Raw genomic sequence first — 43,393 nt, 5'->3', positions numbered from 1 at the left:
TATGAGCTTTTGGATGAGTTGACTACAGAATTCCCTGATGTATTGTTTGAGGGATGCTCAGGCGGAGGTGGCAGATATGACCTCGGAATGCTTTATTATCATCCGCAGATTTGGTTAAGTGACGACACCGATCCTATCGAAAGGCTTAAGATTCAGTACGGAAGTTCTTTTGCATATCCTATAGGCAGCGCAGGAGCCCATGTATCGGCATCTCCGAACCATCAGACTATGAGAAGGACACCTTTTGAGACCAGAGCTACCGTAGCTATGTCAGGTACATTCGGTTATGAGCTTGACCTTAACAAGATTTCAGAAGAAGAGCAGGAAATGGTGAAGTCTCAGGTAAAGGACTATTTAAAGTATGACGAGTTGATATATGAGGGAGATTACTACAGACTTACAAGTCCATATGATTCCAACAGGGTTTGTGCTTGGCAGACAGTAAGTAAGGATAAATCCTTCGGACTTTTAAGTGCGGTGGTTCAGAGCCTTGAGGCAAATGAGTCAAATATCTATGTTTATCCGAGAGGACTTGATGAAACTGCGGTATATGAGATGGCCGGAGCAAAGAGAACAGGAAGAGTCTGGATGAACGGAGGCTTCCTTATTCCGAGGATTAAAGAGGAATATGAAAGTTTCAGGTTTGAAATAAAGAAAGTATAGTTTTACAATCTTTTTGTCAAAACTTACAATATACTTAAAAATATTTAATATATTTTTTGATTTTATTGAAGCTTGCTGTAAGGCAGGCTTTTTTATTGTGAATATTTGTTCGATACTGTAATGTGCGCTTGTTCTATAACCTGTGCTCAGTGTCGAAAATTCTTACGTTTTCCTTACTGGAGAGGCTGATTTTTTAGTTACCTCTCACAAAAATAGAAACTCAGATTGTGCAACTCTTACAATGAAAAAACGTCACTCAAAAAAACATGCACAAACTTAACAGAGGCATATTGACACCTGAAAGTCAGGTCGATATAATCGTGTCATAAGGTTTGGTACAAATTGTAGGTATTACAGGATATATATTAGATATAATTATAAATTATGTTTAAGGGGGAAACAGCATGGACGATTTGGAACGCAAAACTTTTTTATACAAGTCAAGAGAATATATATCTAAATATTTTGATTTAAGCAGATTAAAGGATGATGAGCTTTATGTAAAGCTTGAAAAGTTGGTCAGTGAGCAATTGGGTGAGGTCTATGTTCCAATTCAGGAAAGAGTTAATTTGACCGACGAACTTTATTCATCGATAAGAGGTCTGGGACTGCTTGATATGATCATAAAGGATGATGATATCACAGAAGTTATGATAAACGGTACCGATGAGATTTTCATTGAGAAAAGCGGAAAGATACAAAGACTGAATCAAAGCTTCGACAGTCAAAGAAAGCTGGAGGATATTATACAGCGAATAGTAGGTAGAGCGGGAAGAGAGGTAAATCAGTCAAATCCTATTGTGGATACAAGATTACCTGACGGCTCGAGAGTAAGCGTTGTATTACCGCCGGTAGCATTAAAAGGACCTACTCTAACCATTCGTAAATTCTCTAAAATACCGATGACAGTTGAGCAACTCATAAAATATAAATCAATTACCCCACAGATTGCCAAGGTCTTAGAAACATTGGTTAAAGCAAAATACAATATCTTTATAAGCGGAGGAACAGGAAGCGGAAAAACAACATTCTTAAATGCACTTTCTAATTATATCCCAAACACCGAAAGAGTAATTACTATTGAGGATTCGGCGGAACTTCAGATAGTAGGTATAGATAATCTGGTAAAGCTGGAGACCAGAAACTCAAATTCTTCAGGAAAAGGAAGTATTACCATCAGAGATCTGATAAAGACTTCACTTCGTATGAGACCTGAAAGAATAATAGTCGGAGAGGTAAGAGGTGCGGAAGCACTGGATATGCTGCAGGCTATGAATACAGGTCATGACGGTTCACTTTCAACAGGTCACGCCAATTCGACTGTAGATATGCTAAGCAGACTTGAAACAATGGTGCTTATGGGTGCTGAAGGACTTCCGCTTGAAGCGATAAGGCAGCAGATAGCATCAGCCGTCGATATAATAATACATCTTTCAAGGCTGAGAGATCACAGCAGAAAGACTATGGAAATAACGGAGGTTGTAGGCTTAAAAGACGGTGAAATAGAGTTAAATCCGCTGTATGTCTTTGAAGAGAATGAAGAAAGTACAATGGAAAAAGTGGTGGGAGAACTGAAGAGAACAAAAAATCCGCTTAAGAATACCTTTAAATTAAAGCTTATGGGATATAAAGGAGTTATCTGATGTTTGAAAGAATATTGAAAAAGAAGGAAGACACATATGTAGAAAAGCACGGACTTATGGGAAATGCGGATGATTATCATATATACCATATGAGAATGACAGATTATCTTGTAGGTTTTTTGATAGGATTTGCACTCGGGTTTGTGGTAGTGATGATATTTTTTAGAGTAGTAATATTTGCAGTAACAGTTGGAGCCTTCTGCGGAATACCGGCAATAAAATTTTATAGAAAGTACCGTAAAGAAAAGAGACAAAAAGACCTGCTTATAGAGTTTAGAGATTTGCTTGAGGCACTTACCACATCGTATTCATCAGGAAAGAATACAATGGAAGCCTTTGCGGAAAGCTATCAGGATCTTTTAAGTCTGTACGGTGAGAAGTCGGATATAGTAAATGAGACAAGAATTATAATAGCCGGTATGACCAACAATATAATCATTGAGGACTTGCTTAGAGATTTTGCGGAGAGATGCGGGCTTGATGATGTGGAAAGTTTCACCGCAACATTTGAGTCGGGACTTAGACAGGGCGGAGATATCAGGCAGGTTGTATGGGACAGCAGAAAGATAATCAATGACAAGATAGAAATTGAGATGGAAATAAAGACAATTCTTACAGAAAAAGAAAATGAGCTGAATATTATGATGGTAATGCCGCTCATAATAATGAGTGCACTTAGCGGAATAGGCACAATGTCTGCGGTAGTCAACACGCCGCTTACCGTGACTGTAAAGATATTTGCAATATTACTGTTTGCGGTAGCTTATATGATGGGAAGAAAAATAGTCAATATAAGGATGTAAAAATATGATACTTATGATATTAGCTACAGCATTTGCACTGTTTGTATTATATTTACACTTTAAGTTCAGCGGAAAGTTTAATGATGTGTTGGCAGGTATACCAAGCGGAGAGTACCCGCTGAGTGATATATATTATATAGGTTTCGGATTTATGGAGCTGATACATTTTGATATGAACAGCAAGAATGCGAGAGGAAAGATAAAGCTTATTTCAGAAATATACGGGAAGCAATACGGTCCTTATTACTTTTATTTATTAAGAGGAGGACAGTTAACATTTGCGATAGTTTTGACACTGTTGATGTTTATGCTGACCGGAATAAGCGGTAATTATAAGCTGGCAACTGTCGGAATAGCGATAAGTGCGTTGATGATATGGTATCTGGATGAATTGCTTAACGACAAGATAAATGCCAGAAGAGATGAACTTTTAAGAGATTATCCGGGAATGCTCTCAAAGCTTACATTACTTGTAAATGCAGGTATGCCTATAAGAGAAGCTTGGATAAAAGTTGCAAATGCAAATGAAGGCATGCTGTATCAGGAAATGAGAAATACAGCTATGGATCTTAGCAACGGTATGCAGGAAGTGGAAGCGTACAAAACATTCGGAGAGAGATGTTCTATAAAGTCTCTCAGAAAATTTTCAACAATGATGATACAAAATCTTCAAAAAGGTAGTAACGAGGTGGTACAGTTCCTAAAAGATATGAGTACAGAAGCGTGGGAAGAGAAAAAACACGAAGTAAAAAGAAAAGGTGAGAAGGCAAGTAACAAACTTCTTTTACCGATAGGACTTATATTCGCGGGAGTATTGATTTTGATAATAGTACCTATGTTCGGTAGTCTGAAATTTTGATGTCGGAGCTTATGTCGACTAAAGCTTTTACATAAATATTATTTTGTTCAAAGAGAGGAGAAACAAAATGGAAAAAATGTTTGAACTTATTGATCTGTTCGTTATGGCACAGGCGGTGAAACTTCAGGGTGCACTTAAGGCGTTTAAGGAAGAAGAGCGTGGCGCATCCGATATGGTAGCGGTTATGGTACTTATAGTAATCATAATAGCATTGGCGGCTTTATTTAATCAACAGCTTAAAGGAGCAGTTGAAAAGGTATTTGCACAGTTAACATCATTCGTTGACAGTCGTGGAGCAACACAGCCGTAGTATAAAGTAACTAAGGAGGGGATATGCGTAGTGAAAACAATCGTGGGACATTGATGATAGAAGCTGCACTTATATATCCACTGTTTATCTTTACAATAATAGCGATGTTGGTACTTGGGCTTTTGAAGCTTGAACAAAGTCTTGTACAGTTTGGTACAACAAAGATTGCTTCACAGGCGGCCAGAGAAGCTGCATATCCGGGATATGAAGAGTATCTGGCACCTGCAAGCAGCGGAATTGATATAGATGTTATGAGCTTTCCGAATGCGTCAGGAGTTGACAGCTATTATAAAGAGAGAAAACTGTATGCAGGTTTTTTCAGAAGTAAGGATGAGGTGGGAAACAGTTTTGAAAATAAACTGAATGAATTTTTGCAAAAATATACTATGGTCAGTGGTCTTACAGCGGATTCGGATATAGAAATCACAGGTATAATAACGCCTACGGTCAAGGCCAATACAAAGTACGGAATTAAATTGCCTAAGGGACTTGCCAAAGCACTGAGCTTGGTGGGCGCACCGGAAGAATTCACACTCAAAGAATCCGGCTACGCATTTTCCTCAAATGCAACAGAATTTGTAAGAGACATCGACCTTGGAGCGGATTTGATAGACTTCCTCTTGGAGAGATTCAATCTGAAAGAAAGGGTCGATGTCTATGTAAACAAGCTAAAGACATTAAGAGATAAACTGGGAGGGACAGGCAGGTGAGTATATGAAAATATTTTATAATAAACATGGATCGTTGACTGTATTTATGTCCCTTATTTTGACGATAGTAATGATATTTACAACCGTTTTAATAGACGGGGGAAGAATAATACTTGCAAGAAATATAGTTTCAGGTGCAGGAGATATGGCACTTAATGCAGGACTGACATATTACAACTCGGTACTTCAGGATACATACGGACTCTTTGCAATTTCCAAGAATATGACGGAATTACACGATAATCTGGAAGTATATTTTGAGGCTACATTAAAAAGTAGCGGACTGCATGACCAAGGCTTGGTAAAAGAACTTGTTGATATAGCTTTATCAGGAAGTGGAAGCGATGAGATTTCAGATATTATGAAAATGAAACTCGCCGACGGGGGTTTTGAAGTAAGCCAGGCGGCAGGTGCAAATCTTTCCAATGCAAATATTTTAAGGGCACAGGTACTTGACTATATGAAGTACAGAGCACCGGCAGTTATAGGATATGGATTCTTGGAAAAAATGAATATTCTAAAATCATTGCCGGCTCAGCAAAAGGCGTTGGAAGATAAAAAAGATTATGAAAAAAAGCTAAAGGAGATACAAGATTTATGTATATCTATATATGAGCATTCAAGAAAGTATGAGGATCAACTTATAGACGGAAGATTTAAAACTCCTGAAGAAATAAAGACAAGTGTATTTGACTTAGGAGATGCCAATTTTCCGTATGCCACAATGGATGCAGTCAGCTATGTACAAGTGAATAAGTTACCAAAGCTTGGTAGCGATGAGTATTGGCTTTATAACGACGGTAAACCGTCAGGTGGTAAGTTAAAGGATGATGTATCAGATTTTGAAAATGAAATTAGTGGACTAAAATCAGATTTTTATTCAGTCACAAGTTCACTTGCACATAATCGTATACAGAATACACCAAGTGGAAATGCTTCTTTAGAGTATGATAGATTCAGTGATTATATAAAGTATTATAATGAGTATAAGGTAGATGTAAAAAGGTTTCATACAGTTAATGCCAGATACACATCATCAAAAAAAGAATATGAGGATGAAAAGTTGGCTACTGAAAATGAGATAAGTAGTTTGATTGCTGCCAGTGATGATGAACATGACTATTCAAACAGAATATCGGAGCTGGAAAAGAAATCTAAAGATTTAACTGATGAGTGGAACAGAGTAGAAGGCTGGTATAATAAATCATTTAAAGGTGACTGGAGCAGGACAGGTGAAAATGAGGTTGTACCTGCTAATTATGGAAGTAGTGAATTATCAGATGAGCCATACGGACCAAACTTTAATATAAACAACCTAAGAGATAAATATTTGGCAGATTTAAGGAAGGATATAAATCTTCTTGCTATACCACAAATGAGAACAACAAGGGATTACTATGTTTGGTTTAGCAGTCTGAAATCTGAAGCTGAGACTATAAAGGAAAAGCTTATAAAATTGAAGTCTGAGTCTGAAGTATTAAAGGGTATTGCCGAAAACTGGAATATGCATATCGGGGATATGGCGGAATCAGGTGTAAAAGTGGATATGCAACAAGACCATGATACTAAGACTACAGGAGTAGTAATAGGATATGTTGATGAAATGATAAAAATATTTCAAAGATCTATAGACTATTCATCAAAGGTTATGGCGAATTTGGAAGCTTTTGAATATGCCGGTATAAAGCCTGCCACCTCAGAGGCAACTGATGATGAATGGGTAGACAGTATAATATCCTATGTGGAAGGCTTAACAGGCAGCGACAATCTGACTACTAAAGAGGAAGTGGAGTCAAAGCAGAATGCATTACATACACTTGGAGCGTACAGACCCGCTGAGAATCTGTTATTTATGGGATTTGAGCAAAACATTCCAAGTAAAATACCTAAAGTGGTAGAGAACGGTGATAACGAAGGTGGTTTTAAGCTTATAGATTCGGAGTATGAATATAAGAATCCGGCACTTAGAAACTTTCTGGGTGTGGAATGCTATGACAGTGAACAAAACGGATCAAAGTACTATGTGGATCCGCTGTTTGCCTTTTTAGAAAGAAACAGTTCTGCAACTAAGCCTGAAGGAGATGCAGATGCAAAGAAAAAGCGAAAAGAGATGATCAACGGTACACATGTTGACAATAAGCCTGAGCCGGTGGAGATAAGTGATGTAAATATATCTGATGTAATGGCATCAAATGCGCAGGCTGCACAGATTATGGATGGAGCTACAGCAGAGGATTTACAAAGTAGTGATGAGAATAATCTGGCAGATAATGCACTTGAAGCATCAGGTAAAGCTATTTCAGGATTTGACAGGATAGGTGAGATATTGACAGGCGGAAGAGATAAGCTTTATTTGATGGCATATACCACTACGATGTTCAGCTGCTATACAACTAATAGAGAAGCAGGTGGAAATAAAGCTGAAAAGACTCTTTCAGGAGTACCTTTCAGTAATAAAAACAATGAAGCCTACAGGGCGGAGCAGGAGTATATATTACTGGGAGACCCTAAATTGAAGAACAATGTAGACGGAGTAAAGACAAGAATATTCGGAGTAAGACTTTTGTTAAATGCGATATATGCCTATACAAGTGACAGTGCGTTAAAGACAGAAGCACTCACAATGGCTATGACTATTGCAGGGGCTACAGGATTTCTTGTACCTATAGTACAAAATGTACTGCTGCTTGCAGCGGCACTTACTGAGAGTGTATTTGATGTCAACGATCTGGTAGATGGAAAGTCGGTTCCTCTTTATAAAAATCCACAGGCATGGAGAACAAGATTTGAAAGGATTGGTCAGGTTGTGGCTGAGAGTGCAGCAAGTACATTGTATAAAAAAATGAATGAGTATACAGATGAGGCTAAGGAAAGTTTTAATACTACATTAGATGATTATGTAGAAGATATGGTAAATACAACTACAGAGTCTATTATAGCATCAATACAGGCACCTATACAGGAAAAGTTGATATGGTGTATGACACAGGTTGGAGATGCAAGAGACGGGCTTGAAGACAGGTTAAAGAATTCTATTAAAGAATGCTTTGATAAGATGCAGGCTGATATGGAATCGGAGTTGGCAACAGGTGGACTGGTAGCTAAGGCAAAGCTTGAGGCATTTAAATCTATCAATAATAGTGAAAGCCAAGATAGACTTGTTGAGATAGTAATGAAGACATTAAATATATCTAAGGACAATATAAATGATATTACAAAAAATTTAAATGATAATATAGATGATTTTTTTAAAGACAGAAAGCGTAGGCTAGAAGGTAGGATAAATTCTATATTAGATAAAAGCAAACTTCAAGAGAAGCTTAAAAAAAGTGTTGGAGATGTTTTAGATGCTGCTAACAGTAGCGCACAGGAAGCTATCAATAATAAGATAAATGAGTTCAACAAGGAGTTTGAAGGTGCAGGTGGCGATGCAATGACTATTGGAGAAGGTAAGGATAAACTTGAGTTGAACGGTTTTGATAAGACTAAGGCATCTACATTTAATATGAGCTATAAGGACTATCTGATGGTATTTCTTGCGATACAGTACTTGATAGATGAAAAAGGTGTTATATGCAGGATGGGAAATCTTATACAGACCAATGCAAGCAAAGAAGGTTCACTCTACTATGCCGGAGAAGGATTTTCAATGCAAGAGGCCATAGTGCTGTTACAGGTAAAAGCCGAAGTACAGATACAGCCTGTATTTTTGCAAATACCGAAGGTCAATAACAACAATGAAAAATTTAATATAAAAGGTAAGTTTGGATATCCGATAGATTATAAGGGAGTACTTGGATATTAAGGAGAAATATATGAAAAATATAAAAATACTGATGATGATGGGGTTATTAGGATTGGTAACAGCAGTAGGTAGTGGATGTAGTAAGGCTAATGCCGGTACTGAAAACAGTATAAATAGTGAAAGTACTACAAATAAAGAAGATACCTTATCAGAGAGTAAAGAAAAAGATACTAAAAAGTCGGATTCAAAAAAGAAAGAGTTCAAATTTGGTGAGACAATAGGAACAATAGGGGCAATAGATTTGGAAGCGGACAGTGATTTCCCTAAAGCAGGTTTTTTTAAAACGGATGATTTTATACTTGGTTGCGAAGAAAATAAAGGAGAACTTGCATCATGTTTTTATGATCAAATATGTATTGATGAACTCGATACACAGAATGTATGGAATATAGAATATAGTGAGGATTTAGATAAAATTCCTTCAGCAATGAAAGGATTGGATAGCATATGGGATTCATATTTAAATGATGGAAGAATGTATAATATGCATAGTGAACAAAAGTATGAAGTTATAGTAGATAGTACAGAAAAAGTTAGCTATAGCGGAAGAGATTTTATAAGAGAAGAGGGACATATAGATATTACAAGGAAAGATCCTAACTATACTTACGATCCTGATTTGGTCAGAACCAAATATATAGCATATTATTACTTCAGTCCTAAAGGCGCAGGTCTTGATGCAGCTGACGATGCATCAGGCTATGGGATGGGAATGGCAATATGGGGTGTAAGACCTGTAGATATGTCGGATGAAGCTGAAGCAAAGACTATGGAAGAAAACTATGAGAAGCTAAAGAAGTCGGCAGAAGCATCTATGAACAGTTTTATAAGCTTACAAGAATATTGGAAGCTTGGAAAGTAGTGCGTTAAAGAAGGAGAGCAAAGTTATGGCTAAGGATAAGCAGGAAGGTTTTATTACAGTGGAAGCCAGTCTTATATTGATGATTTTTATTGCGGCGTATATGGCACTGCTTAGTATGTTAAATGTGTATAGAGCATATACAAGCATACAAAACGCTATAGACCAGTCGGCAAAACAAATATCCGAATACTCATATATAGCCAAGAAGCTGGGAGTACATAATATAGGGCAAACTGCTTCAAACGATGCGGGAGAGTTTGGTGATAAGACAAAAAAGATGTTGAATACAATACAGGTATTTTTCAATGCCAGTGCGAACGGTCTTGAAAATGCTACAGATGTATCCAACAACATATTGGATGAAAACTCACAGGCATATCCGGAAGACATAATGGCTCAAATGGAAAACGTAGGGAAGAGTGCACAGGAAATATATGATTCCGGACAGGCAATGTACACATCGGTTACAGACTACTTCTCAGATGAAAAAGCGATATTCAACGGAATATTGGCGGTTATAAAAGACGGAGCATATGATGCGGTGAAGCTGGCGGTAGCGATGCCGATAAGCAGAGCCGTTACAAACAAGTACCTCGCAGGTTTTCCAAAAGGATACTTTGAAAGTCTAGGGGTGCAGGGCGGAAAAAACGGAATAAATTACTGGGGGTCAAGCTTTTTTCTCGATATGCAAAGTATCGAGATAAGCGCCTCATATAAAATGAGGATCCCCCTGCCGTTTGTAGATAAATTTGATTTAAGACTGAAGAATACGGCTTCAACAAGAGCGTGGATAGGCGACGGAAGCTTTAACGAACCGAATGAAGCGGGAGGAAATGTGGCAGGTGCGGCATTGGAAGACGGTGCGGAAGAAAAACCGGGCGAAGAGGATAATTTTGATAATATTACTCCGGTAGTACCTGCAAGCAATAAATTGAATATCCCTGCATCGGTATGGGATAAGAGTACCAAAGAGCGCGGTGAAGAGATAAGCAACTATGACAATACGGTGGTGAAAAGGAATTTGGATTCAAACGAATTCGAGGATATAAGTATTTTCAGTGAAAGTGAAAAATATATTGCAAGAACTCACAGTATGGATACTGATATGATTGAATATCAGGACGGAAGCAAGTTCTTAAGGGCAATAAAAAAAGATATGAAAAGGCTTGAGGGCTTCAGTGAACAAGGAAATATCACACCGGATAAATACAATAAAAAATATTATTATCTGGTGTTAAAGAATAAAGAACTTAGTGTAGATCAGCAAAAGGCGATAGTAGCCGCAACTGAATACGCAAGCAGAAACGGAATAGTGCTGAAACTATATACGACAGAATAGGAGATGGGCGATGGTGAACTTAGTTTTTTGCATAGCATTTATGCTGACTGCGTATATTATTACAATGTTTATATATAAAAAAAGATATAATACGAACAATCTGAAACAAAATATAATGTTATTTGTAATTTATCTTTCGGTAGGTATAGCGATAGGAGTTTTATATAAAATATATGCATTTGATATTCTTAAAACTTTTAAAGCATTAGCGATAATCTCTATAACCTTGATAACGGCAGGAATTGACTACAGAGAAAAGATAATACCGAATGAAGTGGTTGTATGCATTATAGCCGTCGCTTGTGTGATGATGATAATAAATGCTTTTACAAACAGTGTGGAAGCATTGGCAATATTTATAGACTCACTTGTTGCAATGCTTATAGGAGTCGTGTTGTTTGCAGCAAGCAAGGCGATAAGCAAAAACGGAGTCGGAATGGGAGATATAAAACTTGTAGGAGCACTAGGTCTGTACCTTAGAACATATGCACTGATGGGAGTACTTTTAGTGGCACTTGTATCTATTGCAATATACGGATTGATAAAAGTGATTTTAAAAAAGGCCTGTGTAAAGGATGAGATACCTTTCGGACCGTTTGTGGCTTTCGGAGTGACAGCTTGTATGATATTGGGATTTTAGGAGCGATATATGAATATGAAGAAAATATTGGCACCTATAATAATCTTACTGTTGGTGTCAGGTTGGGGAAATATAATAGGCGGAAAAGCCGGGAAATATAAAAACTATACGGAGCATATTAAAAATGCTAAGACTTTGGAGTCAAAGGAAATCTATATAGACGCCATTGACCAGTATAAGAAGGCTCTTGAGTTTACAAAGAATAAGTTACCTGTACAGGAAGCCATGTTGGATGATTACCTGAAGCTCAAAAAGTATAACGATTTTGAAAAACAGGGAAATGCCATATTGGAAAGCTATAATTATCCTAAGAATGTAGCAAAAAAAATGACAGACTACTATATAGACAGGAAGCAGACTGTGAATGCATTAAAGCTTGTCAATGCTTATCTTGAAAAGAATTCGGATGATGAAGATTTTTTGGCACTTCAAGGAAAAATTAGGGGAAGCTGTTCTGAAGTTTATTTCGGAAGTGATGATATAAAGATGTACGGAAACGGTTTTTATGTGTTTGTGGATGACAATAAACAGGGACTTTTAAAGTCTGACGGCAGCGATAAGATAGCTGCGATATATGACAAGATTTATCCGTACGGAAAGGAACCTGAGTACGCTCCGGTGTGCAAGGATAATGAGTGGTACTATATTGATAAGAACGGATATAAAAAACTTGCACTTGATTTTAGTGTAGAAAGCCTTGGAGTATACGGCAATAATTTGGCACCTTATTGTAGTGAAGGTAAGTACTCTTATATTGATGCAAATGCAAAAAAAGCAAGCAAAAATACCTATGATTTTGCAAGCAGTTTTGCAGGTAAGAGAGCGGCGGTAAAAAATAACGGCAAATGGGCAATTATAAAGTCGGATTTTTCACAGGTTACAGATTATATATATGATGATGTGGTGTTGGATGAATGCGGATTTGCCACAGCACAGAATGTATACATTGCAAAGCTTGACGGAAAGTACCATATTTTCGGACTTGACGGAAAGGTAAAGGATGGTGAAGGCTTTGATAAAGCGAAGGCCTTTATATCGGATGAACCTACAGCGGTAAAAAAAGACGGAAAGTGGGGATTTGCAAACAAAAAAGGTGAAGTGGAATTGATGACCGACTACATTGATGCAAAGCCTTTTTCAAGCGGATTTGCGGCGGTATATGACGGAAAAAAGTGGGGTTATATAAATAAAAATAATACTGTAGTTATTGATTTTGAGTTTAATGAAGCAGGCAGCTTTAACAACAGCGGTGTCGCTGTAGTCAGAAAGCCCGGCATAAAATTTATACAACTTGTAAAATAGGAGGTTTTTAATGAAAATCAGACTGGCTTTGGTAGATAGTGATGAGGATTACAGGAAGAGATTGTCAGACTTTTATATTAAAAATTATCATGACAAAATAGAAATAATGACATTTTCTTCATTAGATTCATTTGAGAGTAACAGAGGCAACAAACCTATTGATGTATTGCTCGTATCCGAGGATATTGAAGACGATTTATCGTTCTATACGGAAAAGATGAGTGTGGCGTATCTGTGTGACAGGGATTTGATAGAGAGAAAGAACAATATAAAGGCTGTAAATAAGTTCAAAAAGCCTGAGAAGATATATAAGGAAATTTTAAACATTCTGGCGGATTCATCAAACGGAGATATTGCATATAAGTTCAATGACGGAAACAATACCCTTGTAGAAGTTTTTATGCCTGTAAACGGTGGTGCAGGTGCCACATCACTGGCTATTGCATACGGAAAGAGACTTGCAATGCAGGGTATACCTACCTTATATTTAAACTTTGAACTTCTGAACACATCCAAGCTGTTTATGAACGGTGAGGGCAGCATAGGATTTGATGAAATAATATATGCAATAAAGAGTAAAAAGCAAAATGTTCCGCTAAAGATAGAAAGCAGCGTGGTGAAGAGCAGAGAAGGTCTTGATTTCTTTAATGAGGCGAGAATTGCCCTTGATATGCTTGAGATGAATGATGAAAATATCGAACTTTTGATAAGAGAATTACAGGGAATGGGCAAATACAGACATATAATTATAGACAGCAACCTGTGCATGGGAAGCAGATTGAAACTGTACTCCAAGCTTGCACATAAGATAATCCTTGTATTTGAAGAGAGTGCCATAGGTATGAAGAAGATGTCGGATTTGAACAGAGCATTGCAGCTGCTTGAAAACGGCGGAAATATTGATATAACAAATAAAATAACCATTATCTGCAATAAGGTAAAAGATGTAAATGCCGTATCAATACCGGCAGACCTTTCCGTAAAAGAATTTGTAAAAAGATATAATGCAAGTGATGATTTGACAGATGTGTTGAGGCAGGTTTCTTTTTTAGATAATTTGAGATAGGAGGCATATATGTTTAAGAAAAATACAACCGACAAAGGTATTGAGCTTATATATGAAATTGATGAAAATGAAAAGCTTGACAATGTAAGTATCGGAATGATGAAAAACAATGATATTGAGGCTTTATTTCCTGTAGACATGATAACAAATGATACAAAAACACAGCTTAAGTATCAAGTCGGAAAGTCAAAGAGTCTGAATGAATATATAACCGAGGAACTTACAAAAGAAGAGCTTTTGGCGATATTTGAAAATATTTGTAAAGGTATCAGTCGTATAGAAGAGTATATGCTTTTGGAAGATCAGGTAATATTTGATAATGATTATATATTTGTGGAAGGCAATAATATAAGTCTGATTTTATTACCTATATATAATAGAAGAAACAACATCAGCTTGAATTCGTTTTTAAAAAATCTCTTACTTGATATGATGGTAAATAATGAAAAGGCTGCATATTTTGCATCCGATATAACCAAGCAACTTTCACAGGAAGAGAATTTCTCCTATGACAATTTTTTAAATGTGCTTGATGCCCTAAAGCAAAAAAGATATATTGAAAAGCCGAATATAAGAAAAGACGAAAGAAGTGATGAGTTCACAGAGAAAAAAGGGATTGCCGACAGGAAGGTATATAATATAGAAGAAAACATTTCAAAACCTGTTTTGTCAAGGCAATATCAGGCAAACACCCATTTTGAAAATAACGATAACTCATATAAAAATGTATCAATTCCGAATGCCGCAGTGCAGGTTGCGAGTCTTGATAAGCAGCCGCAAAAGGTTGAAAAGAAAAAGGGATTGTTTGGACTCGGTAAGCAAAAGGAAGCACAAGCTTCAACAGAATCCGGGTTTGATAGAAATAATAACAATAATCTTTTGATTCCGGGAAGAGAAGAACCTTTGAATGTAGGAAGCCAAAATAAGAAAGAGAAAAAGAAATTCTCACTGTTTGGCAAAAAGAAGGAGAAGGAAAATAATCCGGTTGAGAGTGTAAAACAGGTTCCTAAAGCTACATACGGTGAGACCACAGTATTACAAAATCCTTCAAATATAGGTGAGACTACATTGCTGGGATTTTCACCTAATATTATAAACTCATTTTTGATATGGAGAAGAACGGGTGAAAAGATAGTGATAGATAAGTCCGCCTTCAGAATTGGTAGAGAAAAAAATTATGTAGACTTTTGTATAGATGACAATTCTTCGGTCGGAAGAAACCATGCGGAAATAATTCAAAAGGACGGAGCATATTTTATCAGAGATTTAAGGTCACTTAACTTTACCAGAGTGAACGGTGAGAAGGTATCACCGAGTTTGGAAGTGGAACTTTGGGATAATGATGTAATAAGCTTGGCAAATGAAGAGTTTGAATTTCACATAGGATAAGATATGAATTATTTTTTGGCGGCACAGACTGAGGTAGGTTTAAAGAAAAATTGTAATCAAGACAGTATTATCCTAAAAAGAGCGAAGTTTAAAGGCAGAGAAGTTTGTCTCGGGGTCATTTGTGACGGTATGGGGGGACTGTCCTGTGGTGAATTTGCAAGTAAAAGTATAGTTGAAGCGGTTTCGGACTGGTTTTTATATCAGTACAGCAGGTATAGTGATGTTTGGAATGAAAGTCAAATGAGAACGGATTTTATAAACATACTAAGCTCAGAAAATGAAGGGCTGCTCTACTATGGTAAAGAGCACGGTATATATCTCGGGACCACCATAACTGCGATACTTTTGGTGGATAATAAGTTTTTTGTCTGCCATGTAGGCGATACCAGACTTTATAAGATATCGGAAAAAGGTATGGTACAGCTGACAAACGACCACACTGTTATCGCAAGAGAGATAGCGGAGGGAAAACTTAGTATAAAGGATGCAAAAAGCGATCCAAGAAGGAATGTACTTTTACAATGTATAGGTGCAACTAAGGATGTAAATCCGGATATCTTTTGCGGAGAGGTAAGAAGCGGAGATATATTATTACTTTGCAGTGACGGCTTCAGACATGAGATAAGCGAAAAGGAAATCCTAAAGGCAATTAAAGGATATGATAATTCAAAGCTTAATGAAAGACTGAGAGCGTTGATAGACTTAAATCTTAAAAGGAGAGAGCAGGATAATATTTCTGCAGCTTTGATAAAGGTAAAGTAGGTGAGATATGTTGGAGATTGGCAGCCTTTTAGACGGTAAATATAAGATTTTAAATAAAATCGGACAGGGCGGTATGAGTATTGTTTATCTGGCTATGAACGAAAAAGCCAATAAACAGTGGGCTATAAAGGAGATGAGAAAGGAAAAGAACAAAAATTGTGAGGTGATGAGACAGAGTCTTATAACCGAAACAAATCTCCTAAAAGAGCTTAAGCACCCATACCTGCCAAGTATTGCGGATATAATTGAAAATGAAGATACAATAATAATTGTAATGGACTATGTGGAAGGCAGAGCATTATCCGATATTTTATCAGAAAAAGGTACTATTGATGAAGCGAGTGTGGTAGAGTATGCAATTCAATTATGTGATGTACTTGACTATCTGCATTCGCAAAATCCTCCGATAATATACAGAGATCTTAAGCCTTCAAATATAATTTTAAAGCCTGACGGCAAGATAACTTTGATAGATTTCGGAACGGCAAGAAGATATAACTATGACAGTATTTCAGATACCACCTGTCTTGGAACTATCGGATATGCCGCCCCTGAGCAGTTTGCAGGTGAAAATCTGAGGCAGACGGATGCAAGGACCGATATATACAATCTCGGTGCGACTATGTATCATCTTCTGACAGGTGTGAATCCGTCAGAGCCTCCGTATGAGCTTTATCCTATCAGAAAATGGGATGAGAGACTTTCGGACGGACTTGAAAAGATAATACTTAGAGCCACAAGAAAAGACCCTGAAAGAAGATTTGAAAACTGCAAAGAGATGGCGTATGCACTTAAGCATTACAAAGATCTTGACAATTCATATATAAAGAGACAAAAAAAGAAGATATTTCTTTTTGCAGCTACAATTACGATTTCCGCTTCAAGTTTTTTTGTAGCTATGGCGGCAAACGGAATGGAGAAAAGAGAAATATCAAAAGTCTATAACAATTATTTATCTGAAGCTACATTGACTATAGCTTCTGATAAAAATAAAAATGATATTGACGGCAGAGTTTTAAAACTTTTAAATGATGCCGTAAATATAGCTCCGCAAAAATCAGAGGCATATATAAGGATGCTTGATTATTACTGTGAAAGCGGACAAACCGGAAACGGACTTAGGGTGCTTTCCTCAATGATTGCATCAGGGAAAGGAGAACTTGAAAAAAATGATGACATAATGATGAAAATGGGACAGATATATTTTCTTGGGAACAGTAAAGATGCCAACTTTGATGTGGATTACGGCACTGCTGCAAGATATTTTGATAAGGTGGACACAAAAAAATACCCGCAGGCCAAGTATTATTCTTCACTTTCAAGAGCTCTGTCGGAGATAGGCAGTGACAGTGAAACGATAGTTAGGGATATGAACAATATTGATGAGTATTTGAATACGGGGGTAAAGGAGGAGGAAAAGGTAGAAATATATACCACATTATCAAAGATATACAGAGCAAATGCCTATACTATACAAAAGTCGGGTGAAAAGCCTTTTGACAAATCTATTGAACTTTTGGATAAGGCAAATGAGATATTGAAAAGTCCTTATATAGAAAGTGAAATAAAGGAAAAGTATTTGCCGGAAGTATACTTCGGATTGGCTGATGCATACTACAGAAGAGCAAATATTGATTTGCAGGATAAAAGAGCAAAAGAAGATCTGTATGAAGCTGTCACATACTACGATCAATACCTGATATTTGCTACAAATACACAGTCGATTCTGTTTGAAAACAGGATAGGAGATATCTATAGAACTCTTGGAGAATATAACAGGGCGGCGGATAAATACAAGGATATAATAAAAAAATATCCGGATGATGCTACAGCTTATATAAGTCTTTCCACGATGTTACTTATAGATATGAAGGATGTGAATTCTTCTGTGGAAGTATACAAAAAAGCAAGTGTTTTGCCTGATATAGAGTCAAATTCAAATTTTGTTTCATTGAAGAATAAATTACAAAATGTCGGAGGCATCTGATGCATAGAATATTATATTACGGCGGAATTTTTACAGGGAGCATAACTTTTATAATAAGCTTTATCATCTGGTTTAAGCTTGGTATAAGAAAGGCGTTCAAAGATATCATAAACTACGGTTCAAAGAAGAGATGGTCTGTGGATGCCGGTATGCAAAATAAGACAATGCCTCTCAGAAAGACAGGCTCAGGCAGACTGTTTGCAGGCAAAGCGGTGAGAAAAATAAACGATTACAGTGTGCAAAATAAGCATAAAGAAATCACAGAGACTGTTCTTTTGGAAAATTATCACGGTCAGGAATTAAAAGATATCAAAAAAGATATCGATTTTGAAATTATTGAAGAAATAAATTTAATAGCAGGGGGTAGATAGTTTTATGAATGTTAGAAGTAGGAAGGTGATGGCGGTAATCGTTTGTATTTGCTTTATGATACAAATTATTTTTAGATCTTTTAGTTTTGATTCAATGGCTACTCCTTCAAATACGGTAATAGCGTTGATTTTTAGAGATACAAACGGTTATCATATAAGAAATATTTCATCATTTTTAGACAGTGACGGCACTATAACAATGCCTACACCTAGAGACCTTGGAGATACAAATGATGAGAGCTATTCCAATTGGAGTCCTGTACTTATAGAGAACTCTTTTGATAATGTAAAAAAGGTGATAATGAACGGCGGACACCTTGATATTGAAGACTATGACGTATCAAATCCTCCGACACTTGCAACATCATCCGTTGCAACACCTTCACTTGCTACAAGTGCAAATTCACAAAGAACGGATATTGTGATAAGAAGCGGATTTTCACCTCTTACAAATGAAGAAAGTGCAAATGCAAATATCACAATCTACAGAAGCAATGTATTATTCGGTATCGGCAGTACGGTAAATATTGCAAGAAGAGGCAGATTGAATGTTATCAGTGACGGTATGAAGCAGTTTGTATCAAAAAACGGCAATAAAAATCAGATTTTCTTCTTGGCAGTACAGCCGCCAGTTGAGGAAGTACCTGAGAGTATTCCTAATGAAGTTCCGAGAATTACATTGTCTACCGAAGAGAGCAGACCGGCTACAAGGGCAGAGAATAATACTGTAGGTGAAGTATCAAACAATGCTGAAAGCACAGGAAGCAGGAGAGGTGATAGTGAAACCGGTAGAACTGATATCAGTACACAGAGCACCAATCACTCTATGGGTTCATCAAATGTAAGAACCAATGTGTCATCAACAAGTGAAAGAACCAATACAACTCAAAGTACAAATGTGAGGGTACAAAATTCTTCAAATACTCAGGGTAGTGAAACACGAAGTGACAATCTACAAAGCGGTAATACACAGAGTGCAAATACAGTCGAAAACAATGTACAAAACAATGCAAATAGCGTACAAAGTGATAGAGTATTTACACCTATGGGTAACGGAATCGGACATAGCGTCTACAGCAGTGTAAAGCCGAGAGTGAGTATACACAATGAAAGCAGCCAAAATAACGGCTTCCTTAATACCAAGTCCACATCTGTAAATGTAAGCGATGACAATTTCAATGCCGATAATTATTCAGTGCTTGTATATAAGAATGTAGGCGGAAAGGAAGTATTGTCAAATGCAAGATATTCCTGGAGTCAGGAAGGCGGCAATCACAAGGCGAATATTTTATTTGATGATGACGGAGAATACAGAATTTCGGTTGTAAAGAATAATGCAAAGTCACAGGATGATAAAGTAAAGTTTGAGCAAAAAGTGAATGTGGATTCCACAGCACCGTATATCACCATAACCGGCGTAGAGGATTTGACGGCAAATGCAAGAACTGTTTCACCTGTAGTAAAATACAGTGATGTAAACATTGATTTGTCGAGATCAAAGATCACTCTGACATCCGTTGCTGACGGAAAGGTAAGAGAACTTTTATATAAGGCAAAGAAACAGGGCAGCGGATATATTCTCAATCTTGACCCTGTATATATTGACGACAACTATGTACTTACCGTAACCATATATGATATGGCGGGAAATGTTACAGAAAAGAAAGTCAATTTCTCAGTGAATAAAAACGGTGCGACATTTAAGTTTAGACCGGAAGAGCTTGTAGGTGCATATACAAATAAGCCTTTTACACCAAGTATAGAGGTTTGGAACACTGATGAAATCTCTATTGTTTCAGCTACTATAAACGGTATGGACGAACCTTATGAGTTTGTAGGTGGTGAACTTAAGTTCTTAAACCCTATAAATAAAGACGGCAAGTATGTATTCAACCTTGAGGTCAGCGATACGGCAGGTAACAAGTCTTTGATGAAGCCTGTAGAAGTTATCTATGATGCTACAAAACCGGTATGTATAATAAACGGAGTCAAAGAAGGTGAAAGCTATGAGGGAAGTGTAAATATTATTTTAAGCACCGAACTGCCGGGCGATGAGATATCATCCGTTTGGCTTGACGATAAGCTTTTATCAGATAGCGAGTATAAGATAAATAACGGTAAGGTTGAATTTGTTGCAGATACCAAGGGAAGTCACACCCTTAAGGTACAGGCAAAGGATAAGGCAGGAAATTTAAGTGATATTGAGACGGTGAACTTTGAAATAAAGGTTCCGAATGTGAAATTATCTTCAATTTCTCTACTTCCTTGGGCGGCAGTCTTACTCGGATTGTCACTCGGATTCGGCGTTGTTTTAGTATATAAGAAGCGTAAAAAAGGTGACAAAGCATAAAATTTTGCAGTTACCCTTTTTAAGAAAAATATATTTATTGAAAAAGCTATACAACTATGCTAAAATAATTTCGCATAAAGCTTGTTGTCGGTTATCGACATAGAAGGAGAATGTTTATGAAGCATGTTGTTACTTTAAATGAGAAAACTCTTAAAGAGAGCTTAAAGCGTGGTGGTTGTGGTGAGTGCCAGACTTCTTGTCAGTCAGCTTGCAAGACATCTTGTACAGTTGGAAACCAGGGCTGTGAAAACCCTAACAGATAAGACGCTTGTATCAAACCCCCTTTTCGGTCATTGACTGTTAAGGGGGATTTTCGCGTTGTACTATTTGCTTTGTAATAGAAAGAGGAATAATTTGTTACACCAGTATAAAAATAACGGATATAATATAGTATTGGATGTCAATTCAGGTTCGGTCCATGTAGTGGATGAGCTGATGTATGATGCAATGGCTGTCGGGGAGAAACTTATAGGTGAGATAGAAGCACCTATAAAGCTTGACGATGAGACAAAAGCCAAGATAAAAGATGCTCTTATTGACAAATACAGCGACAAAGAGATAGATGAGGCTGTAGCCGATATACAGGAGCTTATAGATGCCGAGGAGCTCTATACAAAGGATACCTATGAGCTGTATATCAATGATTTCAAGGAGAGAGAGACTGTAGTAAAGGCACTTTGTCTGCATATCGCTCACGATTGCAATCTGGCATGTAAGTACTGCTTTGCAGAAGAAGGTGAGTACCACGGCAGAAGAGCTTTGATGAGTTATGATGTAGGAAAAAGAGCGCTGGATTTCCTTGTTGCAAATTCAGGCAACAGAAAGAATCTTGAAGTGGATTTCTTCGGCGGTGAGCCGCTTATGAACTGGCAGGTCGTAAAGGACCTTGTAAAGTATGGAAGAAGTCTTGAGGAGCCGAACAATAAAAAATTCAGATTCACAATAACTACAAACGGTATGCTTTTGAATGACGAAATCATGGATTTTTGCAATAAAGAGATGTCAAATGTAGTACTCAGTCTGGACGGCAGAAAAGAAGTAAACGATGCCATGCGTCCTACCAGAGGCGGCAAGGGAAGCTATGATACTATAGTTCCGAAGTTTGTAAAGTTTGCCAAGAGCAGAGGCACTAAGGATTACTATATCAGAGGTACTTTTACAAGAAATAATATTGAGTTTTCAAAGGATGTAATTCACTTTGCAGATCTCGGCTTTAAACAGACAAGTATGGAGCCTGTAGTAGGCGAAGAGAGTGAAACTTACGCCATCAAAGCTGAAGATATTCCGAAGATTATGGAAGAGTATGATAAGCTTGCGGTAGAGTATATCAAGAGAAAGAAGGAAGGAAGAGGCTTTAATTTCTTCCACTTCAATATAGATTTGACTCAGGGACCATGTGTTGCAAAGAGACTTTCAGGTTGCGGATCGGGTACGGAGTATCTGGCGGTAACACCTTGGGGAGATTTATATCCATGTCATCAGTTTGTAGGTAAGGATGAGTTCTTACTTGGAAACGTGTTTGACGGTCTTAAAAGGAAAGACATCAGCAATGAGTTTAAGCTTTGCAATGTTTACGCCAAACCTAAGTGTAAAGATTGCTATGCAAGATTTTATTGCAGTGGCGGCTGTGCTGCAAATTCATACAGCTTCCACGGATCTATTACAGATACTTATGATATCGGTTGCGAACTTCAAAAAAAGAGAATTGAATGTGCAATAATGATAAAAGCAGCGTTAGCTGGGTAAAATAGGAGAAGATAATGAAGGACAATAAGCAAAAGGGCTTAACCTCTCTCTTTATCACATTTGTAGTTTTGGCATTTTTAGGTTTTCTGGCTTTCAATGTTTTGCAAAGCGGAAAACACAGTAATGTGACCAAGGTGACACATACTGCTGAAGAAACTGCTATAACAAGCGCAGAGTCTTCTGCAGCGGGAGAGAGCAAGAAGAGTGCATCAAGCGGTGAGAGCACTAAAGCCGATGAAAGTTCGTCGGCAGGTGAAACCAAGGCAAATACTGAGAGTTCACAAGCTGAGTCGGGCAAAGAATCAGAGAGTGCAAATGAGAGCAAAGTTGATGAGAGCGGCAAAACTTCCAAGTTCGGTATGGGAAAGATTAAGCTCGGACTCGACTTGGCAGGTGGTGTAAGTATCACTTATCAAACTGTGGAGAAAAACCCTTCCGATGAGGATATGGCTGATACCATCTATAAATTACAGCAGAGAGTTCAAAACTACTCAACGGAGGCTGAGGTTTACAGAGAGGGAACAAACAGAATAAATATTGATATTCCGGGTGTATCGGATGCCAACGCTATCTTGAATGAACTTGGAAAACCGGGTTCATTGGTATTTTTGGATCCGCAGGGAAATACTGTACTTACAGGCGATCAGGTGGCAACAGCCAAAGCCGGTATCGTAGATAACAACGGTAAGAGCGAGTATGTTGTATCACTTACATTTACAGATGAAGGATCAAAGGCTTTTGCAGAGGCTACAGCAAAGCTTATCGGTCAGAGAATTGCAATTGTCTATGACAATGTAGTGTATTCAAACCCTACAGTTCAGACGGCAATTACAGGCGGCAGTGCACAGATTACAGGTATGACTTCATATGATGAAGCAAAGAATCTTGCATCTACCATTCGTATAGGTTCACTTTCACTTGAGCTTGAAGAGCTTAGAAGTAATGTCGTAGGAGCAAAGCTCGGACAGACAGCTATATCTACAAGTATGAAAGCTGCAGTAGTCGGATTTGTGGTTTTGGCGGCATTCATGATCGGAGTATTCTTACTTCCGGGTGCGGCATCCGTACTTGCGCTTGCACTTTATATCATACTTGAAGTTCTTTTGTTGTCGGCTTTTGAGATTACGCTGACGCTTCCGGGTATAGCGGGTATTATACTGTCAATCGGTATGGCGGTGGATGCCAATGTTATTATCTTTACAAGAATAAAAGAAGAGATTGCACTTGGAAAGAGTGTATATGAGTCCATCAACTCAGGATTTAAAAAGGCTCTTTCAGCAATCATTGACGGTAATGTTACCACACTTATAGCTGCGGCTGTACTTTATATTCGCGGTTCAGGTACTGTAAAGGGATTTGCGCAGACACTTGCACTGGGTATTATCCTTTCAATGTTTACAGCACTCTTTGTTACAAAGTTTATACTTAAGGCTTTCTATAATGTAGGTCTTGACGATGCGAAGTTCTACGGCAAGAAGCCGAAGAGAGAACCGATAGATTTTGTCGGAAAGAGAAAGATTACTCTGAGTATTGCAGCTGCCATACTTATAATAGGAGTAATATTTGCAGGAATTAACAAGTCGAAGATCGGCGGATTCTTCAACTACGGACTTGACTTTAAGGGCGGTACATCAACAAATGTTACATTTGATAAGGATTACAGCCTTGAAGAGATTTCAAAGGATATCGTACCTGTAGTTGAATCTGTAACCGGTGAGGCCGGAACTCAGACTCAGAAGGTACAGGGTACAAATCAGGTAATTATAAAGACAAGATCACTTTCACTTGATGAAAGAGAGAAGTTAAATAAAGCACTTGCAGACAAGTTCGGTGTAGATGCCGAAAAGATTACTGCAGAGTCAATATCAGGTGCGGTAAGTTCAGAGATGAAAAAGGATGCTGTAGTGGCAACAGTGCTTGCGACAATCCTTATGCTTATCTATATCTGGGTAAGATTCAGAGACTTCAGCTTTGCAGCAGGTTCAATACTTGCACTTTTACATGACGTGTTTGTAGTTATAGCTTGTTATGCAATATTCCGCTGGAGTGTAGGTTCCACATTTATCGCATGTATACTTACAATCCTCGGATACTCAATCAATGCAACCATAGTTATATTTGACAGAATCAGAGAGAATAAGGCTATATTGCCAAGGTCAACTTCTAAGGAAGAACTTATCAACATAAGTGTTACAGAGACTCTTACAAGAAGTATTTATTCTTCACTTACTACATTTATAACTATATTCATACTGTTCTTGATGGGAGTTTCTTCAATCAGAGAGTTTGCATTGCCGATTATGGTCGGAATAGTTGCAGGTACATATTCTTCAGTATTCTTATCAAGTGTCTTCTGGTATATACTTAGCAATAAGTTTGACAAGAAGATAGAAGAGAAGAAGGCGGACAATGCCAAGAAGAAGAAAAAGACTAAAAAAGTCGAAATAAATAAAGACAGCAACGGTGCTGTAGTTTAGGTATTTTATGAAATATGAGATAAAGGCTCTGGACAAAAAAGCTAAAAGTGCCACTATGGAGACGGTCCACGGTACTGTAGAGACTCCGCTCTTTATGAATGTAGGTACCGTGGCGGCCATAAAGGGTGCCGTATCCACTGACGACCTTAAGGAAATAGGTTGTCAGGTGGAGCTTTCAAATACTTATCACCTGCACGTAAGGACAGGTGATAAGCTTATTAAAGAATTCGGCGGTTTGCATGAGTTTATGCACTGGGACAGACCGATACTTACAGATTCGGGCGGATTTCAGGTGTTCTCGCTTGCAAAACTTAGAAAGATTAAGGAAGAAGGAGTAAACTTCAATTCACATATAGACGGCAGAAAGATTTTTATGGGACCTGAGGAGAGTATGCAGATACAGTCAAACCTCGGTTCCACAATAGCTATGGCGTTTGATGAATGTCCTCCGGCACTTGCCGAGAGAAAGTACATAGAAGCTTCCGTGGCCCGCACTACAAGGTGGCTGCAAAGATGTAAGGTCGAGATGGACAGGCTGAACTCTTTGGAGGATACCGTCAACAAAGAGCAGCTCCTGTTTGCTATCAATCAGGGCGGAATCCTTGACGATATAAGGATTTCACATGCCGAGGAGATAAGTGATATGGATCTTGACGGCTATGCTATAGGCGGTCTGGCGGTAGGTGAAAGTCATGAGGAGATGTATCATATCTTGGATGTTACTGTAGAACATTTGCCACAGAACAAGCCTACATATCTTATGGGCGTAGGAACTCCTATAAATATTCTTGAGGCTGTGGAAAGAGGAGTGGACTTTTTTGACTGTGTATACCCGAGCAGAAACGGCAGGCACGGCCATGTATACACAAATCACGGAAAGTTAAATCTTTTTAATAAGAAGTTTGAGTTAGATAAGAGACCTATAGAAGAGGGATGCACTTGTCCTGCTTGCAGATCCTATTCAAGAGGTTATATCAGGCATCTTTTGAAAGCAAATGAAATGCTTGGTATGCGTCTTTGTGTATTGCACAATCTTTATTTCTATAATACAATGATGAGTGAGATTCGCACAGCTATACGCGAAGGCAGATATACAGAATATAAAAATAATAAAATAAGAACAATGCTTGAGGGTTAAAGAGGAGAATTATGAATATTTTAGCGGCAGCAAATGCAGGTGGAGGTTTTGGAGTAGGTGCTTTTGCGATGTATGTTGTGTTCATTGCAGCAATTTTTTACTTTATGGCTTATAGACCTAATAAGAAGGAAAAGGCTAAACAGGCTGAACTTTTTGCAAGTCTTGAAATCGGTGATACTGTAGAGACTTCAGCAGGTTTTTATGGCGTCTTGATTGATATTACAGATGATACTGTAATAGTTGAGTTCGGAAATAACAAGAATTGTCGTATTCCGATGAGAAAAGATGCTATTATAAAAAATGAGAAAAGTGAGTAAAATCTAAGCACATCTTCGGATGTGCTTTTTTTGGAAAGGCGGATATGGACAGTTATATAGTACTGGATTTGGAGTGGAATCAAAGTCCGAACGGCAGAGAATACAGCAACAAAGATCTTCCCTTTGAAATAATAGAAATAGGAGCCTTAAAACTTAATTGTGATTTGGAAATAGTTGATGAATTTCACAGAGTGGTAAAACCTACAGTGTACAAGAAGATGCATTTTAAGGTGCATGAGGTGGTGCAGATAGGTATCGGAGAGCTTAAGAGAAAGGGTGTACCCTTTGTAGAGGCTATAAATGATTTTTACAGATTTTGCGAGATAGACGACAGAAATAAAAAAAAGATAATTTGCACCTGGGGAAACCTTGACCTTGTGGAGCTTCAGAGAAATATAAAGTTTTACGGTGTGGAAAACAAGTTTGAATATCCGCTGTTTTATTATGATCTTCAAAAACTCTTCAATATCAGATACCCTAACGGTGAGCAGGATCGGATACCTCTTGAAAGAGCCGTACATATGCTGGGTATTGATATAAGAAGACCGTTCCACCACGCCTTTGATGATGCTTACTATACGGCAAGAGTAATGCAGAGAATGGATTTTTGGCCTGTAAGCGAGTACTATTCATTGGATTACTACCGTGTGCCGAGGAATGCGGACGAAGAGATTTATTTACACTTTTCAGGTTACTCAAAGTTTGTATCCACACTGTTTGATACAAAGGAAGAGGCTATATCCGATAAGCACAACTCCGACCTTATATGTGACAGATGTAACAGGATGTTGAAGAAAAAGATAAAGTGGTTTTCCACAAATCAAAGAAACTACTACTGTATAGGTATCTGTCCGGAGCACGGATATGTCAAAGGCAAGATAAGAGTAAGAAAAAACGATGACAAATACTATGTGATAAAGACCACAAAGGTGGTGGACGCGGATGTATTTGAAGAAGTAAGACAAAAGTATGAGGAAAGCAAGATAAAGAAAATTATAAAGAGCAGAAGAAGAAATGCCTATAATATGGGAGATGTCTAATTGGAAAAAGAAACTGTTGTAAGAAAGATAGATAATAAAGATATAGACGAATTGTATCATGATGATAGTATAAAATTGGCGGCGGATATAATAAAGTCCGGCGGACTGGTGGCATTCCCTACCGAAACCGTATACGGTCTGGGTGCCGACGCGTTTTTGGAAGAGGCTGCAAAAAAGATATATGCCGCAAAGGGCAGACCGAGTGACAATCCGCTGATAGTACATATTGCAAATGTAAATGATGTTGAAAATATTGCAAAGGACATACCCGATATTTTCTACACTCTTGCAAAAAAATACTGGCCGGGTCCTATGACCATAGTTTTGAAAAAAAGAGATATTATTCCAGATGCCACAAGCGGCGGTCTGGATACTGTAGCTGTAAGACTTCCCGGTAATGACATTGCAAGGGCTCTTATAGAGGTGGCAGGAGTACCTATAGCTGCACCGAGTGCAAATACCTCAGGCAGGCCTTCACCTACAAAGGCAAGCCATGTATTTGAAGATATGGATGGCAAAATAGATATGATAGTGGACGGCGGTGCGGTAGGTATAGGTGTGGAGTCAACTATCGTAGACCTTACATCGGATATACCTACACTGCTTAGACCGGGTGCCGTTACCCTTGAGATGTTAAGGGAGATTTGTGAAAGGGTGGATGTAGACCCTGCCATAGAGCATTTACTTACAGGCAGTGAGGCGCCCAAGGCTCCGGGAATGAAGTATAAGCACTATGCTCCGAAGGCTGATATGAAGCTTGTAAGAGGAGATGAGAGTGCGGTTTTAAGGTATATGAAAGATAGGATAAAAGACTGTGACAAACCTATGGCTTTGCTTACCGTAGATGAACATAAGAAAGATTTGGAAGCGGAGGCAAAGGGAAATGGCGGCGTAAATATTTTAAGCCTGGGAAGCATAAAGAATCCTGACAGTATTGCACACAATCTTTTTGATATCCTAAGAAAATGTGATGAGCTGGGTGTAGAGTATATACTTTCCGAAGTGTTTGACGAAAGCGGAATAGGAAAGGCGATAATGAACAGGTTAAAAAAGGCCGCAGGTTTTGAAATAATTGATGTAAGGTGAATTATGAGCGAGAAAAGAGAAGATTATATAAATTGGGATGAATACTTTATAGGCGTGGCTAAGCTTAGTGCGAAAAGATCAAAGGATCCTAATACACAGGTAGGTGCCTGTATAGTAAGTGAAGACAATAAGATACTTTCAATGGGCTATAACGGTTTTCCAAGGGGATGCTCGGATGAGGAGTTTCCGTGGGGAAAGGACCTTGAAATTAGCGACCCTTACAATGCAAAGTATTTATACTCCACACATAGTGAGCTTAATGCCATATTGAACTACAGAGGCGGCTCACTTGAGGGCAGCAAGATATACGTTACACTTTTTCCTTGCAATGAATGTGCAAAGGCTATAATACAGGCAGGGATAAAGACCATTATATATGAAGACGACAAGTATGCGAACAGCCCTTCTGTCAGAGCAAGCAAAAGGATGTTGAATGCGGCAGGAGTAAGGTACTATGAATATCAACCAAGCGGTAGAAAAATAGAGATAACGGTATGACGGACAAGAGATTACAAAATATATTGGATAAACTGGATGAAGCATACGGCACTGAAAAGAAGATGTATTTGGAGTACAATACTCCGTGGCAGCTTCTTTTTGCCACTATTTTGAGTGCACAGTGTACAGATGCGAGGGTAAATATAGTTACAAAAGACCTCTATAAAAAATATGACAGCCTTGAAAAGTTTGCTGCGGCAAGCGTGGAGGAGATGGAAAAAGATATTCATTCCATAGGCTTTTATCACAGTAAGGCAAAGAATTTGATAGCCTGTGCAAGAAAGTTGCTTTCAGATTTTAACGGAGAGGTTCCAAGTGACCTTGAGAGTCTTTTAAGTTTGCCGGGTGTGGGAAGAAAGACCGCCAATGTAATAAGAGGAAATATTTTTGATATGCCGAGTATTGTGGTGGACACACATGTAAAGAGAATTACAAAAAAGCTTGGGTTTACAGAAAGTGACGACCCTGTAAAGATAGAGTTTGAGCTTATGGAGATTTTGCCCAAAGACCACTGGATACTGTGGAATACCGACCTCATAACACTTGGAAGGACCATATGCATTGCAAGAAGGGAAAAATGTGATATTTGCTTTTTGAGAGAGGATTGCCTGAGTGCGAAGGTATGAGAATTACGGATTATGTAGTGATTGACCTTGAGACGACGGGAGTAAGTGTTTCAAAGGATAAGATAATAGAAGTCGGACTTATAAAGGTGAAAGACTCTCATATTGTGGAGATGTTTTCCTGTATTATAAATCCGAATATGCCTGTAAGTGATGAAATTTTAAATCTAACCGGAATAGATGAAGATGAAATAAAGTCTGCAAGATATATACAGGATGTAATCGGAGAAATAGTGGAGTTTTGTGAGGGATTTGATTTGCTCGGACACAATACCATATTTGATTACAGCTTTGTAAGAAAAGAAGCAAATAATGCAGGGCTTGATTTTGAAAAGAGAGGCATTGATACATATAAGCTTTGTAGGAAAATATTACCTCCGGATATGAAGAAAAATCTGACTGATGCCTGTGCTTATTTCGGAATAGAGAGAAAACATATGCACAGGGCGTTCTCGGATGCTTATTTTACACATATGCTGTATCAAAGTATACTGAGGTACTGCCCGGAGCTTGAATGTGATACCGAGATGATGAAAGTGAAGCTGAAAAAGTTTATTCCTATCAGAAAAAGAACAAAAGAGGACTTGCAGAAATTACTAAAGTGTCATAGAATTGTTTGCAAGGTAAATATCGACTTGCTTTCAGAGTCTGAAGCCAAGCGAATGATAGACAAAATTTTATCTCAAAAAGAAAAGAGGTTTATATGAAGAATAACAAAAGGCGAATTGTTTCGATAGCGATAGTTGCAATATTAGTTCTGGCAATGGTAGTTCCGGTAGTAGTTTCAGCATTGGTTACAGTGAGAGGATGATGGGAATTGAGAAAGAAAACAGGTAATATAGCGGTCGCAGTTGCAGCATTTATGGCAATTGCAGGCTTAGGTATAAGCAGTGGAGCAGGTAGAATAGATGTATTGGCTGCAAACCCTCAGACAAAGGCTGAGAAAGCAGGCAGTGACGAGTCAAAAATAGATGATAAGTCTGCCGACAAAAAGGCTACAAAAAGTGAGGCGTCAAAAGAAGAGACCACAACCGCAACCGAGTCTAAAGCCGAGGAAGAGAATAAGGATGAAGCAGGAAGCGCCGGGATACAGGCTGAGAAAAGACTTCCGAAGGGATTCAGTATAGAAGGACTTGGCGAAAACATAGCCACATTGGATGCATTGAGCAATGCACTTAATTCATTGCAGGAAAAAGCGGACGCAAAGAAGTTTGTTTTGGATGTAAAGGGTGAAAAGCTTGAGAGCAGCTTTGCCGAACTTGGAGCCAATATATCCAATAAAGAATTTATATTGTCGGAGGCCGAGAAGTTTACCACAGGAAATATGCTTGAGAGATTTGCAAAAAGCTCCGAGTTACTTGAAAAACCTGAGAATATAACTCCCGACATAGAATTCAACGATGACGCGGTTAAGTCGTTTTTTAAAAAGGCCAACAGAAAAAATCCTGACGCTCCTGTAGATGCAACTATAAAGAGAGTGAACGGTGCTTTTGAGATAACCCCTGAGAAGGAAGGTTATGCAATAGATGCCGATTCTACACTTGCAAAGCTTAAAGAGGCTGTTTTAAAGGATAAAGAAGAAACTATAGTGGCGGATGTTACAAAGCAAAAACCTGGTGTTACAGCCGAGGAGCTTAGCAACATCAAGGATGTACTTGGAACATTTACTACAAACTATTCATCATCAACATCTGAGAGAGCCACAAATATTGCGGTAGGTACTGCAAAGATGGACGGCGTGCTTTTGATGCCGGGTGAGACATTGTCAGGATATGAAAGAATGCAGCCTTTCACTATAAAGAACGGCTATAAGATGGCTAAGGCATACCAAAACGGTCTTGTAATAGACAGCGTAGGCGGCGGAGCCTGCCAGATAGCAACTACACTTTATCAGGCGGCACTCAGAGCGGAGATAACCATTACTGAGAGAAAGAACCACTCTATGATTGTCGGTTATGTACAACCGAGCGGTGACGCGGCAATAGCGGGAGATTATAAGGACATAAAAGTTACAAATAACAGAAAGACTCCTATATATGTGGAGGCTATAACATCCGGAAGAAATGTCACATTTACTATTTGGGGTAAAGAGGACAGACCGGCAGGAAGGACCATAGAGTTTGTATCCGAGGTACTCAGTGAGACTCCGAAGGGTAAGACATATATAGATGATAATTCCAAATCAAAGGGATATATAAAGAAGGAGTCTGAAGGACATAAGGGAAGAGTTTCAAAGCTGTGGAAGATTGTAAAGGAAAACGGTGTTGAAGTAAGTAAAGACTTGATCTCAAGCGACACTTACAGAAAAGCGGATGATATATATATAAGAGGTACAAGAAGTACGGCGCCTGCCGCACCTGCACCTGTCGCGCCTGCACCGTCAGAGACACAGGCATCCGAGTCCGATAATTCAGGACCTGCAGATACTCAGGCACCACCGGAGACACAGGCACCTGAGGTAAGTCAGGGACCGGCTTTCGATCCGAATCTGAATCCGGGACAGTAATGGAAAAGTATATAATATTTTGCGGATATGCGGGGCTTAAAGGTTCTCTTAAAATAATAGAAAACCGATATGATGAACTTAGCGGATATTTTAATAAGATATATTTAGACAGTGTAGCCTGTCATATTAGGGACAGAGGTTATTATGGGAGATATTTATCTCCCATAAATAATGATAGACCGGATATTAAGCCTGTAGATATAGACAGTATATTTGCAGGATTTAGCGGTAACATGGAAGATGTGACAGAGGGCGGTATACTTGATACATTGTACAATTTTGCAAAGTCACATAGATGCGGATTTGAAATAGAGATGAAAAAAATACCTGTCGTTCAGATCTGTATTGAGGTTTGTGAGTACTTCGGGCTTAATATATACAGGCTTTTAACAGACGGAAAGCTTATAATGACCGACGATCCTATAGCTGATTGCAAGTACTTAAAAGATAACGGCATATCCGCTGAGATAATAGGTCATTTAAGCAAGGGACTTGATAAAGCGATAGTGGATAAAGAAGTCACGGAGTATGTCAACAGACCTACTGAAGATGAAATTTTTAAGGTGATAAAATATGAGAGAGAAAATATTATCGGTAATTGAGAAAAACTCCAGAATTGATATTGAAGAGCTGGCTATTTTGCTTGGAGAAGATGAGAGGGCTATTGCAAATGAGATAGCGGATATGGAAAAAGAGGGTGTGATATGCGGTTATCATACACTTATAAACTGGGATAAGACAAATAATGAGAAGGTTAATGCACTTATTGAGGTAAGAGTCACACCTCAAAGGGGAATGGGATTTGACAATATTGCGGAGAGAATATATCAGTTTTCAGAGGTAAATGCGGTATATCTGATGAGCGGTTCATTTGACTTCACCGTATTTATTGAAGGCAGAACAATGAGAGATGTGGCACAGTTTGTATCTGACAAGCTTGCACCGATGGATTCCGTACTTTCTACAGCTACACATTTTGTACTTAAGAAATATAAGGACCATGGAACCATACTGTCTGCAAAGAAAAAAGATGAGAGGCAACTTATAACACCATGAGAGATCCGTTATCAAATACAATAAAATCAATAAAGCCTTCAGGTATCAGAAAATTCTTTGATATAGTAAATACTATGGAAGATGCCATATCACTCGGTGTAGGTGAGCCTGATTTTGAAACACCTTATTTTATCAGAGATGCAGGTATATATTCTCTTGAAAAAGGCAGGACATTCTACACATCAAACTCAGGTCTTATGGAGCTTAGAGAGGAGATAAGAAATTATCTGATAAGAAAACTCGGTGTGGAATATAACCCCAAGAGTGAAATGATTATCACAGTAGGCGGAAGTGAGGGCATAGATATTGCTCTGAGAGCAATGCTTGACATAGATGATGAGGTACTGATACCGCAGCCTTCATATGTATCATATGAACCTTGTACAATACTTGCAGGCGGAAGTCCTGTAATAATAGAATTAAAGGCTGAAGACGGATTTAAGCTGAAGGCAAGTCAGATACTTGAAAAGGTTACCGATAAGACAAAGATACTCATACTGCCTTTTCCGAACAATCCTACAGGTTCCATATTAAATATTGACGAGCTTAGAGAGATTGCAAAGGTATGTATTGAAAAGGACTTATATGTAATCTCAGACGAGATATACTGTGAGCTGACATATGAGGGTGAGCATGCTTCTATAGTACAGATAGAGGGTATGAAGGAGAGAACTGTTTTGATAAACGGATTTTCAAAGTCATATGCGATGACCGGTTGGAGATTGGGATATGCTACAGGACCTAAGGAGATTATTTCACAGATGACCAAGATTCATCAGTATGCCATTATGTGTGCACCTACCACAAGTCAGTATGCGGCCATAGAGGCACTTGCACATGGTGATGCCGATGTGGCAAGGATGAGAGAGTCATATAATCAAAGAAGAAGATACTTGCTTCACAGATTTGATGAGCTTGGAATGACCTGTTTTGAACCGCAGGGAGCATTCTATGTATTCCCGAGTGTAAAAAGATTCGGGATGAGTTCGGAGGAGTTTGCGACAAGACTTCTTGAAGAGCAAAAGATTGCGATAGTACCGGGAACGGCTTTCGGTGAATGTGGAGAAGGGTATGTGAGAGTTTCATATGCATATTCTATGGAAAGATTGAAGGAAGCACTTTCAAGAATTGAAAAGTTTGTAAGGAGCCTTTAATGAATATTGTATTACTTGAACCTGAGATACCCGACAATACCGGGAATATCGGAAGAAGCTGTGTGGCGACGAACACAAGGTTGCATATGATAGAGCCTCTGGGCTTTAAAATAAATGAAAAGCGAATCAAGAGAGCCGGTATGGACTACTGGGCAAAACTTGATGTCACCGTCTATTCAGATCTTGAGGATTTCTATGAGAAAAATCCGAAGGCAAGAGAGCATATGTATTTTGCCACGACCAAGGCACATCATACATATAAGGATGTGGTATATAACAGTGATGAATATATAATGTTCGGCAAGGAGAGCGCGGGAATCCCTGAAGAAATACTTGCCGAGAATGAAGAAAACTGTATAAGGATACCTATGTGGGGAGATATAAGAAGCCTGAATTTATCAAATTCGGTAGCCATAATACTGTATGAGGCACTTTCACAGCACGGCTTTGAAAAAATGCAACTTACAGGTGAACTGCATAGACTGACATACAAATAAAAAATACTCCGAAACCAAGCGGCTTCGGAGTATTTTTTAGAATGTATGTGCGAATAGGGTGAAAAAGAGTTGTTACTAAATAAATATAATCTTGACAGAAGTCTATATCATACTGTATATATAAAACAAAAAAATAAAAAAGGGTGAATAGGATGAAAAACAGAATAGTTTGTAAAAGTCTTGCTGCAGGTATGGTTTCTTTCAGTTTGCTTTTGGGGCAGGTGGTTCCGGCTTTTGGAGCGGTACAGGATAAGGAATCGGTAAGAAAATATTATCACTATCAAGATGTACTTAGTGAGGCTAAAAAGAGGGTAGTCAAGGCGGCAAAAAAAGATGTGACCTATGATAAAAGTTCAAGTGATACTGTAGAAGAGCATACTGATGAGTATGGTGCCGTTACTAAGGATACTTATGATGAATCCGGAAATCTGATTAATAGAAAAGTTAACGGTAAAGATGTTGTACAGTTTTCATATGACAGTGCCGGTAATATAACAAGTATAAAGGATGCGCTGAACTTTGAAACAAAGTATGAGTATGATGAGAGTAATAGGCTTATTGCCAATATAGACGCATTGGGAAATAAGACAAATTATTCTTATGATGGTGAAAATCTATCCAAAGTTATATTGCCGGACAATAGTGAAACAAGCTATAAGTATGACTCACAGGGTAGAGTTATTACTCAAACAGAAGATAACGGTCTTATTACAAATATACAATATGATGAAGCCGGAAATATCATAAGAATTTATGATAATAAGGATTTAGATGAATATTATACTTATGACAGTGCTAATAATCTACTGACAGAAACAAACAGCTTGGGAGAAAAGACAAGCTATACATATGATTCAGAGGGTAGAGTAACAGCTATAGAATATCCGGATAAAACTTCGGAAAGTTTTTCATATGATGAAGCCGGCAATCTGATAAAAAGTGTAGATATATATGGAGTAGGTACAGAATATACTTATGATACATCAGGGAATCTGATAAAAGAATCAAGCGGAGAAGATGTCAGTGAGTATACATATGATAATGCAGGCAATCTCTTGACTGAAAAAGATGTTGATGGAAGCAAGAGTGAATATAAGTATGATGCTAAAGGAAATATAGTAGAAACTAAAGATGCACTGGGTAATATACAAAAGTTTTCATATGATATCAATGACAATCTGATACTGTATGTGGACGGTAAAAATCAGCCGATAGTATATAGATATGATGCACTTGGACAAAATACGGAGATAGTATATCCTGACGGCAGTAGTGAAAAGTATAAGTATGATGCACTTGGAAATATAATTGAATTCATAGATATAGACGGCAGTAAAACAACATATACTTACGATTCACTAAGTAGATTGGTAGAAAAGAAAGATACGTCGGGAAACTATGAAAAATATAGCTATGATACTCTTGGTGACATAACTTCTATTACAGATAATAAAGGTAATGAAAAAAGGTACTCTTATGATTTGTATGGACAGCTTGTAGAGGATAGTGACCAAAGTGGTAAAAGACATACATACACCTATGATAAAATAGGTCAAGTGACAGCAGAAAGCATTGACGGTGAAGATTTCTCATATACTTATGACACTTTTGGAAATACTTTAGAAGAGAAGAGCAGCAGCGGATATAATGCACAATATAAGTATGATAAACTTGGTCAGCTGATAGAAGAAAATGACAGCACCGGAGAAACCGACAGCTATAATTACAACAATGTAGGAAACTTAATAAATGAGGTATATAAGAATGTAAATACCGGAGTATCTGAAAATATTTCATATACACTTGATAATAAGAGTCAAGTAACAGGTATGAAAACAGATGCGGATGATATCAGGTTATATTACAATGCCAAGGGGCAGATAACTCAAAAAGACAGTAAAGAAGGCAGTGAGAAATTTTCATATGATGCTAACGGCAATCTTACAAAAATAACCGGAGGAGGCAAAGAGGATACCGATTTTACATATAGTGTAAGGAATCGCCTGATTTCTATAAACCCTAATAAGAAACAAGAAAATAATGATATACAAAAAGAACTTATAGAGACCAAAATTGGAGATATTTTCTACAAATCTGATGATAATGGAATAGTAGAGTACAGTGACGGAAATTCACATACTACATATTTTAAAAGAGATAGTCAGGGGCGAGTGGTAGAGAGAAAAAATCCAAGTGGTGATGTTGAGTACTATGAATATGGCAACAGTGATACTCCAATAAAGATAGTAAAAGCTGACGGAAAGCAATTAACTTATGATCTTGACAGTGAGGGCAGGATACTATCTCAAAGTGAAGCGGCAGGTGGTGAAAATAAGAAACTTTTAGAATACCGCTATGATGAGAATGGGAATATATCAGAAGCTACAGGGAATAACGGAACTTCCATCTATAAGTATGATAACAGCGGAAATATTTTAAAGTATACAGATACCTTCGGAAAGACAATAGATTATACCTATGATGAAAGGGGAAATTTAAGTAAGCTTGAAGTAGTCGGTGAGCCGCCAACTGTATATACATATGACAGTGAAGATAGAATTATATCTGTAACATATGGTGATAATAAAACTGTCAGCTATGAATATGTGGGAAATACTACGATTACACATCTACCGGATAACAAGACTATAGTAGAAAAATATAATGATAGCGGTGAATTAGTAGAAAAGACATATACTGATGATGCAGGAAATATCATATATAAGGTCTCATTGGAGTATGACAGTGAAGACAGAATATCTAAAAAATATGTTGTGTTGAGTAAGGATAATAAGGAAGCTGATACAAAAGTAAGTACCTTTACAGACAAAGATAATAGTACCGACTTAAGTAATGACAACGAGGGTATGCCTACAGAGGAGACTTCTATATCTGACAGTGTAGATAATGCTATAACAGATACTACAGGTTTTACCAATATAGAGTATCAGTACAGCTATACCGATAAATCACAGCTAAAAAGTGAGAGTATCACAGGTGATATAGGTACCAAGGATATAAGCTATACATATGATAATGCAGGCAATAGAATAAGTGAAACTATAAAAACAGGTGATAAAGAAGAAGTAACTACATTTACATATGATGAAAGCAACAGGCTTATAAAAAAACAATCACCTAAAAAAACCACTACATATTCATATGATAAAAACGGAAATCGTATATTTGCAGTAAGTGATGGAGAAAAGTTTAGCTATACATATGATATCAATGATAACCTGACAGGAATAAAGAAAAATGATGTAACCATATTTGAAGCAACCTATGATGCGATGGGTGAGAGAGTTCTTACCAAAGAATTGAATGCAAACGGTACCTTGGAAAGTAAATACAGGCTAAATGATGTAAGCTTTGAAGATACACAGGTGCTATCTGTTTATAATGACAGTTCAAAAACGGATTTTATATATGGAAATGAAAGAACAGTTGAACTTTCAACCGGTACCGATAGTACATTTATAACAGACGAAAAAGAAAGTGCATTAGGTAGAATCGGAGAAGAAAATACATTCTATACACCATTTGGAGATAAGGAAGATACAAATTTTATTGATACTCAAAAAGCTTTAATAACCGGCTTTGGATTTGATGGAGAATGGCAGGATAGTACAGGATTATACTATTTAAGAGCCAGATATTATGATCCAAATACCGGAGTGTTCTTATCCGAAGACAGTGTAAGTGGAGATATAGAGTCAGCGATCAGCTTAAACGGATACAGCTTTGTAGATAATGATCCTGTCAATTATACCGACCCAAGCGGAAATACAAGAAACAAGGGGAAATCCACAGGTAGAGGCAAGAGCGCAAAGGGAAAGCAGGTAAGCAAAAAGACAACTGCAAGTGGCAAGGGAAAGACTTCAAATAAATCTAAAACTCCGAAGCTGAAGATGCCGAAGATATCTCCAAAGGTAAAAGCACAAGCAAAGAGACAGGCAAAGCCAAAGAATGCAGGCAGAAGATTAGGAAAGCAAAATATAAGACAAAGCACAAACTTGTCAAGAAGCTTTGAAAGAAGAACTGCTAACAGCTATTCTAAAAAATATTCAAAGAATGCTAACGCAAATGCAAATAGCTCAGGGAGAAATACCGCCAACAGATTTGCAGCAAGAATGAGACCAAGACCTGTGGTTGCTAAGGGTGTAAATGAAAAGTCAAGAAAAAGTTATAGGAGTAATATAAACGTAACAATACCGCCTACAATAATTAACTTTAATGTCGATAAAGCAAAGGCTAAAAAGGCTTTTCAAGATATAAACAAGAATAGTGAGGACTTTGTAAAAAGAGTAAAGAATAATCCGATACTTTATTTGTATTCAAAATAGATTCACTAAATACAAATATAAAGAACTTTAAAGCATTTGTAGAAGCCGGATTTATAAAATTACCGAATATAGGTATACACTATGATAATCTAAGGAATACCATTATAAGGGAGACTACAAAAGCAGGAAATTCTGTATATGCTGCAAATATACCTATAATATCAAATGGACTCGGAAGATTTCTTGGAGCTACAAATATGCCGAAGAATGCCGGAGTAATGTCTATGATAGGGTCATACTACAGAGGAGTGTATATAAAGGGACTTTTTGGTACTGCAGACGGTATTTATAGTACAGCGGTACATCCTATAAAAACTGTAGAGGGATTAACAGACATAATGCTGAACCCGGGGATATTAGGTAAGGCTATAAAAGACTATACAAACGAAAAGATAATTCATGGAAGTATTGAGGATAGAGCGGAATTTGTAGGACAAGCAGCATTTGAAATAGGGTTGGCTGCAGTGACAAGTGGCATTACAGGAGCGAGTGAAGGTACTAAAACAGCAAGCACTGCATCGAAGGTAGCAGAGATAGCGGATGATGTTGGTGATATATCTAAGGGCTCAAAAGTACCATCAAAAATATCCGGGATCGGAGATGAAATTGCAGGTAGTTCAAATATAAAGCATCCGTCAAAGATAGTTTACCCGTCAAAGGTTGCAGATATTGGTGAGCAAGCAGATGATATAGCAGGTATTGATAAGAAAATAAATCCTATCAAACCACCATCAAAAATAGCTGAACCGAATAAGCCGCCTATAGAGTTACCTATTTCTTCGAATCGATATTCAAAAATAGATTTTACCCAAACTGATTTTGATGTTGAGTTAATAAGAGGTCGCTTGAAAACTGATCCAGATACAGCTTTTTTCTGGTCAGGACGAACAGATGGTATTGGAGGAATGGATGTTGCGAAAAAAATAGCAAAAAATAAAGGAGGAGTTACATTAGAATCTACGATTGATGATACGAATATTGTAATGCCTGAATGGGATTTTAATGCTCCTTCAAGTGTAACAGCTTGGGAGGAAGCTTCGAATGTTTACGCAGAGCAAGTATCTGGTGAAATAAGAGCTGTAGTTGGTAGCGAACTAAGACCAGGAAATATTTGGGAAAATATCGAATTACCAAGATTGAAGGCCAATCCAAATGTTACTAAGATTACAACAATAGATCCTAAAACAGGGGTAGAAAAAATTATATTCGAGAGGTAGAAATGAAAATTACAGGAACAAGATCAACAATTACTTTTGATTTAGAGAATGGTTTCCTCTTAAAAGCACAAGGAGAATTGTTGATTAATAAAAAATTTGTTGTTTATAAAGATAGTATGACACATTGGGAACCCCCTCATGAAAATCTTCCGATAACTCCAAGAGAAATAGACAATATTATTAACATGGCTAAAAAAATGGAGAGCGATCAAACTATTCGATTGGACTTTATATAATTATGTTGAACTCTATATATTCTAAGTAAACCTGTGGCAATAGATATCCCTTATGATTCAATTAAGAATTTGAAAGTTCCATGGGGAGAATTTACAATTAGAAAATTAGGAGGCAATTAAAATGAGTTTAACTAAAATAACTTGGGAGGAGTTTGATACCTTTGAAAAGATTGAATCACCAAAAGGATATGATTTTCGAACACATGAAGGAAAATACTACACTTTTGGTGAGTTTGGAGTAGCTTCAGTTCGTCGTATCTTTGAGATTAATCCTTCTGATTTTAACGAATATTTATTAGGTAGGAGAACGGCACGTGAAATTGATTTTAAAGCGGAGAACGATCGTTGGCCATCAACGGAAGAAGAGAGAAGAGAATCTAGAAGAAAATTTATAAGTAAACATCCAGCTTCTTTGATAGATGTCCCTAAAATAGGAAACTTTTTCTAAGGAAGAACTTGAAGAGTTGATTCCGATTGCTGAGAAGCAGTGGATTGAATCTGAAGGAGAACTTCCAGATTATTATGTATCACCACTTAAGTAAAAGAGGTTTGAAATGAAACCAACAAAACTAGGCTGGGAAGATGTTATCCAGTTCGAAGAAGTAAAAGGTTACGGTCAGCATATCTGGAGAGATGGTAATCATCTTTATTACGTTACCGAGGAGGGAGGAATTGCCCCTCAGCGTGTGGTTTATGAATTACCAAATGAGTTATTTGCATTACTAGAGAGTGGGGAAAGAACGGAGTTAGAAGTATTAAATAAGCTTCAGACTGATCGTTGGCCACCGACGGAAGAAGGAAAGAAAGCTAGTGAGAAACGATTCATAGAAGAGAGTCCTACATCATTAATTGATTTACCTGAAACTACAGAGTTATTTACTAAGGAAGAGCTTGAAAGATTAATTCCAATTGCTGAGCAAATGTGGATTGACTGGAGAGGCAAACTTCCAGATGATTATGTATCACCACTTAAGTAACAGATATATACAATGATACCAACGAGATCTTCACTCTTAAACGAGTGGTGAAGAGGATGGTGGATGATTTTGAAAAAGATAACCCAGGATTTTTTTATAATCCATCTAAGACGTTTATTGATTTGTACATGAAATCAGGCTTCTATATCGCAGAACTCGTTAAGCGATTATATAATAGCAAATGTCTGAAAAATACATTTCCAAATTTTGAAGAACGTTTAAAACGTATCCTAGAAAATCAAGTTTGTGGATTTGTGCCTTCACCATTTATCTATAATATTTCCACTAATTTTATCTTTGGAAATCTTTCTCGAGATATTAGTAGAAAGAACTTTGTTCTAGAAGATACCATCCCTGCGGCTAAAGAAGGGAAACTACAAAAATTGGTAGATAAATATTTTGAGTAGAAGAGTAATTGTTCATCAAGTATGTTTGTAAGTTCAGTACTGAAATCAGAGTCTCTGGTAGTGGTAGTAAAAGGCTTAATCCATTGGGCTTTAATACCCATTTCACGCATATATTTGCCTACAGTGCGCTCAGTAATAGTTTCACCTGACTTACGAAGTTCTTTGGTTATTTTAGGAGCACCATAGTTTTGTTTTGAAGCATCATAAATAAGCCGGATATTCTTCTTAATAGCTTCCTTCCTCTGAATAGCAGAAGATATTTTTCTATTAAGAAAAGAACGATATCCGGATCGAGACACACCCAAAAATTTAAGCATTCCGGAAGTAGAGACACGGTGCCCATTTACTTTAGCGGCCTCTACCTTTGCAGAAACCTCTGTATAGATAGCAATAGTTAACTTTTCCCCAGAATGCTTATGGCTTTTTTTAGTACATCAAGAGCATCCTGAGCATCACGAAGCTCACGTTTGAGGAGAGCTATTTCTTTTGCATCATCAGATTGATAGTTACCTGAGCCACGAACGGGAATGTCACCATCATTATTACGAAATTGACTTTCCCATTTGGCAAGTGTACTAACACCAATGCCAAGATTCTTGGCACATTCAACTTGAGTAAGATCCGGATGTTCATTTCGATAGTTGATAGCATCCAGCTTAAACTGTTTTGAGTGATGGTTTCTTTTACTTGACATAATGAGTTCCTCCTAAGGTTTATTATATAACAAATAAGGAAATATCTCATTTTGTTTTGTACTAAATATATTCTAGCACCATTGAAAAAGTATACTGTAATAAAGACTCAAATTGGATATACAGCAGTCCGGATGCTTTGTAAAAAAGCTCTCTTGTGGCAGCAGTATAAGAAGGGGATGTATATATGATATGTGAGGGAAGAATATTGGAAAAATTTGAGGGTAGAAATATATTTGTTGATTTCAGGATGCAAGAAATACTTGATGCTATGAACTACCATAGAATAGTGACAATATATAAAAGAGATTGTAGTCTTATACTGTCTAAAGAAGATAATGAATACGATTTTTTTGATGAAGAAGATCCCACACCAATGATTCAAATTTATGCTTATGTAAATATAAAGGAGGTTTTCACAAGAAAATCAAGAAAAAATGAGCTTGTTACCTTCTTTCGCTTTCCGGATATGATTGGAAAAGAACTTATCATATTGGAAATAGTACACAGATATATGGA

The 43,393-nt window shown here is 37.6% G+C and carries 40 protein-coding genes and 1 pseudogene; 39 read left to right on the top strand and 2 right to left on the bottom strand.

Annotation, left to right across the window (positions count from 1 at the left end):
* The 38 genes from ACO6FI_RS01970 to ACO6FI_RS01785 form a co-directional block, all read left to right on the top strand.
* On the top strand, nt 1-663 hold a 663-nt coding region (locus ACO6FI_RS01970), incomplete at its 5' end, for an alpha-galactosidase (protein ID WP_485455876.1).
* 404 nt (nt 664-1,067) lie between these two features.
* Nucleotides 1,068-2,306 carry a TadA family conjugal transfer-associated ATPase gene (locus tag ACO6FI_RS01965; protein ID WP_448947160.1) on the top strand — a complete coding sequence of 413 codons (1,239 nt, stop codon included), beginning with the start codon at nt 1,068-1,070 and terminating at the stop codon, nt 2,304-2,306.
* Nucleotides 2,306-3,109, top strand: coding sequence for a type II secretion system F family protein (locus tag ACO6FI_RS01960; protein WP_485455875.1), 804 nt, complete (start codon nt 2,306-2,308; stop codon nt 3,107-3,109). The genes ACO6FI_RS01965 and ACO6FI_RS01960 overlap by 1 nt, the downstream gene beginning before the upstream one ends.
* Before the next feature lie 4 nt (nt 3,110-3,113).
* Nucleotides 3,114-3,968 carry a type II secretion system F family protein gene (locus ACO6FI_RS01955; protein ID WP_485455874.1) on the top strand — a complete coding sequence of 285 codons (855 nt, stop codon included), beginning with the start codon at nt 3,114-3,116 and terminating at the stop codon, nt 3,966-3,968.
* Between the two features lie 67 nt (nt 3,969-4,035).
* A complete protein-coding gene (locus ACO6FI_RS01950) occupies nt 4,036-4,278 on the top strand; it encodes a Flp1 family type IVb pilin (protein ID WP_008751982.1) in 243 nt (80 codons plus the stop codon).
* Nucleotides 4,279-4,301: 23 nt separating this feature from the next.
* On the top strand, nt 4,302-4,988 hold the full coding sequence (locus ACO6FI_RS01945) for a TadE/TadG family type IV pilus assembly protein (protein ID WP_485455873.1): 687 nt from the start codon (nt 4,302-4,304) through the stop codon (nt 4,986-4,988).
* Nucleotides 4,989-4,992: 4 nt separating this feature from the next.
* A complete protein-coding gene (locus tag ACO6FI_RS01940; protein WP_485455872.1) occupies nt 4,993-8,793 on the top strand; it encodes a DUF5702 domain-containing protein in 3,801 nt (1,266 codons plus the stop codon).
* Nucleotides 8,794-8,803: 10 nt separating this feature from the next.
* Nucleotides 8,804-9,655 (top strand): hypothetical protein, encoded by an 852-nt coding sequence (locus ACO6FI_RS01935; protein WP_485455871.1) that lies wholly within the window; start codon nt 8,804-8,806, stop codon nt 9,653-9,655.
* A gap of 25 nt (nt 9,656-9,680) precedes the next feature.
* On the top strand, nt 9,681-10,994 hold the full coding sequence (locus ACO6FI_RS01930) for a hypothetical protein (RefSeq protein ID WP_485455870.1): 1,314 nt from the start codon (nt 9,681-9,683) through the stop codon (nt 10,992-10,994).
* 10 nt (nt 10,995-11,004) lie between these two features.
* A complete protein-coding gene (locus tag ACO6FI_RS01925) occupies nt 11,005-11,634 on the top strand; it encodes a prepilin peptidase (RefSeq protein ID WP_485455869.1) in 630 nt (209 codons plus the stop codon).
* 9 nt (nt 11,635-11,643) lie between these two features.
* Nucleotides 11,644-12,936, top strand: a complete 1,293-nt coding sequence (locus tag ACO6FI_RS01920) for a WG repeat-containing protein (protein ID WP_485455868.1) — start codon at nt 11,644-11,646, stop codon at nt 12,934-12,936.
* A gap of 10 nt (nt 12,937-12,946) precedes the next feature.
* Nucleotides 12,947-14,002: a P-loop NTPase family protein gene (locus ACO6FI_RS01915; RefSeq protein ID WP_485455867.1), complete on the top strand. Its 1,056-nt coding sequence runs from the start codon at nt 12,947-12,949 to the stop codon at nt 14,000-14,002.
* Between the two features lie 9 nt (nt 14,003-14,011).
* A complete protein-coding gene (locus tag ACO6FI_RS01910; RefSeq protein WP_485455866.1) occupies nt 14,012-15,391 on the top strand; it encodes a DUF6382 and FHA domain-containing protein in 1,380 nt (459 codons plus the stop codon).
* Nucleotides 15,392-15,394: 3 nt separating this feature from the next.
* Nucleotides 15,395-16,153: a PP2C family protein-serine/threonine phosphatase gene (locus ACO6FI_RS01905; protein WP_485455865.1), complete on the top strand. Its 759-nt coding sequence runs from the start codon at nt 15,395-15,397 to the stop codon at nt 16,151-16,153.
* 7 nt (nt 16,154-16,160) lie between these two features.
* The gene (locus tag ACO6FI_RS01900; RefSeq protein ID WP_485455864.1) at nt 16,161-18,140 is read left to right on the top strand and encodes a protein kinase domain-containing protein; all 1,980 of its coding nucleotides are present in this window, start codon (nt 16,161-16,163) and stop codon (nt 18,138-18,140) included.
* A complete protein-coding gene (locus ACO6FI_RS01895) occupies nt 18,140-18,511 on the top strand; it encodes a hypothetical protein (protein ID WP_485455863.1) in 372 nt (123 codons plus the stop codon). Before ACO6FI_RS01900 ends, ACO6FI_RS01895 begins: the two co-directional genes overlap by 1 nt.
* A gap of 4 nt (nt 18,512-18,515) precedes the next feature.
* Nucleotides 18,516-20,861, top strand: coding sequence for an Ig-like domain repeat protein (locus ACO6FI_RS01890; RefSeq protein WP_485455862.1), 2,346 nt, complete (start codon nt 18,516-18,518; stop codon nt 20,859-20,861).
* A gap of 116 nt (nt 20,862-20,977) precedes the next feature.
* On the top strand, nt 20,978-21,124 hold the full coding sequence (gene scfA / locus ACO6FI_RS01885) for a six-cysteine ranthipeptide SCIFF (protein ID WP_007593215.1): 147 nt from the start codon (nt 20,978-20,980) through the stop codon (nt 21,122-21,124).
* Between the two features lie 91 nt (nt 21,125-21,215).
* Entirely contained in the window at nt 21,216-22,607 is a 1,392-nt protein-coding gene (gene scfB, locus ACO6FI_RS01880) for a thioether cross-link-forming SCIFF peptide maturase (RefSeq protein WP_485455861.1), read from the top strand.
* A gap of 14 nt (nt 22,608-22,621) precedes the next feature.
* Nucleotides 22,622-25,084: a protein translocase subunit SecD gene (gene secD / locus ACO6FI_RS01875; RefSeq protein ID WP_485455860.1), complete on the top strand. Its 2,463-nt coding sequence runs from the start codon at nt 22,622-22,624 to the stop codon at nt 25,082-25,084.
* A gap of 7 nt (nt 25,085-25,091) precedes the next feature.
* Nucleotides 25,092-26,222, top strand: coding sequence for a tRNA guanosine(34) transglycosylase Tgt (tgt, locus tag ACO6FI_RS01870; protein WP_485455859.1), 1,131 nt, complete (start codon nt 25,092-25,094; stop codon nt 26,220-26,222).
* Between the two features lie 11 nt (nt 26,223-26,233).
* The gene (yajC, locus tag ACO6FI_RS01865; protein ID WP_485455858.1) at nt 26,234-26,539 is read left to right on the top strand and encodes a preprotein translocase subunit YajC; all 306 of its coding nucleotides are present in this window, start codon (nt 26,234-26,236) and stop codon (nt 26,537-26,539) included.
* A 44-nt stretch (nt 26,540-26,583) separates the two neighbouring features.
* Nucleotides 26,584-27,579: a 3'-5' exonuclease gene (locus ACO6FI_RS01860; RefSeq protein WP_485455857.1), complete on the top strand. Its 996-nt coding sequence runs from the start codon at nt 26,584-26,586 to the stop codon at nt 27,577-27,579.
* Nucleotides 27,580-28,665 (top strand): L-threonylcarbamoyladenylate synthase, encoded by a 1,086-nt coding sequence (locus ACO6FI_RS01855; RefSeq protein ID WP_485455856.1) that lies wholly within the window; start codon nt 27,580-27,582, stop codon nt 28,663-28,665. It begins immediately after the preceding gene.
* 3 nt (nt 28,666-28,668) lie between these two features.
* The gene (locus ACO6FI_RS01850) at nt 28,669-29,163 is read left to right on the top strand and encodes a deoxycytidylate deaminase (protein WP_485455855.1); all 495 of its coding nucleotides are present in this window, start codon (nt 28,669-28,671) and stop codon (nt 29,161-29,163) included.
* A complete protein-coding gene (gene nth, locus ACO6FI_RS01845) occupies nt 29,160-29,789 on the top strand; it encodes an endonuclease III (protein ID WP_485455854.1) in 630 nt (209 codons plus the stop codon). The genes ACO6FI_RS01850 and nth overlap by 4 nt, the downstream gene beginning before the upstream one ends.
* Nucleotides 29,750-30,493 carry a 3'-5' exonuclease gene (locus ACO6FI_RS01840; protein ID WP_485455853.1) on the top strand — a complete coding sequence of 248 codons (744 nt, stop codon included), beginning with the start codon at nt 29,750-29,752 and terminating at the stop codon, nt 30,491-30,493. The genes nth and ACO6FI_RS01840 overlap by 40 nt, the downstream gene beginning before the upstream one ends.
* A gap of 110 nt (nt 30,494-30,603) precedes the next feature.
* Nucleotides 30,604-32,292 carry a VanW family protein gene (locus tag ACO6FI_RS01835; protein ID WP_485455852.1) on the top strand — a complete coding sequence of 563 codons (1,689 nt, stop codon included), beginning with the start codon at nt 30,604-30,606 and terminating at the stop codon, nt 32,290-32,292.
* Nucleotides 32,292-32,894, top strand: a complete 603-nt coding sequence (locus ACO6FI_RS01830; RefSeq protein ID WP_485455851.1) for an AIR synthase-related protein — start codon at nt 32,292-32,294, stop codon at nt 32,892-32,894. Before ACO6FI_RS01835 ends, ACO6FI_RS01830 begins: the two co-directional genes overlap by 1 nt.
* Complete coding sequence (locus tag ACO6FI_RS01825) at nt 32,866-33,348, top strand: Lrp/AsnC family transcriptional regulator (RefSeq protein ID WP_485455850.1); 483 nt, start codon at nt 32,866-32,868, stop codon at nt 33,346-33,348. The genes ACO6FI_RS01830 and ACO6FI_RS01825 overlap by 29 nt, the downstream gene beginning before the upstream one ends.
* The gene (locus ACO6FI_RS01820) at nt 33,345-34,502 is read left to right on the top strand and encodes an aminotransferase class I/II-fold pyridoxal phosphate-dependent enzyme (protein ID WP_485455849.1); all 1,158 of its coding nucleotides are present in this window, start codon (nt 33,345-33,347) and stop codon (nt 34,500-34,502) included. Before ACO6FI_RS01825 ends, ACO6FI_RS01820 begins: the two co-directional genes overlap by 4 nt.
* Nucleotides 34,502-34,999 (top strand): tRNA (cytidine(34)-2'-O)-methyltransferase, encoded by a 498-nt coding sequence (locus ACO6FI_RS01815; protein WP_485455848.1) that lies wholly within the window; start codon nt 34,502-34,504, stop codon nt 34,997-34,999. Before ACO6FI_RS01820 ends, ACO6FI_RS01815 begins: the two co-directional genes overlap by 1 nt.
* A gap of 152 nt (nt 35,000-35,151) precedes the next feature.
* A complete protein-coding gene (locus ACO6FI_RS01810) occupies nt 35,152-39,345 on the top strand; it encodes an RHS repeat-associated core domain-containing protein (protein WP_485455847.1) in 4,194 nt (1,397 codons plus the stop codon).
* Nucleotides 39,346-39,542: 197 nt separating this feature from the next.
* On the top strand, nt 39,543-40,562 hold the full coding sequence (locus ACO6FI_RS01805; protein ID WP_485455846.1) for a hypothetical protein: 1,020 nt from the start codon (nt 39,543-39,545) through the stop codon (nt 40,560-40,562).
* 2 nt (nt 40,563-40,564) lie between these two features.
* Complete coding sequence (locus tag ACO6FI_RS01800) at nt 40,565-40,798, top strand: Imm74 family immunity protein (protein WP_007592492.1); 234 nt, start codon at nt 40,565-40,567, stop codon at nt 40,796-40,798.
* Nucleotides 40,799-40,919: 121 nt separating this feature from the next.
* The gene (locus ACO6FI_RS01795) at nt 40,920-41,246 is read left to right on the top strand and encodes a hypothetical protein (RefSeq protein ID WP_485455845.1); all 327 of its coding nucleotides are present in this window, start codon (nt 40,920-40,922) and stop codon (nt 41,244-41,246) included.
* A gap of 106 nt (nt 41,247-41,352) precedes the next feature.
* Nucleotides 41,353-41,775 (top strand): hypothetical protein, encoded by a 423-nt coding sequence (locus ACO6FI_RS01790; protein ID WP_034214940.1) that lies wholly within the window; start codon nt 41,353-41,355, stop codon nt 41,773-41,775.
* Between the two features lie 59 nt (nt 41,776-41,834).
* Nucleotides 41,835-42,182, top strand: coding sequence for a hypothetical protein (locus ACO6FI_RS01785; RefSeq protein WP_156431765.1), 348 nt, complete (start codon nt 41,835-41,837; stop codon nt 42,180-42,182).
* A gap of 83 nt (nt 42,183-42,265) precedes the next feature.
* Here ACO6FI_RS01785 and ACO6FI_RS01780 read toward each other — a convergent pair.
* Nucleotides 42,266-42,499: pseudogene (locus ACO6FI_RS01780) on the bottom strand (IS3 family transposase); the annotation flags it as partial.
* A 77-nt stretch (nt 42,500-42,576) separates the two neighbouring features.
* Nucleotides 42,577-42,876: a transposase gene (locus ACO6FI_RS01775; protein ID WP_060930492.1), complete on the bottom strand. Its 300-nt coding sequence runs from the start codon at nt 42,874-42,876 to the stop codon at nt 42,577-42,579.
* A 185-nt stretch (nt 42,877-43,061) separates the two neighbouring features.
* Here ACO6FI_RS01775 and ACO6FI_RS01770 point away from each other — a divergent pair.
* The coding region (locus ACO6FI_RS01770) for a hypothetical protein (RefSeq protein WP_485455844.1) at nt 43,062-43,393 on the top strand (332 nt) is incomplete at its 3' end.

Source organism: Lachnoanaerobaculum sp. (assembly GCF_057250505.1).
The sequence above is the reverse complement of the archived record's forward strand: the minus strand, read 5'-3'. Positions and strand labels throughout refer to the sequence as shown.

What these genes read in the sequence shown, in the direction of transcription:
- ACO6FI_RS01960 (WP_485455875.1), top strand. Translation starts at nt 2,306, where the DNA reads ATGTTTGAAAGAATATTGAAAAAGAAGGAAGACACATATGTAGAAAAG.
- ACO6FI_RS01925 (WP_485455869.1), top strand. Translation starts at nt 11,005, where the DNA reads ATGGTGAACTTAGTTTTTTGCATAGCATTTATGCTGACTGCGTATATT.
- ACO6FI_RS01965 (WP_448947160.1), top strand. Translation starts at nt 1,068, where the DNA reads ATGGACGATTTGGAACGCAAAACTTTTTTATACAAGTCAAGAGAATAT.
- ACO6FI_RS01940 (WP_485455872.1), top strand. Translation starts at nt 4,993, where the DNA reads ATGAAAATATTTTATAATAAACATGGATCGTTGACTGTATTTATGTCC.
- secD (WP_485455860.1), top strand. Translation starts at nt 22,622, where the DNA reads ATGAAGGACAATAAGCAAAAGGGCTTAACCTCTCTCTTTATCACATTT.
- ACO6FI_RS01915 (WP_485455867.1), top strand. Translation starts at nt 12,947, where the DNA reads ATGAAAATCAGACTGGCTTTGGTAGATAGTGATGAGGATTACAGGAAG.
- ACO6FI_RS01890 (WP_485455862.1), top strand. Translation starts at nt 18,516, where the DNA reads ATGAATGTTAGAAGTAGGAAGGTGATGGCGGTAATCGTTTGTATTTGC.
- nth (WP_485455854.1), top strand. Translation starts at nt 29,160, where the DNA reads ATGACGGACAAGAGATTACAAAATATATTGGATAAACTGGATGAAGCA.
- ACO6FI_RS01895 (WP_485455863.1), top strand. Translation starts at nt 18,140, where the DNA reads ATGCATAGAATATTATATTACGGCGGAATTTTTACAGGGAGCATAACT.
- ACO6FI_RS01820 (WP_485455849.1), top strand. Translation starts at nt 33,345, where the DNA reads ATGAGAGATCCGTTATCAAATACAATAAAATCAATAAAGCCTTCAGGT.
- tgt (WP_485455859.1), top strand. Translation starts at nt 25,092, where the DNA reads ATGAAATATGAGATAAAGGCTCTGGACAAAAAAGCTAAAAGTGCCACT.
- ACO6FI_RS01945 (WP_485455873.1), top strand. Translation starts at nt 4,302, where the DNA reads ATGCGTAGTGAAAACAATCGTGGGACATTGATGATAGAAGCTGCACTT.
- ACO6FI_RS01930 (WP_485455870.1), top strand. Translation starts at nt 9,681, where the DNA reads ATGGCTAAGGATAAGCAGGAAGGTTTTATTACAGTGGAAGCCAGTCTT.
- ACO6FI_RS01860 (WP_485455857.1), top strand. Translation starts at nt 26,584, where the DNA reads ATGGACAGTTATATAGTACTGGATTTGGAGTGGAATCAAAGTCCGAAC.
- ACO6FI_RS01935 (WP_485455871.1), top strand. Translation starts at nt 8,804, where the DNA reads ATGAAAAATATAAAAATACTGATGATGATGGGGTTATTAGGATTGGTA.
- ACO6FI_RS01795 (WP_485455845.1), top strand. Translation starts at nt 40,920, where the DNA reads ATGAGTTTAACTAAAATAACTTGGGAGGAGTTTGATACCTTTGAAAAG.
- ACO6FI_RS01800 (WP_007592492.1), top strand. Translation starts at nt 40,565, where the DNA reads ATGAAAATTACAGGAACAAGATCAACAATTACTTTTGATTTAGAGAAT.
- ACO6FI_RS01815 (WP_485455848.1), top strand. Translation starts at nt 34,502, where the DNA reads ATGAATATTGTATTACTTGAACCTGAGATACCCGACAATACCGGGAAT.
- scfA (WP_007593215.1), top strand. Translation starts at nt 20,978, where the DNA reads ATGAAGCATGTTGTTACTTTAAATGAGAAAACTCTTAAAGAGAGCTTA.
- ACO6FI_RS01830 (WP_485455851.1), top strand. Translation starts at nt 32,292, where the DNA reads ATGGAAAAGTATATAATATTTTGCGGATATGCGGGGCTTAAAGGTTCT.
- ACO6FI_RS01775 (WP_060930492.1), bottom strand. Translation starts at nt 42,876, where the DNA reads ATGTCAAGTAAAAGAAACCATCACTCAAAACAGTTTAAGCTGGATGCT.
- ACO6FI_RS01905 (WP_485455865.1), top strand. Translation starts at nt 15,395, where the DNA reads ATGAATTATTTTTTGGCGGCACAGACTGAGGTAGGTTTAAAGAAAAAT.
- ACO6FI_RS01955 (WP_485455874.1), top strand. Translation starts at nt 3,114, where the DNA reads ATGATACTTATGATATTAGCTACAGCATTTGCACTGTTTGTATTATAT.
- yajC (WP_485455858.1), top strand. Translation starts at nt 26,234, where the DNA reads ATGAATATTTTAGCGGCAGCAAATGCAGGTGGAGGTTTTGGAGTAGGT.
- ACO6FI_RS01790 (WP_034214940.1), top strand. Translation starts at nt 41,353, where the DNA reads ATGAAACCAACAAAACTAGGCTGGGAAGATGTTATCCAGTTCGAAGAA.
- ACO6FI_RS01805 (WP_485455846.1), top strand. Translation starts at nt 39,543, where the DNA reads ATGCCGAAGAATGCCGGAGTAATGTCTATGATAGGGTCATACTACAGA.
- ACO6FI_RS01950 (WP_008751982.1), top strand. Translation starts at nt 4,036, where the DNA reads ATGGAAAAAATGTTTGAACTTATTGATCTGTTCGTTATGGCACAGGCG.
- ACO6FI_RS01825 (WP_485455850.1), top strand. Translation starts at nt 32,866, where the DNA reads ATGAGAGAGAAAATATTATCGGTAATTGAGAAAAACTCCAGAATTGAT.
- ACO6FI_RS01810 (WP_485455847.1), top strand. Translation starts at nt 35,152, where the DNA reads ATGAAAAACAGAATAGTTTGTAAAAGTCTTGCTGCAGGTATGGTTTCT.
- ACO6FI_RS01920 (WP_485455868.1), top strand. Translation starts at nt 11,644, where the DNA reads ATGAATATGAAGAAAATATTGGCACCTATAATAATCTTACTGTTGGTG.
- ACO6FI_RS01910 (WP_485455866.1), top strand. Translation starts at nt 14,012, where the DNA reads ATGTTTAAGAAAAATACAACCGACAAAGGTATTGAGCTTATATATGAA.
- ACO6FI_RS01900 (WP_485455864.1), top strand. Translation starts at nt 16,161, where the DNA reads ATGTTGGAGATTGGCAGCCTTTTAGACGGTAAATATAAGATTTTAAAT.
- ACO6FI_RS01850 (WP_485455855.1), top strand. Translation starts at nt 28,669, where the DNA reads ATGAGCGAGAAAAGAGAAGATTATATAAATTGGGATGAATACTTTATA.